This is a genomic window from Burkholderia sp. E168m22 (assembly GCF_001319805.1).
GTDB lineage: Bacteria > Pseudomonadota > Gammaproteobacteria > Burkholderiales > Burkholderiaceae > Burkholderia > Burkholderia orbicola.
In genome coordinates this window covers 1-56,613 of record NZ_BBSK01000153.1, presented here as the reverse complement: position 1 = coordinate 56,613, position 56,613 = coordinate 1, and the positions used below count along the sequence as shown (strand labels likewise).

Below are 56,613 nucleotides of genomic sequence, written 5' to 3'. Positions count from 1 at the left end.
CTCGGATTCTGGCACATGAGCATCGCGCCGAATGCGTGCATGCGTCGAGCGATGTCCGGGATGTCTCGCCGGGCTTCTGGTTCACGCTGGCTGGGCATCCGGAGGTCGATACCCGGCCCGAGGAGCAGCGGCAGTTCGTCGTTACCAGCTTGCACCACCGGGCGACCAACAATTTTTCGAAGGCGCTCGACGAGCGGGCCCAAGTGCTGTTTGCCGCGAGTCGCTGGAGTTTCGACGCGTTGCCGGTCGAAGAGGGGGCCGGGGTTCGCTACGAGAACACATTCGTTTGCGTGCGCCGCGGTGTGCCGCTGACACCTGCCTACGATCCGCGCGTCGATTTGCCGCCCGTGCATCCGTTTACCGCGAAAGTGGTTGGCCAGGACGGCGAGGAAGTGCACTGCGACGAATTGGGGCGCATCAAGGTGCAGATTCTTGGTCTGCGCGCCGACGATCATGCCCATGCGCAAGGTGCCGGCACCAGCGGAACCGAGCGGGACAGCGCGTGGGTGAGATGGGTCAGCCCCTGGGCCGGGCCGAACTACGGCATGGACATGCTGCCGCGCGCGGGAATGGAAGTGCTGATCGACCATTTACACGGTGACCCCGACAAGATGGTCGTGATCGGGGTGCTGCACGGTGGTCCCAACATGCCGACCACGTTCAGCCATACCGGCTCGCTTCCGGGCAATCGATATCTTTCCGGCATCAAGACCAAGGAGGTCAAGGCGGATCGCTACAACCAGTTGCGTTTCGACGATACACCCGGCCAGATCAGTAGCCAGCTTGCCAGCGAACACACCTATACCCAGCTGAACCTGGGCTACCTGACGGAACCTCGTAACGATGGCAAGGGCGCGCCTCGTGGCGACGGTTTGGAGGCCAGAACCGATGCCCAGGCGGTCATTCGCGCCGCGAAGGGCGTCTACGTGACCGCGCAGCAGCAGGGGCGTGCCGAAGGCAAGATGCTCGAACGCACGGCGTTGCAGACGTTGATCGAACAATTGCAGGAACTGGTACGAAACCTCGGTGATGCGTCCGCCGCGAACGACGCCGACAACACCGACCTCGCACGCATCGAGAAGATCACATCGCAGATCAAGGGCTGGGATGCTGGCAGCAACGTTGATCAGGGTGGCGGCGGCTCCGGCGGTGCGCCGATGGTGGCAATCGAGGGGCCGGCCGGCGTGACCGTGGTTAGCCAGGACGCGATGGTGCTCGGGGCACAGACCAACATCGATGCGGTGAGTGCCGGCAACACGCAGATCAGCGTGGGACGTCGTCTGTTGATGCGCGTCGGCGATTGGATGAGTGCTTTCGCGGCCAAGGGCATGACGCTGGTGACGGCAGACGGGAAGCTGCGTATCGAGGCGCACAAGGAGGACGTGGTTGTGAAGGCCGCCAAGCGCATCATCCTGGAGGCAGGCGAAGAGATCGTGTTCCGCTCGCCGAAGGTCAATACGCAGGCGAGCGACGAAGCGTCGATCAACGGCGGGTCGAGCTACAGCCAGTGGAATGGCGGCGGCGTCGTGCATGGCACGAGCGGCGTATGGCGCGAACACGCGGCGTCGCACAGTCTCGTCGGGCCGGACAACAAGCCTGTGAAAGCGCCCGACCCCCTGACGTTCAAGGAGCTGGAGCAACAAGACAGCTTCGCGGTGGTGCTCCGTTCCCATCCCAGCGACGGGCGGCCGCTTGCTTACGAGCCGTACACCCTTTACAAGGGAGCGGCCAAGATTGCGGACGGCGTGACCGACGAGCATGGTCAACTGATCATTGCGAATCACCAGAAGGGCACGTCTTCCTATACGGTCAAGCTGCACAACGGGCACGAGATCGAGGTGCCCGTGATGGAGGGAGGGTTGAGCGACGATGATCAACTGGCCGCGCAGGGATGGCGGGCAGTCGACGGCGATCCGGAATCGCGCCAGCGCCACGCACAGGGCTGACCGGCGATTCGCTACAGTTTTCGACGAGAAACGTGATGTCCGATACCAATACTCAAAACAAATCGAAGGCGCCGATCGATGTCGACAAGCGTCAGGCGGTCGCCAGTGCGCAGTGGTTTCTGGAAAAGCAGGCGGACTACTACGCGCCGCCTTATGAAAAGAACAATATCGACGTATTCATTTGCGGAGAGGACGCGTTTACGCAGATTGCGGCCGACTTGAAGGCGGCCAAGCATAGTGTCGAAATCATTTGCTGGGGCTTTGACCCCGGGATGGAACTGATCCGCAAGGGCACGGTCTGGCCGCGAGGAGATACCTGGGGCGGGCTGCTGCGCGATGTCGCGGCCGGGAAATTCAATAACGGCAAGCCGGTGCAGGTTCGCTTGCTCTCGTGGTATGGCGTGATCGGAAGTACCCTGTCGAACAACATGCCGGGCTACAGCGGCGGCCGCCTTACGTACGAGCAGAAGATGGCCAGGGAGGTCGGCAAGGCGGGCGGCATCTATGTGCAGTTGGGCAATGCGCCGCAGCCGCTGACCCCACAGGACCGGCGCGAGGACTTCAATGCGCGATGGTACGACGACGCGTTTGCCGGCCGCCTGCCCAACCTGTCTCTTCGTACGCGGGACGGCAGCAGCAAGGACGTTCACGAAAGCCTGGCGCACGAGCCGGGCAAGCGCGACAACCTGGAAGATTTCGGCCTGGAGAAATTGGCCACCGACCATCAGAAGACTATCCTGATCGACTACGACCACGAGGGCGGTACACAGGCGGTCGGCTACGTGATGGGGCTGAACAGCGTGACGGACTATTGGGATACGCAGCAGCATCTCTTCAATGATCCGCGTCGTGGTGAAGGATGGGAGGGTGCCAACGACTCGCAACCGGGGTTGAAGCCTTATCAGGACTACGCGAGTCGGATTCGGGGCGAAGCACTCGTGGCGGTAAGCAAAAACTTTACCGATGCGTGGAACCGGGCCAAGGGTCAGGGGGCGAACCTGTCGCGAACACACGATTTCAAGAAGGTGCCTCCGGGTTTGACGAAAAATATCGGCACGCCGTGCCAGCGTGCGCAAATCGCTCGTACGCAGCCCGAAGAAAAGGACAAATCCATCAAGGCCTTGTATATCCAGGCGACGTCGTTTGCGCGCAACTATATCTACATCGAGAACCAGTATTTCCAATATACCGAGTGGCCGACGAAGCTGAAGGAATTGCGAACCGAGTTTCTGTCGTGCAGCCAGGCAGCGGGAAGGAGTCCTGCCGACGTACCGAATTTGCACGTGATGGCCGTTATCCCCACGCCCGAGCGGCCACAGATGGTGCCGCGCACGCACGATACCGTTAAGGTTCTGGGCTATGGCACCTCGATGCCCAATCAGGACAAGGCGGTCGAAGACGAACTCGCGCGCAATCGCCAGCAACAGGCGACCTGGGACGCCTACGTCAAGCGGCAGAAAGCGAGCGGCGCAAGGATCGACCCCGACTACTATCCTGCTCCGCTGTCGCCTGCGGCGCAAAGCGCCAAGGACCTTGGTGACAAGGCGTCGCTCACGAAATCGCTCGATCAGATGGGCATCCGTGCGCTGGTCGGCAGCCTGTGGTCCTTTGACTACAATTGGCGCAGCTCCAAGCTGAATACCGAGACGGAGAAGAAACAGGCCCGCTGGGATGACTACGTAAAAAAGCAGCAAGCCAAAGGCGAACTGCCCGACCCGGACTTGGCGCCGATGCTGCCGTTGCCGGCGCAATCGTTCGCGGCCCGGTACAGGGAAATCTACATCCACAGTAAATTGCTGATGATCGACGACAGTTTCTTCACGTTGGGCAGTGCCAATCTGAACTTGCGGAGCATGGCAGTGGATGCCGAGATCAACGTGGGAACCGACGACCGCGCGAAAAGCGAAGATCTGCGCAAACGGGTGTGGAAGCTTCACACAGGAAATGCAGCGGATTGCAACCCGTCTTCGCTGACTCCGCTGGCCATGTCGAAGGCGTTCCGCAACTGGGTGCAATTGCTGCGGGCCAACGAGCTTGCCCGAAAGAAGGGGGACGCGCCAACCGGCTTCCTGCATCCGTTCCACGATGACCGTGTGACAGGTATTCGCTTATCCTGAGTAGGCTCCCTAAATCGTGCTAAATCAATTGCGTTCGACCCTCGCCAACCGTATCGGCTTCGCCCGGTTAGTTTCTGCTTTCCTGTTCCTTGCATGTGCCGCCTGCTCAATGAACGATTCTCTTCCTCGCAACATGTCGCTGACCGCCTTCGATCCGCATCGCACAGCATTCGAGTGCAAGCACGAGGTTGACGCGGTTCCTCCGCTGGATCCGGAGGCCGATCGCTGGAATCAGCAGGCAATGGCGCTGACCAGTTCGCTGTTGTGGCCGAACCAGCGCGATTACAAGGGGGCTGTCGATTTGTGGACGAAGGCGGCCGAGCGTAAGCACTGGAAAGCCATGCTGAATCTGGCGAATGCCTACGCTCAGGGGCAAGGTGTGGAACGTGATTCGGAACATGCCGTTCAGATCACCGAACAGGCGATGAAACTGGGTATTCCGGCAGCCTACGATTTGATGGGCACGTACCACATGAACGGGATGGGGGTTAAGCAGGATGCGAGCCGCGCCTATGCGTTCTGGCAACTGGCCGCCGATATGGGTAGTCCAAGTGCGATGGCGTATCTGGGTGGCAAGATGGATGCGCTCTATGACGACCCGAAGGCAGGCTTCTGGGGTAACCGAAAGATCGCGCTCAAGATGCTTGAATGTGCGGTCGCGCAGGGCAACGGACTTGCTGCATATGAGTTGGGAACGACGATTGTGGGAGATCGAGCCGAGTTGAGCGAGAACAACGAACGCGCACTCAAGACCCTGCATGCGGGCGTGAAATTCGGCAGCGCCGAGAGCGCGGGGTGGTTGAGTGCGTCGTTTGGCAAGGGGGACGCCCTGGTCGGCCATGTCAAGGATGAAGCCCGCGCCGAACGCTACAGCGTCCTTGCCGACCGCCTCGAGCGCGACCCCGACCTGCGTCTGCCGAATCTGGACAAGGTCGTGCCGCTGCCGCCCGCCAAGTTGCCCAAGTGGGACGGCAACAAGGAGACGTTGATCGACGCGGCGAAAGCGGTGACGTCCGTGCCGGCGTCGCCGGTCAAACCTGCGGCGCACCCCGTGTCGCTGCGTACGGGGCGCGCGCACGTGCCCGATGGCTACATGCTGCCGGAGAAGCCGCAGGTTGCCGTTCCTCCGCAGGCGGAAACGACGGCTGCTCCTGTCGGTGGTTACTGGCTCGCCCAGCTGAAGTATCCGAGCGCCGAACGTCACTTCGCATGGAATGCGGCTCAGGTACCGATGCATTACCGGAATGATGAACTGTTCGATCGGAGTCGCCCCGGCCTGATGCCTGAGGACGGTCGCATCTTCTTCCACTATGTCGGCGATGCGATTCCGATGCCCGTGCAATCGGCGGAATCGCATCCGCGTGTGACACAGGGCATTGCGCGCGCCGCCGAATTTCCCGACCCGGCTATCCGGTGTCGCGGCATCCGCGCGTGCCCGGTGACCGGTATTTGGCAGGCTGTGGTGGCGGACGATCATCCTCGGGCGACCACGTTCAATCAGTGGTATCGCCAGGCCTACGTGTTGCAGGGTGACGCGTTTCCCGATCCACGGGTCATGCATCTGGACGTATCGCCGGCGGACGTGACGTGGACGTGGTGGAACGAAGCTAATCACCTTGGATTTGCGAAGCTGCCTCAGGTCAGCCTCGGCAACCCTTCCGAGAACGCTTGACGGAGCAGAGATGCGCAAATCGACGATTGCCGCGACGGTGTGTGTCGGAGGGATGATCTTGGCTGCCTGGGGGGCAGTTGCAACAATGGGGGCCGTGGCCCAGATCAGCGGAGGTAGCTACGGTTCGCACGATGTAGGCGATTTCGCGATCGAGAATTTCCTGTTTCTCGGTCCGCTATTGGCGTTGGGTGGGCTGGTCGCATGGTTCGCCAGCCGGGGCTCGGCAACATCGGACGACGACGAGGGTGATGAACAGCCTTCGGGCAAGGACGAGGATGATCCGGCTGCTCTCGCTCACCGGGACGCAGACCGATGAGCAGTGCTGACATCATCTACAAGCACGATCAGTGGCGCAAGGGCGCGGGCGGCATGCCCGCAGGACTGTCCGGTCAGGCAGACAGCTCGGCCTATGCCGGCCTCGATCTGGGGCTCGCGCAATTTGCCGGTAGCAGTTTCAGCGGTAGCAGCTTCGCCGGAACGTCATTCCGGCAGGCCGGCTGGACGGGTTGTCGGTTCTTGACCTGCACGTTCACCGGTTGCGATTTTGCAGAGATTACGATTTCCGGATGCACATTCGTGGATTGCAGCTTCAATGACGCCGCTTTTCAGGGCAGCACTTTCAACGGTGTGAAATTCCTCGGATGCAAGTGGAACGGCGTCAGGTTCGACGGCAACACATGGCATTCGGTGCAGGTGCTGGACTGTACCGGCACCACGGTTGAAGCTCATGGCCTCAAGGGGCTCGACGTCGACTTCACCGGAAGCTATTTCGAGCATCTGGCTTTCGAGGATACGGAAATCAACGGCGGGCACTGAGTCGGGACCGCCACCGTTGCGGGGTCTCGTCGACGTAGTGGCGAGTCGGCCCGCGACGGGCACCTGCTCCATCTGGGCGGCGCGGCAAGCCCGGCGCCGTCCGACGCGATCAAATGAAACGGCCGCCGCATCGGTTGCGATGCGACGGCCGCGAGCGCGAAGCGCAGGGTAGCAGGCGGGCCGAAGGGCGCGACATGTGCCGCACCCCCGCCCGCCTGCGGATCAGACCACCGCCGAGCGCACGACGCGCACCGGCACCGACTTGTACGACGGCGTGCCGCTTTCCTTGTCGATGTAGTCGAGCGGCACGAGCACGTTCGCTTCCGGGTAGTACGCGCCGACCGAGCCCGGCGCGATGTCGTACTCGATCGCGGTGATCTTCTCGAGGCGCAGCGTGCGGCCCGACGCGGTGACCGTCTCGATGTCGACGAGGTCGCCGTGTTCGAGCCCGTACTTCTCGAGATCGGCCGCGTTCATGAACAGCACGTCGCGCCGGCCGAACACGCCGCGATAGCGATCGTCGAGCCCGTAGATCGTCGTGTTGTACTGATCGTGGCTGCGCAGCGTGATCAGGCGCAGCACCTGCTCGGCGCCGAGCACGTCCGCGTCCTCCTTCACGCCCTTGTAGACCGAGAACATCGCCTTGCCGGTCGGCGTCGGCCACACGCGCTCGGTGGGCGGCAGCGGCAGGCGGAAGCCGCCCGGCGTGCGGATTCGCTCGTTGAACGCCTCGAAGCCGGACACCGTCTTGTCGATCAGGTCGCGAATGCGGTCGTAGTCGGCGATCAGGTCGAGCCACGCGACCTTGCTGTTCGGCAGCGTCGCATGCGCGATGCCGGCGACGATCGCGGGTTCCGAGCGCAACTGGTCCGACGCGGGCTTGAGCTTGCCGGCCGACGCATGGACCATCGACATCGAATCCTCGACGGTGATCGACTGCCGGCCGGTGGCCTGCATGTCGAGCTCGGTGCGGCCGAGCACCGGCAGGATGAAGGTTTCCTTGCCGACCAGCAGGTGCGAGCGGTTCAGCTTCGTGCCGAGATGTACGCTCAGGTCGAGCTTCGCCATCGCCGGGAACGACAGTTCCGGATCGGGCAGCGCGACCGCGAAGTTGCCGCCGAGGCACAGCAGCGCCTTCGCGGTGCCGTCGATCATCGCCTGCATCGCCTGCACCGCGTCGTGCCCGTGCTGCGCGGGCGGCGTGAAGCCGCACACGTCCTCGATCTTCTTCAGGAATTCGGCCGACGGCTTCTCGGTGATGCCGACCGTGCGGTTGCCCTGCACGTTCGAATGGCCGCGCAGCGGGCACACGCCGGCGCCGGGCTTGCCGATGTTGCCGCGCATCAGCAGCAGGTCGGCGATCAGGCGCACGGTCGCCGTGCCCTTGTTGTGCTGCGTGACGCCCATCCCGTACGTGACGATCGTCGCGTTCGACTTCGCATACGCGATCGCCACCTGTTCGAGCTGCGCCTGGCTCAGGCCGCTCGCGCGTTCGATGTCGTCCCACGACGTGGCTTCGAGGTCGGCCGAGAACGCGTCGAAGCCGTTGGTGTGCTGCGCGATGAAGTCGCGGTCGAGCACGTTGCCTTGCTCGGCTTCGAGCTTCAGCAGCGCCTTCATGATGCCCTTCAGCGCGGCCGCGTCGCCGCCTGCGTCGACCTGGTAGTACGTCGACGCGATCCGCGTGGAGCCGAACGACGCCATCTCGATCATGTCCTGCGGATCGGCGAAGCGTTCGAGCGCGCGCTCGCGCAGCGGGTTGAACACGATGATCGGCACGTTGCGGCGTGCGCACTCGTGCAGCGTGCCCATCATCCGCGGATGGTTCGTGCCGGGATTGTGGCCGATCGAGATGATCAGCTCGCAGTGGTCGAAATCCTCCAGCGACACGGTGCCCTTGCCGATACCGATCGACTGCGGCAGGCCGACGCTGGTCGGCTCGTGGCACATGTTCGAGCAATCCGGGAAGTTGTTGGTGCCGAGCTCACGCGCGAACAGCTGATACAGGTACGCGGCTTCGTTCGACGCGCGGCCCGACGTGTAGAACTCGACCTGCTCGGGCGGCAGCGCGCGCAGCACCTCGCCGATGCGCGCGAAGGCGTCGTCCCATTCGATCGCGCGGAACGTGTCGGTCGCGCGGTCGTAGACGAGCGGATGCGTGAGCCGGCCCATGTTCTCCAGTTCGTAGTCCGACATGCGCAGCAGCGACGACACGGTGTTCGCCGCGAAGAACTCGGGCGTCACGCGCTTGGTGGTCGCTTCCCACGTGACGGCCTTCGCGCCGTTCTCGCAGAACTGGAACGTCGACTTGTGTTCCTTGTCCGGCCACGCGCAGCCGGGGCAGTCGAAGCCGTCGGGCTGGTTGGTCCGCATCAGCACGATCGGCGCCTCGATGGTTTCCATCTGCGTGCGCACCGCATCGGCTGTCGCGCGAAGCGCGCCCCAACCGCCGGCGGGCCCATCGTATTTCCTGATGCCTGGCACTTCGCGTCGATTTGTCATGGTGAATCTCCAATAGCCGGGCCCGGTGCGGGTGGCTCGGTTGCGCCGTGTCGCGGCGTGGGGCGGCTCCGTCCGACGGACGGAGCCGGTCATGCGTGCCCCGGGTTGCAGGGCAAGCGTTGTTTTAGTGTGCGTCCTTCTTCGCGCCGGACGACTTCTTGCCGGGCTTCGCAGCGGGCGGCGGGGCGTCGGCGCGCGTGTCGTCCTGCTTCGCGTCTGCTGCCGCCTTGGCGGCCTTGCCGTCGGGTTTGGCCTTGCCGTCGGCGTCCGGTTTCGCGTCCTTCGGATCCTTTGCTTCAGGCGCGGCGAGCGTGTTGAACTTCACTTCGTCGCTGTCCTTGTCGTAGTCGACCTCGCACTTGTCGCCCGATTTCAGCCGGTCGGCGAGGATCTCCTTCGCGAGCCGCGTCTCGATCGTCTGGCGGATCTGGCGTTTCAGTTCGCGCGCGCCGAATTCCGGCTGGTAGCCGACTTCGGTCAGGTGGTCGACGAGCGAGCTGCCCATCACGAGCGTGATGTCCTGCGCGGCGGCGGTACGCACCACGCGATCGAGCTGGATCTGCACGATCGAGCGGATGTTGTCCTTCGACAGCGCGTGGAAGACGATCACCTCGTCGATCCGGTTCAGGAACTCGGGCCGGAAATGCCCCTTCAGCACCTGCATCAGTTCCTCGCGGATCGCCTTGTCGGTCTTGCGCGCGGCTTCCGGCTGCGTGAGGTTGTCCATGATGATCGCCGCGCCGAGGTTGCTGGTCGCGATGATGATCGTGTTGCTGAAATCGACCACGCGGCCCTTGCCGTCGGTGAGACGCCCGTCGTCGAACACCTGCAGCAGCACGTTGTAGACGTCCGGATGCGCCTTCTCGATCTCGTCGAGCAGGATCACGCTGTACGGGCGGCGCCGCACGCGCTCGGTGAGCTGGCCGCCTTCGTCGTAGCCGACGTAGCCGGGCGGCGCGCCGATCAGCCGCGCGACCGCGTGGCGCTCCATGTATTCGGACATGTCGATGCGGATGATCGCCTGCTCGTCGCCGAACACGGTCTCGGCCAGTGCTTTCGCGAGCTCGGTCTTGCCGACCCCCGTCGGCCCGAGGAACAGGAACGTCGCGATCGGCCGGTGGGTCTGGCCGAGCCCGGCGCGCGACAGTCGCACGGCATCGCTGACGGCGACCACCGCATCGCTCTGGCCGACCACGCGCTCGCGCAACTGCTCTTCCATCTTCAGCAGCTTCTGGCGTTCTTCCTGCGTGAGTTCGGACACGGGGATGCCGGTGAGCCGCGACACGACCTCGGCCACCGATTCGACGGTCACCTCGAGCGTCTCCGAGCCGGTCTTGCGCTGCCACGCCTCCATCATCTCGTCCACGGCCTTCTGCTTCGCATTGATCTGCTCTTCGAACTGCTTCGCTTCGTCGAAGCGCTTGCGCGAGGTCGCATAGTCCTGCTCGCGCTTCAGTTGCGCGATCTGCGCTTCGCCTTCCTGAATGTCGACCGGGCGCGAGGTCGCGCCGATCCGCACGCGCGCGGCGGCCTGGTCGATCAGGTCGATCGCCTTGTCGGGCAGGAAGCGCGACGTGATGTAGCGGTCGGCGAATTCGGCGGCCGCGACGAAGGCGTCGTCGGCGAACGTCACCTGGTGGTGCGCCTCGAGGCTGTCGCGCAGCCCGCGCAGGATCACGATCGTCTGCTCGACGCTCGGCTCCGGCACGAACACGGGCTGGAAGCGGCGTTCGAGCGCGGCGTCCTTCTCGATGTACTTCTGGTATTCGTTGAGCGTCGTCGCGCCGATCAGGCTCAGCTCGCCGCGCGCGAGCGCGGGCTTCAGCACGTTCGCGATGTCGAGGCCGCCTTCGCCGCCGCCCTGGCCCGCGCCGACGATCGTATGCAGCTCGTCGATGAACAGGATCAGTTCGTCCTGCTTCGCGGTCACCTCGTCGATCAGCTGCTTCGCGCGTTCCTCGAATTCGCCGCGATACTTCGCGCCGGCCACCATCGAGTTGATGTTGACTTCGACGAGCCGCTTGTCGCGCAGCACTTCGGGCACGTCGCCGTTGACGATCCGCTGCGCGAGGCCCTCGACGATCGCCGTCTTGCCGACGCCCGGCTCGCCGATCAGCACCGGGTTGTTCTTCTTGCGGCGCGCGAGAACCTCGATCGTGCTCTCGATTTCCTGCGCGCGGCCGAGCACCGGATCGAGCTTGCCCTGGCGCGCGATCGCGGTGAGGTCGCGGCCGAACTTGTCGAGATTCGGCGTGCCAGTCGGCGCATCGACGCGGCCGTCCTCCGCGCCCTTGCCGACCACTTTCACGACCTTCTGCCGCAGCGCCTCGGGCGTCACGCCGTATTTCTTCAGCAGCGTGCCGGCGACGCTGTCCGGCACCGATGCGAGCCCGATCAACAGGTGTTCGGGGCCGATGTACGAGTGGCCGAGATCGCGCGACGCCTGGAACGCGTACTGCACGGCCTTCTTCACGCGCGGCGAGATCGACAGCTTGTCGAGCGGCGCATCGGGGTCGGCCGTGCCGGTGTGCGCATGCGCGTCGATGTACGACTTGATGTCCTCCGGCGACAGCTTCAGTTCCTTCAGCAGCGCGGCGCACACGTCGGTGTCCGCGAGCGCGTACAGCAGGTGTTCGGAATCGAGCTCGCTGCGGCGCAGTTCATGCGCCTTCTCGGCCGCGCGCTGCAGCAGTTCGAGCGTCTGTTCGCTGAATGCGTCGGTCGGGTCGACCGATTCGCGCGGAATCTCGGCGGCGAGCGGCGAGTCGTCGCCGAGGCCGCCGAACAGCGACGACGGTCCGCCACCGCCCAGCAGCGAATCGAACGGATTCAGCATGCTCTGATGCCGCATCAGCTGTCGGAAGTGGTAATCGCAGATCGAGATCGTCTTGCGCTCGCCGTCCTGCATCACGGTGGCGCGCGCGACGGCCGGCCGGGCGTGACAGATATCGCAAAGTGCGGGCATGGTGGTCTGGCTCCTGTCGGTGAAGGTGGGTCGAAGGGTGAAGCCCGATGCGGTGCGGCGCTCGCGCGTCCCGATCGCGACCGCACGACGCGCACGGCACACACCGCGGCGGCGCGCGTGCCGCACCGGTGCGATCGCGCAGCGCGCGCCGGCGTGGCGTACGGTCGCGGTCGGGGCGGGAGGCGCGAGCGCTGAGAGGAGCCCACGGCATCGCTTCGACTGCGTTCAAAATAGCGAATCGGCGCGGGCCATCCAAGACACAGTTCCCTGCCGGGCCGGCCGTGAATTGCACCCTCACATGGGCGTGCGATCCGGCGCCAAGGAGTACAGACGCGCACGCGCGCGGCGGCGCGGGCATGCGCGGCGCGTACGGCTTGCGGTGGATGGGGACAGGAAGGGGTGGCGCGCGAACGGGGCGAGGTGCGACATCGGCGCGCAGGGCGCAGGCAGCCGGCAAACGGGGGAGACGGGACGCAGGACGCGGCGCAAGCCGGTGCGCGACGCGCGGCGCGGGCGCGAAGCGGTTACGGCCGGCTCCGCACGCACCGCAGCCGATGCGTGCCGGGGGGGCGGCGAGGGCGAAGACGGGTTGCACGGGATGCGCCGGACATCGCGCAACCGTGGTGAACCGCGATCAGTCCGACAGATCCATCGCGAGCCGTTGCCGTGCGATCTGCTTCACGTCGGCCGACAGCGCCGCATTCTGCAGACCATTGGCCCAGACGGAGAACGAATCCTCGATCAGGTTGCGCGTGTCGGGCGGCAGCTCGGCCAGCATCAGCGACACGACGGTAAACAGCACGGCGGTGTCGCCGGCCTGGCTGCCTGCATTCGCGTCGACCGTCTGCTTCAGGGTAGCGACGGACGCCTGCAGCGCCTGTAATGCGTCATTCGATTCGCTCATGACATCCTCCATGCAAGATGGGCTGGATCGGCGACGAACCCGCGGCCGGCGGTGCGGCCGTCGCGCGCGACGCCCGGGCGGGCATCGCGCGCCGGCAACCGCGCTCAGGCGGCCGCGTTGCCCTGCGGCGCCACGGCCACCGATGCTTCGCTCGTCAGCATCAGGAACGTGAACGTTTCGCGCAGGTACAGGCGGACGCCCTTGTCGGTGTGGCTCGTGTAGCCGATCGACACGTCTTCCCCGAGGTGCAGCTCGTAATCGCCGCCGCGCGTGGACAGCACGCAGCCGCCGCTGATCGCCGGCGCCCAGATGATCTCGCCGCTGACGATGCGTTTGATATGGCCGAGGACCGGATAGCCCTGGTCGCGCGCTTCGCTGAGCGCGGTGTATGCGTCCGAACCGAGCACGACCGAGTACGGGCCGTCGACGCCGGCCAGGCGCAGCGCTTCCAGCGCGTCGCTGATCGCGTCCGGATAGGCGCCGACGTCGGCCGGCAGCGTGAGCCGGCGGTTCGACGTGCCTTCGCGGATGCCGACGATGCCGGCTGCCGGGTAGCCGTCGAAGATTGCGTTGTCTTCGGCGAATGCGAGCCGCTGCGCGGCTTCCTTCGCCGGCTGCCAGTCGGCGTCGCGCGCACCGCGCTCGACGCTGTCGATCGCGTCGCGGCTCAGCTCGAACGGCACCGTCAGCTCGACGATGGTGCGTACTTCGCGCAACCGTGCGTTCACGAGCTCGCGCGGCGCGGCGACGTCGAGCAGGTGCCCGGTGCCGACGGCCGACAGCTCGGGCCCTGCGGGGCCCTCGACGTCGACGACGCGGCGGCCGGCCACCGAGCGCTTGAAGGTGCGCGCCACTTCCTCCTCGATTTGTTCCCAGGCGGCCGACGAGATCGGCGCGAGTTCGCGATGCAGGTTATTCATAGGTCGGGGTTCCTTTCAGCGAGCCGATGTTCAGCGAGCCGTCGCGATGCGGTGCGGCAGGCGCGGACGGCGTGGATTCCGATTGGATGGCTTCGGCGGGCGGCGCCGGGCGGTCGGCGAGCGCTTCGAGCAGGTCGGCCGACGGCACGAAGAACAGCGAGCCGGTGACCGCGCGGCTGTAGTCGAGCAGGCGGTCGTAGTTGCCCGGCGGGCGGCCGACGAACATGTTCTCGAGCATCTGCTCGATCGGCGCCGGCGAGCGCGCATAGCCGATGAAATAAGTGCCGAATTCGCCGGCGCCCGGGCGCCCGAACGGCATGTTGTCGCGCAGGATCTTCACTTCCTGGCCGCCTTCGTCGAGCGTGGTCAGCGAGCTGTGCGAGCACGACGGCTTCACGTCCGGCGCGAGCTCGATGTCGGACAATTTGGTGCGGCCGATGATGCGCTCCTGCGTTTCGACCGCGAGCGCGTTCCAGCCGGCCATGTCGTGCAGGTACTTCTGCACGAGCACGTAGCTGCCGCCCGCGAATTCGGCGTCCTCGTCGCCGATCACCGTGAAGTCGACCGCCTCGCGGCCTTCCGGGTTCTCGGTGCCGTCGACGAAGCCGATCATCGCGCGCTGGTCGAAATTGCGGAAGCCGTGCACCTCGTCGACGACCGTGACCGCGTCGCCGAGCGCATTGAGCAATTGCGTCGCCAGTTCGAAGCACAGATCCATCGCTTCGGCGCGGATGTGCAGCAGGATGTCGCCGGGCGTCGCGACCGCGACGCGCTGGCCGGCGCCGAATTCGCGGAACGGATGCAGCGATGCGGGGCGCGGCTCGCCGAACAGCGCATCCCATGCGTCGGAGCCGAAGCCGCACACGCAGGTGAGGTTGCCGCCCGGTACGCGCTTGCCGACCGAGCGCACCAGCGCGGCGATGTCGCCGCACCACGAACGGATCGTGTCGGCGTGATCGGCGCCGGGATTGATCGTCGCCACGAGAAAGATCGCGCTGCGCGTGATCGTGCTGTGAACGGCCTGGGAGAGCGGGGGAGGAGTGGTCTGCATCGCGGCCTGCCGGTCAGTCATGTCGGGACGGACGGGCCGCGGTAGCCGCGGCGCGCGAAGGCGAACGGTTGAACTGTGTCATGCGACTGTTCTCTGTGCTTTGTGACATGCGGATGAAGGACGTTGCGCGGGCATCGCGCAACGGGCCGCAGCGGCGGCGGCCGGCCCCCGGGGCGCGAAGGGGAGGCAGGCGGGGTGGCCGCGCGTTCGCCCGGCGCGTAAGGCTGGCCGCACCGCGTAACGTCGTCGAGCATGCAATCTAGCAGCTTCGGCGGGTCTTTGGAACACGTATCGACGATCTGTCATTCGAATGGATCAAACCGGGCCGGGTTTTGTGCGGCGCCCGCTCAGCTGTACTCCTGGCGCCCGCGGCGCTGTGCTCTTGAGCGGGTGTGTCGCGTGCAGTAGATTAGGTTCCGCTCCGCCCGACGACGGTCATCATGATGAACCTTTTGGAAGCGATGCGTATTTTCGGTGCAATCGTCGAGCATGGCGGGCTGTCCGGCGCGGCGTCCGAACTGAGGCTCGACGTCGCGCAGGTCGGCGCGCGGCTCGATGGGCTCGAACGCTATCTCGGCTGCCGGTTGTTGCTGGACCGCTCGGGCGACGCGGTCGCATGCACCGAGGCCGGCGTCGCGTTTTACGCGTGTTGCCGGCGCACGCTGTCCGCGGTCGCGCAGGCGACCGGCGCGAGCGGAGCCGGTGCGTGCGCAACGGTTTCGCGTTCGCCCGTCGCGGGCTTGCCGTTGCCCGAAACCACTCGCTGCAGCGACGGAGCATCGATCGCCGCGCCCACGACACTACACCGGTTAACGCGTTGAATACGTCCACTGCATCCACCGATACGACCGCCGAGCGCATCCGTCGCCGCTTCGGCCATTTCCTTCACGCGGCCGAGCTCGCCGGGCTGGTCGTGATCGGGCTGGCGACCGCGTTCGCGATGGCGCAGGAAGCGTGGAAGGTCGTGCTCGCGGGCGAGGTGTCGCTGACCGACCTGCTGCTGATGTTCCTGTATCTGGAAGTGCTCGCGATGGACCTGCGCTACCTGCGGCTCGGCCGGCTGCCGGTGCGGTTTCCGCTGTTCATCGCGATGACGTCGCTCGCGCGCGACCTGATCCTGCGCGGCGCGACGGACAGCCCCGAGCGGATGCTGATGACGACCTTCGGGATCGTGCTGCTCGCGGTCGGCGTGCTGATCCTGAGCTTCGGCCAGCATCGCTTTCCGGCGGACGTCGACGACGTCGAGGACGACGTGCATGTCCGCAAGTAACGCGGCCCGGGCGGCATTCGAAGCGAACCCCGGCGCGCCGTGCGCGGTGCGGCGGTCTCCCCATCATTCCATCGAGCGAGGTGTCGCATGACCAGGCAATTGATCGTCGCCGTGTTCGGCAGCGTCGAGACGGCCCGCCAGGCCGCGAACGATTTCGAGGCACTGTCGGAGAAGAACGAAGGATTCCACATCGAGAACGGCGTCGTCGTCGAGAAGGACGCGAACGGCAAGCTCGCGGTGCTCGACGCCGAATCGCGGCCGTTCAAGGGCGGCGTGATCGGCGCGATCGCGGGCGGCTTGCTCGGCCTGCTCGCCGGGCCGATCGGCATGGTGACCGGCATGGCGGCCGGCGCGGGCGCGGGCATTCTCGCGCAGGCGGCCGGCAATGCGCTGCTCGACGGCACGTTCGTCGAGACCGTCGCGGCGCGGCTCGTGCCCGGCAGCGTCGCGGTCATTCTCGAGGCGAAGGAGGACACGCCGTTCTCGGTCGACAACGTCGTGACGGGATTCGGCGGCAAGGTCTTTCGCCAGACGCTCGACTGAGCCCGCTCTTTTCGAACCGATTCGGGAGAACCGCATGCGCATCGATCAATCGTATCGCCGCTTCGACATCGCGGCGACGCTGTCGCCGCTGCCCGGCAACCGCGCGATCGCGAGCGTCGACGTGACGACCGACGATCCGGGCCGCCTCGCCGATCTCGGCACCGGCCAGTTCCTGCAGATCCGCAAGTGGATCGAGTCGAACGACGTCGCGCTGCTGACGGTGGTGTTCGACGAATGCAAGGTCGCGATCGACCACTACGCGGACAACGTCGACGACGCTTGATTGCGAGCGGGCCGGCGCATGGCCGGGCTTCGCTTCGCCGGTGCTTCCTCTGCTACCGCAATACATCATGACGTGCGCCGGACGAACGGCTGCCGTGCGAGCGCGCGGCCGCGCCGTCGCGTTCGCATCATCTGTTCACCACGCCGGCCGGATTTGACGTTTCCTCGCCAAACTGTCACTTACATTCGTCGAAATGACGCAGTAGGATGCCGAACCTTGTCTTGATGAGATTCGCATTGCTATCCGCCTTCAATTTCGATAACGGACGAGGTTCCAGCCGGGACACCCGCCCCCGGCGACGGCTATCCGGCTTCGTGCATCGGCGCGGCGGTGCCCCCCATGCGGCGCACGCCGGTTCATCGCTGGCGGGGCGAGGCGGATGAAGCTCTACGAGAAATTTGCGAACGACGTAGAGCGACTCATTCGGCAAGGCGTATATCGACACGGCGACCGTGTGCCGTCGGTGCGGCAGGCGAGCCAGCAGCACCGGATCAGCATCACGACCGTGCTGCATGCGTATCTGCTGCTGGAAAGCCGCGGGCTGCTCGAAAGCCGGCCGCAGTCGGGCTATTTCGTGAACCTGCGGCGCGACGACGGCCACGCGCCGGTGCGCGAGCTGCGGCCGTCGAAGCCGATCGCGATCTCGTCGTCGGTGGACGTGAGCCGGCTCGTGCTGTCGACGCTGCGCTCGATCGGCACGGACGACGCGGTGCCGCTCGGCTCGCCGTACCCGGACCCGAGCCTGTTTCCGTTCGAGAAGCTGAACCGCTACGCGTATGCGGCTGGCCGCGACAAGTCGCTGTGGGGCGTGACGGACGGGCTGCCGCCGGGCCATCCGCGGCTGATCCGGCAGATCGCGCGGCGCTACCTGGAAAACGGGATGTCGGTGGACCCGAACGAGATCATCGTGACGGTCGGCGCAACGGAGGCGATCAACCTGTGCCTGCAGGCGGTGGCGAAGCCGGGCGACACGATCGCGGTGGAGTCGCCGACGTTCTACGCGATGCTGCACGCGATCGAGCGGATGGGGATGAAGGCGATCGAGGTGGCCACACACCCGGAATATGGAATCGACATCGCGGCGCTGGCCGCGATCGCGAAATCGCAGCCGATCGCCGCGTGCATGGTGATGCCGAACTTCCAGAATCCGCTGGGCTTCCAGATGCCGGACGAGCGCAAGCGCGAACTGGTGGCGTTCGCAACGAAAGCCGACCTGCCGATCATCGAGAACGGCGTGTACAACGAACTGTATTTCGGCAACATGCATCCGAGCACGCTGAAGTCGTTCGATCGCCATGACATCGTGCTGCATTGCGCGTCGTTCTCTAAGAGCCTGACGGCCGCGTACCGGATCGGCTGGGCGCTGCCGGGCCGCTACCGCGAGCAGGTCGAGAAGCTGAAGTTCCTGAATACGCTGGCGACGCCGTCGTTGCCGCAGCTCGCGATCGCGGAGTTTCTCGAACGCGACGGCTACGAACATCACCTGCGGCGGGTTCGCAAGGCGTATGCGCAGCAGGCGAACCTGATGCGCGCGATGGTGTCGCGGTTCTTTCCGGAAGGCACGCGCATTTCGAGCCCGGCAGGCGGGTACGTGCTGTGGGTCGAGCTGCCCGCGCAGGTCGATGCGATGCGGCTGTACCAGCTCGCGCTGGAGCAGGGGATCACGATCGGGCCCGGCTACATGTTTTCGATCGCGGATACTTACCGGAACTTCATCCGGTTGAACTACAGCAGCCCGTGGTCGCCCGAGATCGAGCGCGCGGTCGTCACCGTCGGCAAGCTCGCCGCATCCTGCATCGACTGACCGCGCCGCGGCGCGCGGCGCGACGTCATGTCAGCCGGTACGACTGCGCGCCGGTGCCCGCGAGCGTGCCGCCGTCGACGATCAGGTATTCGTTGCGGATCGGCCTGCCGTCGAACCAGCATTGCAGGATTTCCAGCGTGCCGGCCGCATAGCGCGCCTGCGCGGACAACGACGTGCCGGAGATGTGCGGCGTCATCCCGTTGAACGGCATCGTGCGCCACGGGTGATCGGCCGGCGCCGGCTGCGGAAACCATACGTCGCCGCCATAGCCGGCGAGATGGCCGGACGTGAGCGCATTCACGACCGCGTCGCGGTCGACCAGCTTCGCGCGCGCGGTGTTGATCAGGTACGCGCCGCGCTTCATCCGCGCGATCATCGCCGCGTCGAACAGGTGCTCGGTCGACGGGTACAGCGGAATCTGCAGGTTGACGATATCGACGGCGCTCGCGAGCGACGCCACATCGGCGTGATACGTGAGCGCGAGCGCCTGCTCGATCGATGCATCGAGCCGGTGGCGCTGCGTGTAGTGCAGTTGCAGGCCGAACGGCTGCAGCCGGCGCAGCACGGCGAGACCGATGCGACCCGCGCCGACCGTGCCGAAATGCATCCCTTCGACGTCGTAGCTGCGCGACACGCAGTCGGCGATGTTCCAGCCGCCCTGCTGCGCGACCGCATGCGACGGCAGATAGTTGCGCACCAGCGCGAGCGTCGTCATCACCACGTGCTCGGCGACGCTGATGCTGTTCGAGCCGGTGACTTCGGCAACCGTGATGCGCGCGCGTGCGGCGGCGTCCAGATCGACGTGATCGGAGCCGATGCCGGCCGTCAGCGCGAGCTTGAGCTTCGGCGCGCGGGCGATGCGTTCCGCGCTCAGGTACGCGGGCCAGAACGGCTGCGAAATCACCACGTCCGCTTCGGGCAGCCGGCGCTCGAATTCGGAGTCGGGGCCGTCCTTGTCGCTCGTGACGATCAGCGTATGGCCGTGCGCTTCCATATAGCCGCGCAAGCCGAGCGCGCCGGACACCGAGCCGACGAGTTCGCCGGGCCGGAAGCCGGGCGGGCCGGCCGGCGTCGGCGCGGTTTGACCGTCCGCGTAGTGCGTGATGACCGGGATCGTGTCGCGCACGTAGCGCGGCGGATAGCCGTCGACGGGATCGGGGTAGAGCACGCACAGGACGGTAGCCATCGGGTAGTGCTCCTTTGAAAGGTGAAGGCGGCACGCGGCTTGCGCGGGTCGCGCCGTGCCCGTCGCAGGCGGCCGCCGTGGTGCACCGCAACGTTGATCACGTTCTACGCCGGTCGCGGATCGCGTACAAGCTACAGTCCGCGTTTGCGTGCGCTGCGGGGCGTCTGTACCTGTTCTTTTCAGGAGGGATGGCGATAATGGGATCGTTACCTGACTTTTCGGGAGCCACGTCATGACTGGAAGCGATGCGTCCTCACGCCCCGATCTCACGCAAGGGATCGCGCTCGACGATCTCGCCGACGGCGCGATGATCGAGGGCCATGTCGGCGACGCGGCGGTGCTGCTCGTGCGCCGTGCCGACGAACTGTTCGCGGTGGGCGCGCAATGCCCGCACTACGGCGGGCCGCTGGCCCAGGGCCTGCTGGTCGGCGACACGATTCGCTGTCCGTGGCATCACGCGGCGTTCTGCCTGCGCACCGGCGAGATGGAGCGCGCGCCGGCGCTCGACGGGCTGCCGTGCTGGCGCGTCGAGCGGCGCAACGGCCGCGCGGTCGTAGTCGATGCGCGGCCGGCCGCTGCGCCGCCTGCGCTGAAGGAAACCGGGCTGCCCACGTCGGTCGTGATCGTCGGCGGCGGCGCCGCCGCGATCGCAGCAGCGGTGACGCTGCGGCAGGAAGGCTATCCGCACGCGATCACGCTGCTGAGCGCCGATGTCGATCCGCCGTACGACCGGCCGAATCTGTCGAAGGATTACCTCGCGGGCACGGCGGAAGCCGACTGGTTGCCGCTGCGCGCGCCGTCGTTCTATGCCGGGCAGCGGATCGACGTGCGCTGCAATACGCGGGTCACGCGCATCGATCCCGCTCAGCGGTCGGTCGAGCTGGCCGACGGCAGCCGTATCGAATACGGCGCGCTGCTGCTCGCGACCGGCGCCGAGCCGAACCGCCTGAACGTGCCCGGCGCCGATCTGCCGCACGTCCGTACGCTGCGCTCGCGCGCCGATTGCGATGCGCTGATCGCGAAGCTGAAAACCGCGCGCCGCTGCGTGGTGGTCGGCGCGAGCTTCATCGGCCTCGAAGCGGCTGCCGCGTTGCGTACACGCGGGCTCGACGTGCACGTCGTCGCGCCCGATCCGCATCCGATGGGCCGCGTGCTCGGCGACGCGCTCGGCGACACGATCAAGGCGCTGCACGAAGCGCACGGCGTGGTGTTCCATCTCGGCGCGACGCCCGCGCGGATCGGGCCGGACAGCGTGACGCTGTCGAGTGGCGACGTGCTGCCGGCCGACGTCGTGCTGGTGGGGATCGGCGTGCATCCGAACGTCGAACTCGCGCAGGACGCCGGGCTCGCGGTCGAACGCGGCGTGACGGTCGACCGCTTCCTGCAGACGAGTGCGGCCGGCATCTACGCGGCCGGCGATATCGCGCGCTGGCCCGATCCGCTGACGGGCGAGCGGATTCGCGTCGAGCACTGGGTCGTCGCCGAGCGGCAGGGCATCGTCGCGGCGCGCAACCTGCTCGGCCAGCAGCGGCCGTTCGACGCGGTGCCGTTTTTCTGGAGTCAGCATTACGACCTGACGCTTCGCTATGTCGGGCATGCGGAGCAATGGGATCGCGTCGAGATTGACGGCGACCTCGGCGCGCACGACTGCTCGATCGCGTACTGGCGTGGCAACACGCGGCTCGCGGTCGTGACGATAGCTCGCGATCTCGACAACCTGAAGGCCGAAGCGGCGCTCGAGCGGCAGAGGGCTTCCGCATGAAAGCAGCATGACGACACCCACCGAACCTTGAATGGAGGCGAAATGAACCCTGACGTCCGTGCCCGTTTCGAAACCGAGTTTGCGCCGCGCATCGCGACGCGCTTGCGCGGCCTGTACCAGCCTGGCGAAGTGAGGGTCGACGTCGTGCCGCACGACGGGCAGGGCAGCCCGACCTGCGTCGACGTGATCGGCCTCACGTCGACGGTCGGCTTGCCGAACCGGTTGAACGCGCGGCTCGCGTGGCGCGACGATGCGATCGCCGGTCTGCTGGCCGAGCCCGACCACAGCCGCTTCGATCGCTATCTCGCGGTGCTGCCGGTCACGATCGAGCGCTGGCAGATGGAATTGCCGGTCGATTTCAGCAGTCGGACGCAGCGCGATCGCGAGATCCTGATCGGCGACCTCGATTTCGATGCGTGACGTGCGTCGCGCGATGCCGGCCGATGGCGTGCGGCCGAACCGCGCGCGGCTACCGGTCGCGCGTCCGGATGATCACGCGCCCCTGGTCGATGCCGCCGCGCAGCGCCTCGTCGCACGTCAGCCATTCCGGCGTGACGAGTTCGGGCGCGGGCAGGTCGACGGGCGCGCCGTCGCGGAAGATCCGCACCTGTGCGACCCATGCGCCGTTCGCGTTGCGCGTCGCGTCGACGCGAATCTCATGACCCATGAAAGTGTCGGTGGCCTGCATCGAACGGGGCCCTCCGTCGTGAATGAACGTGGTGCGTGGATCGTATCAGCATGGCGTGCGCCGCGCATCGAAAACGAACCGGCGTGTGCGTGTCACGTGCCGCGCGAGACGGGAGCGACCTTGTGTCCTTCGACCTGACCTTTTCCATCAAGGTGTTCGCGGCGCTGTTCGCGATCATGAACCCGATCGCGAACATTCCGGTGTTCCTGTCGCTGACCGAAGGCGCGGCGGACGGCGTGCGTCGCAAGGTCGCGCTGACGGCCGCGATCGGCGTGACGGTCGGCTGCATCGTGTCGGCGGTCGCGGGCGGCGCGATCCTGCACGTGTTCGGCTTGACGATCGACGATTTCCGGCTCGCGGGCGGGTTGCTGGTGCTGTTGATCGCGTTGTCGATGCTGCATGGTGCGCCGAGCCGCCAGCATGCGCCGGGCGCCGACGAAAGCGCCGATCCGGCAGCGGCCGACAGCGTCGCGATCTACCCGCTGACGATCCCGTTGCTGGTCGGCCCCGGCACGATCGCGACGATGATCGTGCTCGGGCACGGTGCCGTCGCGACCGGGCAGGAGTTCGCGTTCGCGCTCGGGCTGGCCGCGTTTCTCGTGCTGCTGGCCGTGTCGCTGCTGTCGGCGCCGTTGATCGGCCACTACCTGTCGCCGCGCGTGACGGCCGTCACGCAGCGCCTGATGGGGATGATTCTCGCGGCGATCGCGATGCAGATGATCGTCGCGAGCCTGAAAGCCGCGTTCGGGCTGCCGCATTGAGCGTCCGTTCGATTGCATGGAGTCGCTGAATGAACACGCTGATCGTCTTGTCCTATCCCGATCTCGACGCGGCGCGGCGCGCGCTGGCCGAACTCGGCACGCTGCGCGACCGGCACGTCGTCGCGCTTGCGGGTGTCGTGATCGTCGAGTGCTCGACCGACGGACAGTTGCGCACGCATGCAGTCGATCCGGGGCGCGTGTCGTCCGGATCGCTGCTCGACAGCGTGGTCGCGCATATCGAATCGTCGCTCGACGCGTGGCGCGAACGTCCGGTGGACGATGCGCTGACCGACCGCGTCGCGCGCAAGGCGCGCCCCGGCACCGTGTCGCTCGGGCTGGCCGCGACGCAGCTCGACATCTATGCGCTGAGCGCGGCGCTCGCGCCGCTGGGCGGCGAAGTGACCGACACGACGCTGTCGATCGACGACGAACTGAAGCTCGTCGAAGCGATCTCGAACGCGCGCGACGGCAGCGGCGAGCGCGGCCCGGCGACGGACTGACGCGCCGGCCCTTCCCGACAGCGAAGCCCTTCCCGTCTGCTCTCCAATGGCGCGCCGCGCGCGCTCCACAGGCGCATGCCTTGCTCGATCGGCTCGACGGTGACCTTCACCGTTTCCGCTTTCGACAAGGAGGGCCTGACATGAAAGCAGTCGTATTTCACGGCATCGGCGATATTCGCATCGACACGGTGCCCGATCCGGAAGTCTCCGCGACGACCGACGCGGTCGTGCGTCTCACGGCCAGCGCGATCTGCGGCACCGATCTGCACATGGTGCGCGGCACGCTCGGCGGCATGAAGCCGGGCACGATTCTCGGCCACGAAGGCGTCGGCATCGTCGAGGCGGTCGGACGCGACGTGCGTAACCTGCGGCGCGGCGATCGCGTGCTGATTCCGTCGACGATCGCATGCGGCAGTTGCGCCTACTGTCGCGCGGGCTATACCGCGCAATGCGACGTCGCGAATCCGGGCGGGCCGCGTGCGGGCACGTCGTTCTTCGGTGGGCCGGCCGAAACGGGCCCGGTCGACGGGCTGCAGGCCGAATACGCGCGCACGCCGCTTGCGCATGCGAGCCTGATCCGGCTGCCCGATGCGATCGACGACGATCGCGCGATCCTGATGTCGGACATTTTCCCCACCGGCTATTTCGGCGCGCAGCTCGCGGAAGTGAAGCCGGGCGATACGGTCGCCGTGTTCGGCGCGGGGCCGGTCGGGCAGTTCGCGATCGCGAGCGCGAAGCTGATGGGCGCCGGACGCGTGATCGCGATCGACCGCATCGCGTCGCGGCTCGAGATGGCGTGCGCGCAGGGCGCCGAGATCGTCGATTTCTCCGAGGACGATCCGGTCGATACGGTGCTGCGGCTCACCGGCGGGATCGGCGTCGATCGTGTGATCGACGCGGTGGGCGTCGACGCGATGCGCGCGACGCACGGGCCGGCCGCGGCCGATCGCGATGCCGCGCGCGCATTCGATGCCGAAGTCGACGCGATCGTGCCGCACCGCAAGCCGGACGGCCGCAACTGGGTGCCGGGCGACGGGCCGTCGCAGGTGCTGCAATGGGCGGTGCGCGCGGTCGCGAAGGCCGGCACGATCTCGGTGATCGGCGTGTACCCGCCGGCCGCGCGCGTGTTTCCGATCGGCGAGGCGATGAACCGCAACCTGACGATCAAGATGGGCAACTGCAATCACCGGACGGTGACGCCGCCGCTCGTCGAACTGGTGCGCAGCGGCGCATTCGATCCGCTGTCGGTGCTCACGCGTACCGAGCCGCTGACCAACGCGATCGATGCGTATCGCGCGTTCGACGTGCGCGAGCCGGGGTGGATGAAGGTGAAGCTCGCACCATGACGACGACCCCACGAACCGAAACCGGGAGCACTGCAATGACCGATCAATACGACAACTGTATGGCCGCTTGCGACGCCTGCGCGCACGCATGCGATACCTGTGCGGCCGCCTGCCTCGCGGAGCGCGACGTGCATGCGCTGGCGACCTGCATCGCGCTCGACATCGAATGCGCGCAGCTGTGCCGCTTCGCGTCGGGCGCGATGGCGCGCCGCAGCGGGCTCGCGCCGCGCATTTGCGCGCTGTGCGCGCATGCTTGCGACCTGTGTGCGGCCGAGTGTTCGCGGCATGCGCATGAGCATTGCCGCCGCTGCGCGCTCGCGTGCGAGGCATGCGCGGCGATGTGCCGCGCGATGGCGTGAGCCCCAACGCTTACGGCGTACCCTGAACCTGGCGCGCGACGCGCTGCAGCAGCGCGTCGAGCACGGCCATCTCGACGGGCTTCACGAGATGGTCGTCGAAGCCCGCGCGTTCGGTGCGCTCGAGGTCGGACGCGCGCGCGTGGCCGGACAGCGCGACGCAGGTGGTGTCGCGCAGCGCGTCGATCGCGCGCAGCTCCTGCAACAGCGTGAAGCCGTCGACGTCCGGCATCGTCAGGTCGAGGAGCATCAACTGCGGCGCGTAGTCGCGAGCGAGCGCGAGCGCTTCGTTCGCGTTGTACGCGACGCGCGGCGCGTGCCCTTTCAGTTGCAGCAGCACCGCGAGCGTATCGGCCGAGTCGCGGTTGTCGTCGACGACGACGATGCGCAGCGGCTCGACGGCCGGCTGTCCGGGCGCGGCAGGCGGGGGCGGTGCGGTGTGCTCGTTGCGCGCCACTTGCGCGATCGGCAGCCAGACCGTGAACGTCGCGCCGTGGCCGGGCCCGCCGCTTTCCGCGGCGATCCGCCCGCCGTGCAGTTCGACGAACGACCGGCAGATCGCGAGACCGAGCCCGAAGCCGCCGGACGGGGAGCGGCCCGTCGCACCTTCCTGTTCGAACAGGTCGAAGATCGTTTCGAGCGCGCCGGGCGCGATGCCGACGCCGTGATCGACGACGCTGATCGCCACCGACGGCCCGTCGATCCGCGCGCCGACGTCGATCCGGCCGCCGTGCGGCGAAAATTTCGATGCGTTGTCGAGCAGGTTGTGCAGCACCTGCACGAGCCGTGCGTCGTCGCCGTGCAGCACCACGGAGTCGGTCGGCAGGTCGACGCGGATCCACTGCCCGCGGGCGGCCAGCTTGGGCTGGATGCTCTCGACGCCGCGGCACACGATGTCGCGCACGGTGACCGGGCGAGCGTCGAGCTCGACCTTGCCAGCCGTGATGCGCCCGACGTCGAGCAGATCGTCGACGAGCCGCGTCAGTTGCGCGACCTGGCGGTTCACGGCATCGCGACACTGCGCGAGCACGGGCGCCGGATCGGGGAGGCTCTGCAGCACGCCGACCGAATTGCGCAGCGGCGCGAGATGATTGCGCAGCTCGTGCGCGAGCATCGCGATGAAGACGCTGAGCCGGTGCGTCGACGCCTCCAGCTCCTCGAGCCGCTTGCGCTCGGTCATGTCGCGCGTGATCTTGATGAAGCCGCACAGCGCGTGCGTCGCATCGCGCACCGGCGTGATCGTCACGCTCGCCCAGAACTGCGTGCCGTCCTTGCGCACGCGCCAGCCTTCGTCCTCGAAGTGGCCGTGCGCGGCGGCCACTTCGAGCCCGTGCGACGGCCGGCCGGCCGCGATCGCGTCGGGCGGGTAGAACCGCGAGAAATGGTGGCCGACGATCTCGGCCGCGCGGTAACCCTTGATGCGTTGCGCGCCGGCGTTCCAGGTCGCGACGTTGCCGTCCGGATCGAGCATGAACACCGCGTAGTCGGTGATCGACTCCACCACGGTCTGGAACCGGAATTCGGCGAAGCGGTGCTGCAGATCGCGCGCGTCGGGCGGCGGATGCGGGTGGAAATCGGCGTCGTCTTTCTTCATCGGAGCGGCAGGTCGGAAATACGGGCGGCCGCAGGTCGTCGAACCGCCGCCGGACAGGCGGCCGCGCGGATCGAATTGGCACGTCCGAAAGAATAAAGGAACTCGATTCGGCTGATCAATGGGCGCGCATCGGCCGTGCCGTCCGCCGACATGGGCGCCGGCGCGACCGTCGGCGGCCGGCGCGGCATGCCGATTGCACGACCGGACAGTCCGCCTGTCGTGCGGCGGCCATCCGGCCGGCCGCCCGGCGGCAAGCCAGGCAAGGAGGCCGACATGAACAGCACCCTGAATCCCGACAACGAACCGGCCGGCCCGGACGACGACAACGCCCGCCGCGGCCGCGACGGCCGGGCGCTGGGCCCGAGCGACTCGTCCGACAGCGGCAGCGACACGGCGGGCGCGCGTCGCCATCCGTTCGACGTCGATTCGCCGCTGGACGACCATGCGCTCGAACGCGGCGACGCGTCGCTCGACAGCGACACGGACCGCGCGGGCACCGGCGAGCGCGCGTCGGCGGATGGCGACTCGACGCTGGAGGAAGGCGCCGATATCGAGCCGGATCGCACCGAGCGGCTGAGCGAGCCGGGCCGGACGGACGAATCGGACGACCCGGACGAGGCCGGCGGCGCGCCATGACGTCCGGCACGCAAAAACTGCAATCGCGTTGCAGATTGGGGCGCCTGGCGGTTTCCCCGGGCTGCGATGCGCAACCGTCGCGGCCCGGCAACGGCGCCGGCACGCGATTTGCATTCACCCGACCGACGCGCGCCGCGACGCGGCATCGGACCGTGCGCGGCGCGGGCGATCAAGGAGAGACACGATGCAACGACGATATCCCGGACGGCATGGCGAGCGTGGCGGCTCGCCCGACTGGCACGAGCGCGACGAACGCGCGTACCGGGGCGCCGGCGAGCGCGGCATCCCGGACGACCCGGCACGGTGGCCGGAAGAAGACTACGAATCGGCTTACCGCCGATTCGCGAGCGAGGACACGGGCCCCGAAGACTGGGGCAGCGAATGGACGGAGCGCGCGGCGCGGCCGGCCGACCAGCGGCGCGGTGCCGGCGACGCGGACTGGTCGGGTGGCGCGCGCGAGCCGGCGCGGGGCGCCGAGCGCGGCTACGGTGACCCGGGCCGCCGCGCGCAGGGCCACGAAGGGCGGTACGGCGGCGAGCGCCCGGAATACCGTGGCCATCACCGGATGGGCTGGTACGGCAGCGAGCGCGACATAGGCGACCCCCGAGGCGACCCGCGCTACGGCGGCAGCGCCCCCGACCTGTCGCGCTTCGGCAGGGACACCGAACGCGACGCGCTGCGCCATCGCCGCGGTCCGAAAGGCTATACGCGCTCGGACGAGCGGATTCGCGAGGACGTCTGCGAGCGGCTCGCGCATGCGCTCGAGATCGACGTGAGCGACGTCACCGTGCAGGTGAAGGCGGGGCGCGTCGAACTGGAGGGCACGGTGCCGGCGCGCTGGATGAAGCACGACATCGAGGATCTGGCCGACGGTTGCCTGGGCGTGCAGGACGTCGAGAATCGCGTGCGCGTGCGCCGTGACGGCGAACACGATGCCGGCATGGTGCTGCATCCGGATCAGCGGACCGTCACGCCCACCCAGCCGGCCGCGCGCGACCCCGAGCCCGGCACCGTCGTGGGCGGCCGCGAGCGCGAACCGCGCCACTGACCGCCCGTGCGTGAAACGGCCCGCCCCCGACCGCGAGCAATGCGTGCATGACGACCGGAATCGACGAAACGCCCATCAAGGATCGTGAGGCGGCAGCCGGCCGCGCCCCCCGGGGCCGCCGCGACGAGCGCGGCCTGCGGGTGCGGATCGCGGTCGAGCTCTGGCGTGCGATCTGGCATTACCGCACCCGCGTGCTCGCGGCGATCGTGCTGCTGGTGCTCGCGAAAGCGGCGGCCGTGTCGGTGCCGCTGCTGCTCAAGGACATCGTCGACGGCTTCGGCCGCGCGGCCGGCCAGCCGATGGCGTGGCCGGTGCTGCTGCTGTTCGCGTACGCGGTCGTACGCTTCGCATCCAACGCGCTGAACGAAGTGCGCGACATGACCTTCGTGCAGGTCACGCAGCATACGGTCGCGTCGTTTACCGTGCGCACGTTCGGCCACCTGCATCGGCTCGGCGCACGCTTTCATGCGCAGCGCGAGACGGGCGCCGTGGTGCGCGACCTCGAGAAAGGCACGGCCGGGATCGGCTACCTGCTCGGCGTCGCGGTGTTTACGATCGTGCCGACGGCCATCGAGATCGGCTCGGTGCTGGTGATCGTGATCAGCAAGTACGGCGGCGGCTTCACGGCGATCATTTTCGTCACGTTCGCCGTCTACGCCGCGTATACGGTGGTGTTTACGCGCCGGCGCATGCGTTACCAGCGGCGCGTGAACGCGCTCGAGGCCGAGTCGAATTCGCGTGTGGTCGACAGCCTGCTGAACGTCGACACGGTCAAGTATTTCGCACGCGAGGACGTCGAGCGCGACCGGCTCGACCGCGTGCTCGACGAATGGCGCGAGGCCGGCGTGGACAACCAGTACGCGCTGTCGGCGCTGCATATCGGGCAGAGCGCCTGCATCGGCGCGGGGATCGCGGCCGTGATGCTGCTCGCCGGGCAGCAGGTCGCGCGCGGCGCGATGACGATCGGCGATCTCGTGCTGATCAACGCGTACATCATCCAGATCAGCCTGCCGCTGAACGCGCTCGGTTTCGTGTTCCGCGAGGCGAACGACGCGATGACGAACATCGAGCGGCTGTTCGGGCTGCTCGATGCGCGCGGCAAGCCGGGCGAGGACGGCGATGCGCCCGGCGCGCAGCCGCTCGTCGTGCGCGGCGGCGCGATCGAGTTCGAGCACGTCGACTTCGGCTACGAGCCGAGCCGGCAGATCCTGTTCGACGTGTCGTTCCGCATCGAGCCCGGGCAGACGATCGCGGTGGTCGGCGGCAGCGGGTCGGGCAAGTCGACGCTCGCGCGGCTGCTGTTCCGGCTGTACCAGCCCGATGCGGGCACGATCCGGATCGACGGTCAGGACTTGCGGCTCGTCACCGAGCGCAGCCTGCGCGACGCGCTCGGCATCGTCCCGCAGGACACCATCCTGTTCAACGACACGCTCGCGTACAACATCGCGTACGGCAAGCGCGACGCGACCCGCGGCGAGGTGATCGCGGCGGCGCGCGGCGCGCAGCTCGACGCGTTCATCGAGCGGCTGCCCGATGCATACGACACGCGCGTCGGCGAGCGCGGCGTACGGCTGTCGGGCGGCGAGCGGCAGCGGGTCGCGATCGCGCGCGCGCTGCTGAAGGCGCCGCCGATCGTCGTGTTCGACGAGGCGACGTCGGCGCTCGACACGCGCTCGGAGCGCGCGATCCAGCAGGAGTTGATGCGCGTCGCGCAGCATCGCACGAGCCTCATCATCGCGCACCGGCTGTCGACCATCGTCGACGCCGATCGCATTCTCGTGATGGAGCACGGCCGGCTCGTCGAGCACGGCACCCACGACGAACTGCTCGAAAGCGGCGGCGTGTATGCGCAGATGTGGTCGCTGCAGGCGAAGCAGCGCGAGCTGGAACGCACGGAAGCGAAGTTCGCGCGGCAGCCGGTGCGGATCAACCCGCTCGTGTCGCAGGTGCTCGATTCGCTGGCGGAGGCGGCCGCGCGGCGCGGCGTGCCGGTGTTTCGCCATGTGTCGGACGAGGATCTCGTCGTCAACGCCGATCCGGCCGCGCTGCGGCGCTTCGTGTGGGAGCTGTGTCGCGGCGCCATCGAAGCGAGCAGCGGCGGGCAGCTCGAGGTGCGCACCGCGCGCCACGACCCGGAAGCGCGCATCACGATCGCGTGCACGGGCGTCGACGCAACGGAACTGTCGCTGATCGATCTCGAACGATTGCAGGACGCGATCGAGGAGGCAGGCGGCTACGTCGTGCGCGAACGCGACGATACCGGCGTGACGCTGCACCTGTCGCTGCCGATGTACGCCGTGGCGCCGGCGTCGATGCAACCCGCCGGCGCCGTGTCGAACCTGGCCGCCGGCGCGGCGGCCACGGCCAAGCCGCTCGACGGCCTGCGCATCGCGTGCGTGGACGATCACGACGAGGCGCGCGAGGCGCTCGGCGCGCTGCTGAAGGTGGCTGGCGCCGACGTGCACGCGTATGCGTCGGGCCAGGCGTTGCTGGACGACCTGTGGCGCGCGCGCCGGGCCGACTGGCCGGCGCTGCTCGTCTGCGACATCGACCTCGGCGACGACGAGGACGATGGTTACGCGGTGATGTCGCGCGTGCGTCAGCTCGACGCCGCGCGCGATCGCGACGGCCGCGCGCCGCTCGAGGCGCTGGCGTTGTCCGGCCATGCGCGCGATCGCGACCGCACGCGCGCGGTCGAAGCCGGTTTCCATGCGTACCTGACCAAGCCCGCGGTAGCGGCCGACCTGATCGCGGCGTTGCGTGCGCTCGCGTTTTCCTCTGGAGAAATCCATGCCGAACCTTCTGAACCCGACGACACCCGAAGCCCTGAACGCGCGTCGCGGCGGTAGTGCGTTCGCCGACCGCCAGGCCGCGGTGGCGGCCGTCGAGCTGCTGCTGCCGACGCTGTCCGCCGCGCTGCAGAGCGACTTCGTCGGCGACAGCGGCTGCCTGCACATCGTGATCATGGACCCCGCGCTCGGCCCGCACGACGCGGCGTTCGAGGACGCGATCCTGTATGAGTTTTCGCTGCCCGACCCGAAGGACTGGGACGCCGACTATCGCGCCTACGCCCGCGCCAAGGCGCGGCTCTCGTGGGAAACGGGCCGCGACGGCCACGTCGTGCAGGCGCTCGAGCCGTATCGGTTGCGCGCGGGCGACACGAACCTGTGGGGCGGCGTCGCGCTCGGCGGCATCGTGGTCGGCGTGTCGGGTGCGCAGCCGTGGTTCGACGAGGCGTTCGCGGGCTGCATCGCGCACTGCCTGCGCGCGCTCGCGAAGCACCGCGCGCAAGCCACGCCCGACGGGCTCGCGATCTGAGGGGCCGCCCAGGCGCGGCGGCCCGGACCCGTTTTTACAGCCGGTTATAAAAAAGCCAGCGGGCGCGTGGCACAGCCCGATGCGGCACGGGCACACGCAGGCCGGCACGGTTTTCGCTGTACCTCATGCACGGACGGTTGTCGCGACAAGTGTCGCCGTCAACCGGATGGATTTCCGACATCGACAGGAGGTGCAGGTGAACGCGACTCACGATCCAGCCAAACCGCCGCTCGCCGGCCGGACCGCACTCGTGACCGGGGGCGGCCGCGGTCTCGGCGAAGCCATTTGCGAAGAGCTTGCGCAGCACGGCGCGCACGTCGTCGTCGCCGATCTCGACGGCGACCGCGCGGCGGCCGTCGCGCAGCGGCTCGAGCGGCACGGCGGACAGGCGGTCGGCCGGCCGCTCGACGTGCGCGACGAGGCATCGGTGCTGCAGGTCGTGCACGACGCGCGCGAATCGCTCGGCGAGCTCGACGTGATCGTCAACAACGCGGCGATCGACGTGACCGCGCCGATCGACGACGTGAGCGTCGACGCGTGGCAGCAGGTGCTGATGACGAACCTGTTCGGCCCGTACCTGATGTGTCACGCGGCCGTGCCGATGATGAAGGCGCGCGGCAACGGGCATATCGTCAACATCGCGTCGACCGCGTCCAAGCGCGCGTGGCCGAACGCGTCCGCGTATCACGCGACGAAGTGGGGGCTGCTCGGGCTGTCGCACGCGCTGCACGCCGAACTGCGGCCGAGCGGCGTGCGCGTGTCGGCGATCGTCGCGGGCGGGATGCGCACGCCGTTCCTGCTCGACCGTTTCCCGGACATCGACGAGGACACGCTGCAGCCGCCGGAGCACGTCGCGGCCGCCGTGCGCTTCGTGCTGACGCAGCCGCCGGGCACCGTGGTGCCGGAGCTGATGGTGCTGCCGATGAAGGAGACGTCATGGCCCTGAAGCGCGAACGGCGGCTGCCCGGCGCGGTGCTGCTCGACAAGGACGGCACGCTGCTCGACGACGTGCCGTACAACGTCGACCCCGCGCGCATGCGCCTCGCGCCGGGCGCCGCGCGTGCGCTGCGCACGCTCGGCGCGACCGGCATGCCGCTGGCGGTCGTGTCGAACCAGCCGGGCGTCGCGCTCGGCCGCTTTACCGAAAACGAGCTTGGCGCGGTCCGCCAGCGTCTCGCCGAACTGTTCGAAGCAAACGGCGCGACGCTGGCGGATTTTTTTTACTGCCCGCATCACCCGCGGGGCAGCGTGCCGCGCTACACCTGTGACTGCATCTGCCGCAAGCCGCGCCCGGGCATGCTGCGCCGCGCGCTGAGCGCGCTCGGTGCCGTGCCCGAATGGAGCTGGATGATCGGCGACATTCTCGACGACGTCGAGGCCGGCCGCACCGCGCGCTGCGGCACGATCCTGGTCGACTGCGGCAACGAGACCGAGTGGCAGCTCAACGCCGCGCGCACGCCGCACCACGTCGTCGATCGCATCGACCTGGCCGCCGACATCGTGGTGCGCGAAGCCGTGCGCCGGCACGGCTCGTGGGTGCGGCGATGAGCACGGCCTGGAGCCGCGCCCGCCGCATCCTGTGCGTGCGGCTCGACAGCATCGGCGACGTGCTGATGACCACGCCCGCGCTGCGCGCGCTGAAGGAGAGCGGCGCCGATCGCCAGCTGACGCTGCTGACGTCGCGCACGGGCGCCGCGCTCGCGAAGCATCTGCCGATGGTCGACGACGTGTGGAGCTACGACGCGCCGTGGGTCAAGCATCCCGACGTGCGCGGCGATCCGGTGGCCGATCTCGACATGATCGACCGGCTGCTGGCGGGCCGCTTCGACGCGGCCGTGATCTTCACCGTCTACAGCCAGAATCCGTTGCCCGCCGCGATGATGTGCTGGCTCGCCGGCATTCCGCTGCGGCTCGCGCATTGCCGCGAGAACCCGTACGAACTGCTGACCGACCGCGTGCCGGAAACCGAGCCGGAATCGCACGTGCGCCACGAGGTCGCGCGGCAGCTCGCGCTGGTGCGTGCGATCGGCGCGAAGACGTCCGACTGGCGGATGGCGTTCGAGCCGGGCGACGCGGCGCGGCGTGCGGTGCACGCGCGCCTGCAGGCCGCGTTGCAGCGCATCGGCGGCGCGCGTGAGCCGGGAGCGACGCGCGCGCGCTGGCTGGTCGTCCATCCGGGCGCGACCGCCGCGTCGCGGCGCTGGCCGGCCGAGCGTTTCGGCGAAGCGGCCGCCGCGGTCGCGCCGCTGTTCGACGGCATCGCGGTGACGGGCAGCGCGGACGAACGCGCGCTGGTCGACGCGGTGTGCGAACGGGCGGGGCCGCGCGCGGTGCCGCTGGCCGGCGTGTTGCCGCTCGGCGAACTCGGCGCGCTGGTCGAGACGGCCGACCTGCTGCTGTCGAACAACAGCGGCCCCGTGCATCTCGCGGCCGCGCTCGGCACGCCGGTGGTCGACCTGTACGCGCTGACCAATCCGCAGCACACGCCGTGGCGGGTGCCGCACCGTGTGCTGAACGTCGACGTGCCGTGCCGCAACTGCTATCGCAGCGTGTGCAACCAGCCCGGCCATCCGTGCCTGCGCGGCGTGAGCGTCGACGACGTCGCCGCCGCCGTGCACGCATTGCTGCGCGGCCGCGCGCGCCATGCGCAACGCGCGGCCGAGTGGGCTGCCGCCCACGACGAAGGCGAGCCGGTCGCGGCGCACGCATCGAACGTGATTCCGTTCGCGCACGTCATCACGAGGAACTGACGCATGCCTGAATCGACCTATACGCTCGGCATCAACGCCGCCTTCCACGACAGCGCCGCGTGCATCGTGCGCGACGGCGTCGTGATCGCGGCGGCCGAGGACGAACGCTTCACGCACGTGAAGCACGCGAAGCGCCCGGTGCCGTTCTCGACCTGGGAGCTGCCTTTCCACGCGATCGACTATTGCCTCGCGGAAGCCGGCATCACGCTCGCGGATGTCGACCACGTCGCGTATTCGTACGACCCGTGGTTCGAACTCGACCGCGAAGGCACGGCGCCGGCACTGACCTTGCCGCTGTCGCCGTCCGCGCATGCGCCGCGCGAGGATGGCGCGTCGCCGTGGCATCCGCTGTTCCTGTCGTCGATCGTCAACGCGCCGCGCCAGCTCGCGGGCGGCGCGCCGCATCACCTGCAGCGGCGCTTTCGCGGCGTCACGCACGACGGGCCGTTCCGCTGGCATTTCATCGAGCACCATCTCGCGCACGAGGCGAGCGCGTTTCTCGCGGCGCCGTTCGAGCGCTGCGCGGTGATGACGATGGACGGGCGCGGCGAGCGCGCGACGACGAGCTACGGCGTGTTCGACGGCCGCGCGTACCGGCGGCTCGGGCAGGTCAACCTGCCGCATTCGCTCGGGCTGCTGTACGAGCGCTTGACCCGCTATCTCGGCTTCCTGCACTCGTCCGACGAATACAAGGTGATGGCGCTCGCGTCGTACGGCAAGCCGGTGTTCGCCGACGAGATGCGCAAGCTGGTGCGGTATCGCGGCGAAGGGCGCTACGACGTGCTCGACGCGGATCTCGCGGCGCTGTTCGGCCCGGCGCGCGAACGCGGCGGCCCGATCGAGCCGCATCACTGCGACATCGCGCATGCGTTGCAACTGGTGCTCGAGGAGACGACGCTGCAGGCGGTCGACTGGCTCGCCGCCGAGACCGGCGAGCGGCAGCTCGCGATGGCGGGCGGCGTCGCGCTGAATTGCGTGATGAACGCGCGGATTCGCGATCGCGGCCCGTTCGACGACGTATGGGTGCAGCCGGCCGCCGGCGATGCGGGCACCGCGCTCGGCGCCGCGCTGTGGACCGACTTCCGGATGCGCGGTGCGCGCGGCGACTGGCGGATGGATCACGCGTATCTCGGGCCGGCGTACGACGACGACGCGATCGAGGCGTTCCTGAAGGAAGCGCAGCTGCCGTACCGGCGCCTTGCCGACGTCGCCGCGCAGACGGCCGCGCTGCTCGCGGCGAACCGCGTGATCGGCTGGTTCCAGGGGCGCATGGAGTTCGGCCCGCGCGCGCTCGGCGCACGGTCGATCCTCGCGTCGCCGATCGATCCGGACATGCAGCAGAAGCTGAACCGGATCAAGGATCGCGAGGATTTCCGGCCGGTCGCGCCGGTCGTGCTCGAAGACCGTGCGCATCACTGGTTCAGCGGCGGCCGGCGCACGCCGCTGCGCGCGCCGTTCATGCTGTTCGTGTACGACGTCTTGCCCGAGCGCGCCGCGAAGATTCCGGCCGTGCGTCACATCGACGGCACCGCGCGCGTGCAGACCGTCGACGAAACCCAGCATCCGCTGCTGCATGCGTTGCTGACCGAGTTCGACGCGCTCACCGGCGTGCCGGTGCTCGTCAACACGTCGTTCAACACGCGCGGCGAACCGATCGTGTGCTCGCCGCGCGACGCGATCGAATGCTTCTGGACCTCGCCGCTCGATGCGCTCGTGATCGGCCCGTTCCTGCTGGAGAAGCCGCGATGAACATGCGCGACACGCACCTGCCGCCCGTGGTGTCGGTGGTCGTGCCGACCTACCGGCGGCCCGATCTGCTCGAACGCTGCCTCGACGCGCTGTGCGCGCAGGTGTTCGATCCGACCACCTACGAGATCGTCGTCGTGGACGACGATCCGGCCGGCAGTGCGCGCGCCGTCGTCGATGCGTGCCGCGCACGCGTGACCGACGTGCCGGTGATCCGCTACATGACCGCGCCCGACACGCAGGGGCCGGCCGGCGCGCGCAACGTCGGCTGGCGCAGCGCGGGCGGTGCGCTGATCGCATTCACCGACGACGACACGATCCCCGACCCGACCTGGCTGCGCCATGGCGCAGCCGCGCTGCTGGCCGAGCCGTCGGCGTCGGCCGCGGCCGGCCGGATCGACGTGCCGTTGCGGCCGCGCCCGACCGACTACGAACGCGACGCGGCAGGGCTCGCGCAGGCGGAATTCGCGACCGCGAACTGCTTCGTGCGGCGCGCGGCGCTCGAACGCATCGGCGGCTTCGACGAACGCTTCACGCGCGCGTGGCGCGAGGACGCCGACCTGATGTTCGCGCTGCACGAGCATGCGGGGCCGATCGTCGAGGCCGACGCCGCGCGCATCGTGCATCCGGTGCGCCCCGCGCGCTGGGGATCGAGCATCGGCGCGCAGTCGAAGGTGTATTTCGATGCGCTGTTGTACAAGAAGCATCGCACGACCTACCGGCGTCATATCCGGCCGACGCCGCCGTGGCATTACTACGCGGCCGTGCTCGCCGCGCTCGGCGCGATCGGCTGTTTCGCGGCCGGCTGGCCGGCGCCGGCCATCGTGTGCGCGGCGGTGTGGGCCGCGATCACTGCGGGGTTCTGCGCGAAACGGCTGCGCGGCACGCAGCTCACGGTGTCGCATGTGGCCGAGATGATCGTCACGTCCATCGCGATTCCGCCCGTGTCGCTGTACTGGCGCATGCGCGGCGCGCTTCACTTCAGAGTGTTATTCCTATGAAGCTCGATCCCGGCGTCGATTCCGACGGCTCGCGCGGCCCGAAGCGGATCGCGGTGTTCCGCGCGTTGCAGCTCGGCGACATGCTGTGCGCGGTGCCCGCGCTGCGCGCGCTGCGACGCGGCGAACCCGACGCGCGCATCACGCTGATCGGCCTGCCGTGGGCGCGCGAATTCGCATCGCGCTTCTCGGACTACATCGACAGCTTCATCGCATTCCCCGGCGCGCCGGGTCTCGGCGAACAGCCCGAACCCGACGCGGCCACGCGCGAGGCATTCATCGCCGAATGCCGCTCGCGCGACTTCGATCTCGCGATCCAGCTGCACGGCAGCGGCGCACACACGAACGCGATCGTTGCGTCGCTCGGCGCGACGCGCACGGCCGGCTTCGTGCCGGCCGACGGCGGCACGGCCGCCCTCGACTGCGCGCTCGTGTGGCGCGACGACGAACCCGAAGTGACGCGCTACCTGGCGCTCACGCGCAAGCTCGGCTACGCGGACTGGGGCGACTACCTCGAATTCCCGCTCGGCGGCCTCGACTACGCGCTGTGGCACGTGCTCTGCGACGAGCACTCGCTCGACCCCGGCCGTTACGTGATCGTCCATCCCGGCGCGCGGATGGCGTCGCGACGCTGGCCGGTCGAACGCTTCGCGCACGCCGCGCGGCAGCTCGCCGACGACGGCTGGCAGATCGTGCTGACCGGCACGCGCACGGAACTGGCGCTGGCGAGCGCGTTCGCCGAACACCTCGGGCGGCCGTGCGTGAACCTGTGCGGCCGCACGCCGCTCGGCGCGCTGGCCGCGCTGATCGCCCGCGCGCGGCTGCTGTTGTGCAACGACACGGGCGTATCGCACGTCGCGGCGGCGCTCGGCACGCCGAGCATCGTCGTCGCGTGCGGCAGCGATACGGCCCGCTGGGCGCCGCTCGACACCGAGCGTCATCATGTGCTCGCGAACTACCCGCCGTGCCGGCCGTGCATGTTCGATACGTGCCCGTACGGGCACGAGTGCGCGACGGCGATCGGCGTCGGCGACGTGATGGACCGGGCGGGCGAGCTGCTCGCGGAGGAGAGACGTCATGTCACGTAAGCGGTTGCGCGTGCTCACCTGGCACGTGCATGGCAACTACCTGTATTACCTGTCGCAGGCGCCGCACGATTTCTACATCGTGACGAAACCGCAGCATCCGCCTGGCTATGCGGGCCGCGTCGGGCACCTGCCGTGGGGTGACAACGTGCACGAGGTGCCGGCCGAGTGCGTGCGCGACACCGAATTCGACTGCGTGCTGTACCAGCACGCGAAGCACTACCAGCACGACCGCCTGCGGCTGCTGAGCGAAGCGCAGCGCGCGCTGCCGACGCTGTTCGTCGAGCACGATCCGCCGCGCGAGCATCCGACCGACACGCTGCATCCGGTGCAGGACCCGAACGTGTTGCTGGTGCACGTGACGCCGTTCAACGCGCTGATGTGGGACAACGGCGTGACGCCGACGCGCGTGATCGAGCATGGCGTGCTGATGCCCGAAGGTGTCGAGTATCACGGCACGCTGCCGAAGGGCGTGGCCGTCGTGAACAACCTCGCGCGCCGCGGCCGGCGCCTCGGCGCGGACCTGTTCGAGGTCGTGCGGCACAGCGTGCCGATCGATCTGGTCGGGATGGGGTCGAGCGAGCTTGGCGGGATCGGCGAGGTGCCGAACCCGGCGCTGCCGCAGTTCCTGTCGCACTACCGGTTCTTCTTCAATCCGATCCGCTATACGAGCCTCGGGCTCGCGGTGATCGAGGCGATGATGATCGGGTTGCCGGTCGTCGCGCTGGCGACGACCGAGATGGCGCAACTCGTGAAGACCGGCAGCAACGGCGTGGCCGATACGCGGCCGGCCGTGCTGATCGACGCGATGCGGATGCTGATCCGCGATCCGGAACTGGCGCGAGAGTGGGGCGCGGCGGCCAAACGCGACGCGTGCGAGCGATTCGGCATCGAGCGGTTCGCGCGCGACTGGGACGCCGCATTGCGCGACGTGACGGGGTGACGGCGTGATGGCGTGACGGCGGCGTGACCCGCCGCACTTACGGCATCGTCGCGGGCGGCGAAGTGGAGGCGCTGCCGCCGTTCGACGCGTTCGCGGCCGGCGGCGCGCTGCCGCTGGCTGCATTGCGCTCGCTTTCGGGCAGCAGCGCGAGCCGGTTGTACAGCGTTTTCAGGCTGATGCCGAGCGCCTTGGCGGTGCGCGGCTTGTCGCCGTTGAAATGCCGTAGCGACGCGACGATGAAGCGCTGCTGCGTATGCGCGAGCGTCGTGCCGATATGCAGCGTCATCGCGTTGTGACGCACTTCCTCGCGCGGCGGCGGGCGGCGCGGCAACTGCAGCTCGATCTGCTCGTCGGCGAGGATGAACGCGCGCTCCAGCGTATTGCGCAGTTCGCGCACATTGCCGGGCCACGTGTACGCGCGCAGCGCCTTCATCGCCTGTGTCGACAGCCGTTTGCGCGTGCGGTGCCGCGCGTTCAGCCGTTCGACGATCTGCAGTGCGATATCGCCGACGTCGTCCTCGCGCTGCCGGAGCGCGGGCACGTGCAGCGCGATCGGCGCGATCCGGTAGAACAGGTCTTCGCGCAGCGCGCCGCTGCGCAAGGCCTCGACCGGGTCGTGATGGGTGGCCGCGACGATCCGCACGTCGAGCGGAATCGCCTCGTGGCCGCCCACGCGCACGATCGTGTTGGTTTCGAGCGTGCGCAGCAGCTTGACCTGCAATTCGAGCGGCATCTCGGCGATCTCGTCGAGAAACAGCGTGCCGCCGCGCGCGGCCTCGAACATGCCCACATGTTGTGCAACGGCACCCGTGAAGCTGCCTTTTTCGTGGCCGAACAACTGCGACTCCGCGATGTCCTTCGGAATCGCGCCGCAATTGACGGGCACGAACGGCCCGCGACGGCGCGGGCTCATGTCGTGAATGAGCCGGGCGACGATATCTTTTCCCGCACCGCTTTCGCCGACCACCAGCACACTCACGCGGGTGGCGGCGACGCGCGACACTTTCAGCAGCAGATCCTGAATTGTTCGCGAACGACCGAACAGTCGCGTGCCGTCATCGTCGGATTTCGACATGGAGTAATAACCGGGTTGGGAAGTTTTGACCGAATGTGTCGTGACCAGGTAAAAAAGGACGTGGCACACGTCGTCTTTCACGTACTCAGAATACCTTTTATACCGATTCGACGACATTGAATCTGGCAATGCGATTTATGGCGACAGATAGATTTATTCGATGAGCGGCGAATGCACGACGTCGTTCTTCTATACTGCTAAGCACTCGTTTTCAGTGCAGGACAGCCTGTCTGCCCGTTCGTGTGCAGCGTTGAAGATGATGACGCGCATGACGCTGCACGTGCCGCGGTGCCGGCCGATGCACGCGCCGGGCCGCATTACAAGGAGCCTTGATGCCTTACGTCCTGATCGTCGAAGACGACGCCGATACGCGAACGATGCTCGCCACGCTCGCACGCACGCAGCAATTGACGTGCGATACGGCCGCGACGCTTGAAGAAGCGCGCACGCTCGTCTCGACGCATACCCCCGATCTCGTGCTGTGCGACCTCGTGCTGCCCGACGGCAACGGGATGGATCTGTTCGACGCATTGCCCAAGCGCGCACATTGCGAAATAGTGTTGACCACCGGCCACGCGAGCCTCGAAACCGCGATCGACGCATTGCGCCGCGGCGCGACCGATTACCTGGTGAAGCCGCTCAACATGCAGCGGCTGAACAGCATCTTCGCGCGCGTGCCGCGCACGACCGCGCTGCACGAGGAAATCGCCGAGTTGCGCTCGGAATTGCAGCGCCTCGGCCGTTTCGGCCGCATGCTCGGCAGTTCGCCCGCGATGCAGGCCGTGTACGACGCGATCGGCCGCGTCGCGCGCACCGAAGCGTCGGTGCTGCTCACCGGTGAGTCTGGCACCGGCAAGGAGCTCGCCGCGCAAACCGTGCACGACTTGAGCCTGCGCCGCCGCGGCCCGTTCCTCGCGGTGAACTGCGGCGCGATCGCCGCGAATCTCGTCGAGAGCGAGATGTTCGGTCACGACCGAGGCAGCTTCACCGGCGCGGAACGCCAGCACAAGGGCTTCTTCGAACGCGCGGACGGCGGCACGCTGTTTCTCGACGAAATCACCGAGATGCCGCTCGAATCGCAGGTCAAGCTGCTGCGCATGCTGGAGACCGGGCGCGTCACGCGGCTCGGCTCGACGCGCGAGATCGACGTCGACGTGCGCATCGTCGCCGCGACCAATCGCGATCCGGAAGCCGCGATGGCGGACGGCAAGCTGCGGCCCGACCTGTTCCACCGGATCAACGTGTTCCCGATTCCGCTGCCGTCGCTGCGCGAACGCGGCGACGACATCCCGATGCTCGCCGATGCCTTCCTGCAGCGCTACAACGAGGAAAGTGGCCGCAACCTGCGGTTCGCGCCCGCCGCCCGCGAAGCGCTGAAGACCTACGAATGGCCCGGCAACGTGCGCGAGCTGCGCAACTTCGTGCAGCGCGCGAGCATCTTCACCGACGCCGATGTGATCGAAACGCTGCCGCCACCGATCATGGACGAGCTGTCCAGCATGGTCGATTCGCATGAAGATCGCGTGACGGTGCCGTTCGGCACGCCGCTCGAGGAAGTCGACCGCAAGCTGATCCTCGGCACGATCGCGCAATGCGGCGGCGTGAAGGCGCAAGCGGCCGAGGTGCTCGACGTCAGCCTGAAGACGATCTACAACCGGCTCGCGCAACTGGAAGACGAAGCGGAGAAGCCGGATTCCTGATGCCGCTACGACCGCGTTCACGTTTCCGTTCCGGCCTCGCGGCGCGTGTCGTGCTCGAGGCGGCGGCGCATGCGTTCGACGTGCGGCGGGATCGTGCGTCGTTCGCGCAGGGTCCACGGCAGGCCGGCAAACGTGCGCACGATCGCGCGTTCGCGGCGCAGCAGCGGCAGCATGCGCAGGGTATGCCGCCACGCGGCCGAGGCCGGCCATCTGAGCCACGCGGTCCATACCGCGTTGCGGGCGGCGGTGCGCGCGCGCGTGGGCCGGTCGCGCTGCAGCGACGGGTAGTGATGGACGGTCAGGCGCGGCGCATACACGAGCCAGTGCCCCGCGCGATACAGGTCGAGCGCGAGCAACGCTTCCTCGCCGCCGAGGAAGTAGTGCGGATGGTAGCCGCCGGCGCGTACGAACGCGTCGCGCCGGAAGGCGGTCGCGCCGGCCAGCAGCCCGAGGATCGGCCGGCCCGGCAGCGCGACGGGCGCGTCGAGCGGGCTGTCGGCCATCAGCCGGCAGGTCGGGTCCTCGCGTTCGTCGGGGCCGACCAGCACGCGCGCGGTGACGGCCGCGACGTGCGGATACGCGTCGAGCAGGTTCGCGGCTTCGGCGATCGAGCCGGGCGCCCACCACGTGTCGTCGTCGCAGAACGCAACGTGGCGCGTGCGGGCGACGGCGACGCCGAGATTGCGGCCGGCCGCGCCGAGGTTGCCCGGCGCATGCACCAGCGCGACATGCGGAAAGCGGTCGTGGATCAGCGTGGCCGTGTCGGCGTCCGCCGCGTTGTCGACGACGACGATCGCCGGCCGGTCGGGCAGCACGGACAGGTGTTCGAGCGTGCGCGCGAGTTCGGCGGCGCGCCGGCAGGTCAGCACGATCGCGGTCACGCGCGGCTCGCCCGGCGGCAGCGCGACACGCGCGGGCGTTATGCGGACGTGATGTCGCATTCGAGCCGCCAGATCGTTTCGGGTTCGCGGAGAGCGGCACGCATATGAGGTTCCAGCAGCGTTACCTGGCTCGCGTACGCATCGACGGCGGCGGCTTTCGCGGCGACGCTGTTCGTGTCGCCGGCGGCCGGCACCGCGACCGGCTGCGCGGTCCAGCCGCGCTCGCGCCATTCGATCACGCGCCGGGCCATCAGCCCGTCGATGCGGCGATACGGCACGTCCTCGTAGAAGCGCCAGACGTGCGACGGATCGTCGGCACGCAGCAGCGACAGCATGGCTTCCTGCACCTGCAGATGATCGCGGTGGAACAGGCCGGCCGGCGCGAGCACGCCGAAGCCCGGGTGCGCGTCGATCGCCGCGGCCACGCGTGTCGCGATCGCGGTCGACGTAGTCGGTACGCCGTACTGATCGTCGAGGAAATCGAGCCACACGGGACGGGCGTCGAGCAGCGCGAGCGCGCGGCGGTCTTCGTCGCGGCGCGCGCGCACCGCTTCGTCGGCGTGGCGGAAGCCCGCGCGCTGATCCCACGGGGGCGCGGGCGTGCCGTGCGGCGGGATGCCCGCGAACACGGTGACGACGATCGAGCCGGGCGCCTGCGCGAGCAGTTGCCCGCAACTGAAGACGGCATCGTCGAGATGCGGCGAGACGACGAGCCAGCGTGTCGGGTCGGGCATGGCGTGAAGTTCTCCATCGTGAGCGGCCGGGCCGCCGGTTCCGATCGGCCAGCATGCGTCGTGCCCGCGGGCGGCGCCCGCGCCGGCCGCTGTCGAGTGTCCCCGCAGGAGCGTGTCCAATGACCGAAATTGCACGGCCGCAGGCCGGAAATTACGCAACGGCCGTGATGCTGGTCGCGATCGCGACCGTGTTGCAGACGCTCGCGATCCGGTTCGGCGGCGTGAATCTGCCGTTCGTGCTGTATTACCCGCTGCTGGCCGGCGCTGCGTGGGCGACGTCGTTCGTGTTCGGCATCGTGTCGACGGTGGTCAGCGGGCTGCTCGTCTGGACGCTGTTCCTGTCCGATCCGGCCGCCTATACGACGCCGCTGCCCGACCGGCTCGTGCAGCTCGGCACGTTCATCCTGATCGGCGCGCTGGTGTGCGCGGTCGCGTCGCTGCTGCATCACACGCGGCTGACGAACGATCGCGCGCGCCGACGCGAGGCGGCCGCGCGCCGGCAGTTCGAGGCCGTGCTGCGCGCCCTGCCGCACGGCGTGATCGCGACCGACCCGAACGGGCGGCTCACCTATCTCAACGCGGCCGCGGCCGAACTCGTCGGCTGCCGGCCGGACGAGGCGGTGGGGCGGCCGGTGCGCGACGTGCTGCGCATCGTCGATCACGAAGGCCGCCGCGTGCCGACCACGCCGCTCGACCGTGCGCTCGGCGGCGCCGAGGCGACGTCCGACCGGCACTGGCTGCAGGCCGGCAGCGGCGATCGGGTGCCGATCGTCGCGGTCGCGTCGCCGATCGGCGATGCGGACGGCAACCTGGACGGCGCGGTGCTGCTGCTGCGCGATGCCGGCGCGGACCGCGCGCGTGTCGATGCGTCGCGGCTCCAGCATGCGGTCGTCGAGGCGTCGCCGGACGCGATCGTCGGGATCGACGCCGACGGCCGCATCGCCAGCTGGAACGCGGCTGCGCAGCGGATCTTCGGCTACGACGAGGCCGACGCGCGCGGCCGCAGGTTCGACACGCTGATCGCGCGGCGCTGGCTGCGGCTCAATCCGCTCGCCGACGCGTTCGACGCGATGCACGAGCCGGTCGGGCCGCTCGAACTGTTGTGCGTGCGGCGCGACGGGCGGCGCTTTCGGGCGACGGTATCGGCGTGCCCGGTGCAGGGCGAGGCGCGGGCGTGCGTCACGCTGTCCCTGACGCTGCACGAAACCGGCGCGCAGCGTCGCCGCGACCTGCGGGCGCAGCGCTCGCTGCAGGGCGCGCGCGATGCACGCGATCAGGCCGACACGTCGAACCGGCTGAAGGACGAGCTGCTGGCCACGGTGTCGCATGAATTGCGCACGCCGCTGAACGTGATCTACGGGTGGATCGAGGTGCTGCGCAATACGGGCGATCACGCGTTGCAGCATCAGGCGATCGACGCGATCGACCGCAGCGCGCGTTCGCTCACGCGGATGGTCGGCGACATCCTCGATGCGTCGTCGCTCGCGACCGGCAAGCTGCGGCTCGACGCGACGCCGGTCGACGTCGTGCGGTTGTTCTCCGACCAGGTCGGCACGTTCCAGACCGCCGCCTCGTCGGCCGGCATCCTGCTCGAATTCGACTGCGCCGCGTCCGCGTGCATCGTGTCGGGCGACGCCGAGCGGTTGCGGCAGATGCTGTCGAACCTCATCTCGAATGCGCTGAAATTCACGCCGGGCGGCGGCAGCGTGACGGTCGGCCTCGCGCGCGACGGCGGGCACGCGGTGTTGACCGTCGCCGATACGGGGCAGGGCATCGCGACGGAGTTCACGCCGTACGTGTTCGACATGTTCCGCCGCGCGGACGATTCGCCCGCGTCGCCGCGGCGCGGGCTCGGTCTCGGCCTGTCGATCGTTCGTCACATCGCGCAACTGCACGGCGGCAACGTGACCGTCGCGAGCGCGGGCCGCGACCGCGGCACGACGTTCACGGTGACGCTGCCGGCCGGCTGGCAGCCGGGCGGCGCGATGGCGTGGAGCATCGTGCAGGCGGGCGGGCAGCGCGAGGCGCTCGTGCTCGATACGCAGCGCATCCTGATCGTCGACGACGACGCGACCACGCGGGCCAGTCTCACCGCCGCGCTGACCACGTTCGGCGCGGCGGTCGCGATCGCGTCGTCGGGCCGCGAGGCGCTCGCGATGGTGGCCGACATGCGGCCGACGGTCGTGCTGTCCGACCTCGCGATGCCCGACGGCGACGGCTTCTGGCTGCTGGAGGCCTTGCGGCGCGGCACGACGAACGGCGACAGCGGCCCGCTCGACGTGCGCGTGCTGGCCGTCACCGCGCACGCGGGCCTCGCCGACGAACGCCGCGCGCTGGAGGCCGGCTTCGACGGCTACCTGTGCAAGCCGGTCGACGTGCGCGAACTGGCGCACAAGATCGCGCACGTGACGAAGCGCGACGGCTGACACGCGTCGCGTCTCGGTTGCTTCGGCCGCGTCAGCCGCGTCACGTCGTCGGCGCCGGCCGATTCTGCGTATGGACCTGGGCGAGCAGATGCGACGCGATGCGCGTGCTGCGCACGAGGTCGCCGGGCGCGTGGTGCGTGACCTGGCGCTGAATGAAGTAGCGCGCGGTGTGCGCGAGCCCGTTCGCGAACGTCGTCGTCGCGCGCCAGCCGAGCCGCTTCTGCGCGGCCGCGAGATTCGGCCGCCGCTGGCGCGGATCGTCGGACGGCAGCGGCCGGAATTCGATCGGCACGTTGGCGCCGACGATCCGCACGACTTCCCGCGCGACGTCGATCATCGCGATCTCGACATCGCTGCCGAGATTGACCGGCTCGCTCGCATCGCCCGGTTCATCCATCAGCCGGATCAACGCATCGACCATGTCGTCGACGTAGCAGAACGAGCGCGTCTGCTTGCCGTCGCCGTAGACGGTCAACGGCTGTTCCGCGAGCGCCTGCGTGACGAAGTTCGATACCACGCGCCCGTCGGCCGGGTGCATGCGCGGGCCGTACGTGTTGAAGATCCGCGCGATCCGCACGTCGATGCCGTACTGGCGGTGATAGTCCGCGAACAGGGTTTCCGCGCAGCGCTTGCCTTCGTCGTAGCACGCGCGGATGCCGGTCGGATTGACGCGGCCGCAATAGTGCTCGTCCTGCGGATGCACGTCGGGGTCGCCGTACACCTCGCTCGTCGACGCCTGCAGGATGCGCGCCTTCACGCGTTTCGCGAGGCCGAGCAGGTTGATCGCGCCGTGCACGCTGGTCTTGGTCGTCTGCACGGGGTCGCGCTGGTAGTGAACGGGCGACGCCGGGCATGCGAGGTTGTAGATCTCGTCGACTTCGACGTAGAGCGGAAACGTCACGTCGTGCCGCATCAGCTCGAAATTCGGCGCATCGAGCAGGTGCGCGATGTTGTCCTTCGTGCCCGTGTAGAAATTGTCGACGCACAGCACGTCGTGGCCGGCCGTCACGAGGCGTTCGCACAGATGCGAACCGAGAAAGCCGGCGCCGCCGGTGACGAGGACGCGTTTTCGGTCGTAGCCCTTCATTACGTATTCTCCTTGCGGTGTGCGAGCACGCCTCGCGTGGTGGCGACCGGCGTGCGCCGGCCGGTGCCGGCCGACGTGCCGGCGCGCTGCGCGTGGGCGACGTCGCGGTAGATGTCGACGAGCCGGTCGGCCACGCCTTGCCAGGTGTAGAAGCGATGCGCGCGCAGGTAGCCGGCGCGGCCGAGCGCCGCGCACAGGTCCGGTTGCGCGCGCAGTTGCACGAGGCGCGCGGCCAGCGCGGCCGGGTCGCGCGGCGGCACGAGATAGCCGGTCGTGCCGTCGTCGACCGTCGTGCGGATGCCGCCGACGTCGCTGCCGATCACCGGGGCCGCGCACGCCATCGCCTCGACCGGCGTGATGCCGAACGGCTCGTACCACGGCGTCGTCACGAACACGTCGGCCGCGCTGTAGTACAGGTGCAGCGCGTCGCGATCGCGCCGGCCGACGAAGGTCACGCGGTTCGCGATGCCGAGTTCGTGCGCGAAGGCGGCGAGCCGCGCGAGTTCCGGATCGCGCGCGGGGTCGGGCGTCGGCTGGCTGCCGCCGACCACGTACAGGTGTGTCGGCCGCTGCGGGTCGCGCGGCATGCGTGCGAGCGCGTCGATCACGGTGTCGATGCCCTTGCGCGGCACGAGGCGCCCCAGTTGAAGTACGACGAATGCGTCCTGCGGCCAGCCGAGCCGCGCACGCGCATCGACGCGCGGCACCGGCCGGAATTCCCGTGCATCGAAGCCGCACGGCACGATCTCGATGCGCGCGGTGTCGGCGCGGTAGTGCGTCGTCAGGTCGAGCGCATCCTGCGGGCATTCGGCGATCAGGCGGTCCGAGCGGCGCGCGAGCGTGTCCTCGATCGTGAAGCGCGCGTCGGGAAAGCCGTCGGCCGTGCCCTGGTGCAGCCGCCGCACGCGGCCGAGCGCATGGAACGTCGTGACGAGCGGGATGCCGAGCGCTTTCTTCACGCGCAGCGCCGCGTCGCCGGACATGAAGAAGTTCGCGTGCATCACGTCGACCGGATCGGGCTCGCGCCGCATGCGGGCGATCATGTACTGCGCGAAGGGGCCCATGTACGGCAGCAGCTGCTCCTTGGGCACGTCGGTCGGCGGGCCGGCCGGCACGTGGATCACGCGCATGCGCGGGCCGATCGACACGACCTCCGGCAAATGCGGATTGTCGCAGCGGGTGTAGACGTCGACGTCGAGGCCGCGCTCCGCGAGCTGCTTCGCGACGTTCGCGACATAGATGTTCTGACCACCGGCATCGACGCCGCCGATCACCCCCAGCGGCGACGCATGTTCACTGATCAACGCAATTCTTTGCATGGTATTGCTCCCGGTATCGGGGCCGCGCACACGGGCCACCCTTGTCGGTCGCTCGGCAATCGGCATGCCCGCCGGATTGCGGGGAAAACCGCTTCCCGGTGTGCCGAAAAAATTACAACGCGTTGGATGAAAGGGCGTCTGATCGCGGTGGCGCGCTGGCATGCGGCGCACGCGGCGCGGCACGCGACTTGCGCGCTTCCCGTTCACCTGCCGGCGTGTCCGGCTTGACGAAAAGGAGGTCACGATGAAGGTATCCCCGCTGCAAGCCCGCCCCCCGCGAATCCGCCGTCAACGCGCGCTGCGCACCGGCATGGCGGTCGCGATCGCCGCGGCCGCCGCGTGCATGGTCGTCGCGCCGAACGCTGTCGCCGCCGGCGACGACGGCGCCGCATCGTCGTCCACGTCGTCGTCGTCGTCGCATTCGAGCACCGGCACGAAGATCCGCGACGCGACGATCACGACCAAGGCGAAGGCCGAACTCGTCGGCACGAGCGGCCTGTCGGCCGGCGACATCCACGTGAAGACCCGGCACGGCACCGTGACGCTCACCGGCAGCGTGCCCGACGAGCAGCAGCGCACGCAGGCCGTCAGCGTCGTGAAGCAGGTCGACGGCGTGCAGGGCGTGCGCGACCAGTTGACCATCCGGCCCAAATAACCGCGACGCGACCGTAACAGGAGTCCAGCGATGAACTGCATGCTCAAACCGGTCGGCGAACAGACGATCGTGATTACCGGCGCGACGAGCGGCATCGGGCTCGTCACCGCGCGCAAGGCGGCACGGCGCGGCGCGAAGCTCGTGCTGTTCGCGCGCAACGAGGAAGCGTTGAACACGCTGTGCGAGGAAATCCGCCAGCACGGCGGCCTCGCGGTGCCGGTCGCCGGCGACGTCGGCAACGTCGAGGACCTGCAGCGCGCGGCCGCGGCGGCGGCCGACACGTACGGCGGCTTCGACACCTGGATCAACAATGCCGGCGTGTCGATCTTCGGCACGGCGGCCCAGGTGCCGCTCGAGGATCAGCGCCGGCTGTTCGACACCAACTACTGGGGCGTCGTGCACGGTTCGCTCGTCGCGGCCGACCATTTCCGGCGCAAGAGCGATTTCCACGGCGGCGCGATCATCAACATGGGCAGCGAGGCGTCCGACGCGCCGGTGCCGCTGCAAAGCGCGTATGTCGCATCGAAGCACGCGGTGAAGGGCTTCACCGATTCGCTGCGGCTCGAGATGGAAGCGGATCACCTGCCGGTGTCCGTCACGCTGATCAAGCCGGCCGCGATCGACACGATGTTCGTGATGCACGCGAAGAACTACATGAACGTCGAGGCGAAGCTGCCGCCGCCGATCTACGACCCCGATCTGGTGGCCGACGCGATCCTGTTCGCGGCCGCGCATCCGCGCCGCACGCTGTTCGTCGGCGGCGCCGCCAAGTTGACGTCGGCGGGCGCGTACCACGCGCCGCGCCTGTTCGATCGCCTCGCGGCCACGCTGTTCTCGCGCGGCCAGCGCACGGTGCGCCCCGCGCGGCCGCGCGACGACAACGCGCTGTACGACTCGCGCCACGCGCTGCACGAGCGCGAAGGCATGGAAGGGCCCGTGCTGCGCAGCTGTGCGTACAACTCGGTGGTGCAGCGGCCGAAGGTCGCCGGCGCGGTCGCGCTCGGCGCGGCGGCGCTGGTGTTTGCCGCGTTCGCACGCGTGCGCCGGCAGTCCGCGTGATTTCGTTCATTTTCCAAGGAGGCTTTCATGACATCCCGACAACATACGGGCCACGAATACAGCCACTCGCGCGCGCACGAAGGCGAGCGCACGCAGCAGGACCACGACAAGGGCGGCCATCAGACGGGCCACGGCAAGCCGCCGAGCCCGGTCGACGTGCAGAAGGCGCTGAAGGGGATGGACTACCCGGCGAGCAAGTCGGACGTCGTGCAGTGCGCGGAACGCTCGCATGCGGACCCGGCGGTGCTCGACATGCTGCGCAAGATTCCCGAGCGCGAGTACGACACCCCGGCATCGGTATCGAAGGAACTCGGGCGGCTGATGTGAGCGTCGCCCCGTCGCGCCGCGTGCATGCGCGCGCGGCGCATTCATCACGAGGAGCACGACCATGGCGATGATCGTCGCAGGCCGTTTCACGACGTTCGATGAAGCGGAAGGTGGGGCGCGTCACCTCTACGAGCGCGCGTTCGGGCCGGACGACGTGTCGATCTTCTTCCTGAACCCCGGCGGCCAGCACGCGCGCTTCCCGATCGGCGGCGACGTGTATGCCGACACGGCGGCGAAGCCCGGCGGGCGCGGCGCGATGGTCGGCGCGATCCGTGGGCTGCTGATCGGCGTCGTCCTCGGGCTGATCGCCTATGCGCTCGGCCTGCACTACTGGTTCGTGCCGGCCGCCGCCGCGCTGGCCGGCGCCTATCTCGGCGCATTCGGCGGCGCGCTCGGCCGCATGCGCGGCGAGCAGGCAGAAGGCAAGGGCACGCTCGCGCAGAGCGAGACCGGCGTGATCCTCGCCGCGCGCGTGACGCCCGACACCGCGACCGCCGCCGAAGACGTGCTGCGCGCGACCGGTGCGAAGTCGATCGAGCGCGTCGAAGGCGACTGGCAGGACGGCGAATGGCGCGATTTCGATCCGGTGCGCCGGCCCGACGAAGCCCCGTCCGGCGGCCCGCGCTGACCTTTTTCCAAACGCTTGCAACGCCAACCCTGAAAACACGGCCGCCGCGTGCGGGTCGGCGTGCGCCGCGCGCGGCACGCCGCTTGCGCAGCATCGGCGGCATCCGTTCAAGGAGGAACCCATGACCACCGCACAGACTCCCCCGCCGCAGAAACAGACGCAGCAGCCGGGCACGGAGCGCGACATGCATCCGAAGCCGCGCGACGAGGCGGCCGACTACGTCGGCAGCGGCAAGCTCGCCGGCAAGGTCGCGCTGGTGACGGGCGGCGACAGCGGGATCGGCCGCGCCGTGGCGGTCGGTTTCGCGAAGGAGGGCGCGGACGTCGCGATCGTCTACCTGAAGGAATCCGACGACGCCGCGCACACGAAGCAACTGATCGAGCAGGCCGGCCGACGCTGCGAGGCGATCGCGTGCGACGTCGGCGATCGCCGGCAGGCGCGCGATGCGGTCGCCCGCACGGTCGAGCGGCTCGGCCGGCTCGACGTGCTCGTGAACAATGCGGGCGAGCAGCATCCGCAGCCGGGCATCGAGGACGTGTCCGAGGAACAGCTCGAGCGCACGTTCCGCACCAACGTATACGGGATGTTCTTCTGCACGCAGGCCGCGCTGCCCCACCTGAAGGAAGGCGGCCGCATCGTCAACACGGCGTCGGTCACTGCTTATCACGGCAGCCCGAAACTGCCCGACTATTCGGCGACCAAGGGCGCGATCGTCGCGTTCACGCGCTCGCTGTCGATCGAGCTGGCCGAACGCGACATCCGCGTGAACGCGGTCGCGCCGGGGCCGATCTGGACGCCGCTGATTCCGTCGACGTTCACGCCCGAGCAGGTCGCGAAATTCGGCTCGAACGTGCCGCTCAAGCGGCCGGGCCAGCCGGACGAACTGATCGACTGCTACGTGCTGCTCGCGTCGGACGGCGCGAGCTACATGACCGGGCAGACGCTGCATCCGAACGGCGGCTCGATCGTCGGCGGCTGATGGCCGTTTCCACGCAAGCACCAGGAGAAAGCTGATGAGACAACCCAACTGGACGATCGCGGCGCTCGCCGCCGGCGTGCTCGCCGTGTCGGGGCTTGCTCGCGCGCAGATGCCGAGCGAGCCGCCCGCATCGAATGCGCATGTGCCGGGCGGCGTGATCAACCCGTCGTCGGGCGCTGGCGCCGCTGGGGACCCCGGCATCGCGAAAGCGCCGAAGGGCACCGACGCGGAGTTCGTCGACAAGGCCGCGATGGCCGGCAAGGCCGAAGTGCAGGCAAGCCAGCTCGCGCTGAAGCAGGCGCAGTCGGCGGACGTGCGGGCGTTCGCGAAACGGATGGTCGCGGATCACGGCAAGGCGAACGCGAAGCTCAACGAAATCGCCGCGCGCAAGGGTATCAAGCCGCAGGTCGAACAGATTTCCGATCCTGACGTGGAGGCGCTGCGCGGCAAGAGCGGGCACGACTTCGACACCGCGTATCTCGCGGCGGCCGGCCCCGATGCGCACCAGAAGGCGGTCGCGTTGTTCGAGGACGAAGCGCGCGACGGCAAGGATGCGCAACTGCGCGCGTTCGCCCAATCCACGCTGCCGACGCTCAAGCATCACCTGAGCATGGCGCAGACGCTCGCACGCAAGGTGGGCACGCAATAACGCGTGCCCGGTTCCACCCCTGGGCCGCCCATGCGGCCCGCTTTTTCGGAGAAGCAGTCATGGCCCAACGGCAATCGAAGCACGAAGGTATCCTCGAACTGCTCTGCCAGGCATACGAGACCGAGCTTGGCGGCGCGCAGATCTACGAGGCCGCGCTCCAGTGCGCGACCGACGAGGACCTCCATAAGGAATGGGAGAAGTACCATCGCGAGACGCTGCATCACCAGGAGGTGCTGCGCAAGGTATTCGAAACACTGGGCCTCGATCCGGATGCGCAGTCGCCGGGGCGCGCCGCGGTGGCGGCAACCGGCAAATCGCTCGTGCAGGTGATCCAGCAGGCGAAGAAGCAGGCCGACCCGGCGGTCGCGCAGGTCGTCGCGGCCGAGTGCGTGGTGCTGGCCGAAACCAAGGACCACCTGAACTGGGAGCTGATCGGCTACGCGGCTGATCAACTGCCCGACAGCGATGCCGCGAAGGCGCTGAAGGCCGCGCACGACGAGGTCGAGGCCGACGAGGACCATCACCTGTATCACACGCGGGGCTGGGCGCGCGAAATGTGGATCGAGTCGATGGGCTTCAAGGCGGTGCTGCCGCCGCCGGAGGAAGTGAAGAAGGTGGAGTCCGCGGCCGACGCGGCACGTGCCGAGCGCTCGCGCGGCAAGATGATGTAACACCCGGGCGGGCGTGCCGCGCGCGGCGCGGCCGCCCGCTTGCCGGTCCATCAGGTTGCGTACGCAACCTTCTGCACGCACCCCCGCTTCAATCCCTCACGTCAGCACATCGACGATCATCGTCGTCACCGACACCGCCATCAGCGCGACCGCCAGCCAGCCGAACACTTTCGATACCGGCCCGCTGCCGGGCTGTCCTGCCGCATCGCGCTGTTGCGACAGCAGCATCACCAGCACGAGCATCGGCACCGCCGCGACGCCGTTGAGCACGGCGCTCCAGTACAACGCGCGGATCGGGTCGATCGGGCTGAAGCAGATCGCGATGCCGACGATCACGCACAGCGCCAGCACCGTGTAGAACGCGGGTGCGCGCCGCACGGGCTCGTTCAGCCCTTCGCGAAACCGCCACGCTTCCGCGCAACCGTAGGCGGCGCTGCCCGCGAACGCGGGAATCGCGAGCAGCCCGCAGCCGACGATGCCGAACGCGAACACCAGGAACGCGGCTTCGCCGGCGATCGGCCTCAACGCTTCTGCGGCCTGCGCGGTGCTGCCGATGTCGTGCCGGCCGTGCGCGAAGAACACGGCCGCGCCGATCACCATGATGCAGAACGACACCGCGTTGGTGACGATCATGCCGGTCCACGTGTCGAACGTGATGCGCTGTTCGGTCTCGCGGCGCGAGTTGCGTTCGCCGTTCTGTTGCTCGGCCGTGGTTTCCTCGACTTCGAGCGCGGCCTGCCACACGAACAGGTACGGGCTCAGCGTCGTGCCGAGCACGGCGACCGCGGTGGTCGCATAGTCGTGCGTGAAGGCGATGTGCGGCAGCACGATCGCGTGCAGCAGGTCGCCCCAGTCGACGTGCACGAAGCCGAGTTCGAGCACGTACGCGATCAGGCCGAGCGTCATCCATTTGAGCCAGCGCGCGTAGCGTTCGTACGACAGCATCACCTGCAACGCGAGCGATGCGATTCCGTAGAGCGGCGCATACCAGTAGCTGCGGCCGCCGACGACGAGCGCCGTCGCGTCGCCCATCGCCGCGAGATCGGCGCCGACGTTCACGACGTTGACGATCACGACCATCGCGATCAGCGTCTTCGCGACGCGCTCGGAATAGTGCTGACGGATGCCGGCCACGAGCCCTTCGCGATTACGGCGCCCGATGAACGCCGACGCGAGCTGCACGGCGACCATCATCGGCAGCGTGACGACGATCATCCACAGCATGTTGAAACCGAACTGGCTGCCGGCCTGCGCGTAGACGGCGACGTTGCTCGGATCGGCATCCGACGCGCCCGCGAGGAGGCCGGGGCCGAGCCGCCGATACCACGGTTTCGCGGCGGCCGGCGGCGCCTCGGCCGCCGGCTGCGCGTCTTCGTCGAGTCCGCTCATCCGGCATCCCCGTGCGTCGGGCGCCCGCCGCCGTGGCGCCGCTCGCGGGCGAGGCGCGACGCGGTGCGCAACGCGTCGACCAGCGTGCGGTATGCATGCTCGCGGGAATCGGCGCCGCGCGTGCGCAGCACGTACGAAGGGTGATAGGTCGCGACGACGAGCCGGCCGTCCTCGGTGCGCACCGGAGCGCGCGTGCGCTCCAGCGTCGCGTCGTTGTCCTGCAGCACCGCGCGCAGCGCCGTCGCGCCGAGCGCGACCACCACGCGCGGCTGGACGGCTTGCAGTTCGCGCTCGAGCCAGTAGTGGCACGCCGCCACTTCACGCTGCGCGGGTGTCTTGTGCAGCCGGCGCTTGCCGCGCGGCTCCCATTTGAAGTGCTTGACCGCGTTCGTCAGGTAGACATGCGCGCGTTCGATCCCGGCTTCGTCGAGCGCGCGGTCGAGCATGCGGCCGGCCGCGCCGACGAACGGCAGGCCGGCGCGGTCCTCCTGGTCGCCCGGCTGCTCGCCGACCAGCATGATCGGCGCGTCGACGGGCCCGGCGCCCGGCACCGGCTGCGTCGCGTGTTCCCACAGCGCGCAGCGGCGGCACGCGTCGAGCGTGGCCGGGGCATCGTCGTCGGGCGGCTGCCGCGTCGGCGCCTGGCGGTCGGGCGTTTTGCGCGTCATGCGGCATCTCCGGCGCAGGCCGGACGGGCGGCACGCTGCCGTCGCGCGGAACATGCCGGCGCTCGTGCTGTCGCACGCGCATTGGGAAGCACACCGGACGATCGAAGCCGCATCGTGCGCATGAAAGACTCCTGTGTCGACGATGCGAGCAAGGCAGCAACCGGCATGCCGCATGCAGTCGGCATGGGCGCGCGCCTTGCGTGGCAGGCCGGTCCAACGACAGGAGAAGCACGATGCAACTCGACCCCGGCGACGATCCGGCCGCCGACGACGTGCTGCTGTGGCGCGCGCCCGACAGCGTGCCGCGCCGTCCGCGCCGCGTGCTGGTCGTCGACGACTATCGCGATGCGGCGGATGCGCTGCGCCTGCTGCTCGAGGCGCGCGGCTTCGAGTGCCAGGTCGCCGACGACCCGTTCGCCGTGTGCGACGTCGCGCGCGACTGGCAGCCGTTCGCGGTCGTGCTCGACATTGCGATGCCGGGCCTCGACGGGCTGCAGCTCGCGGCGCGGCTGCGGCGCGATCCGCAAACGTCGGACATGCTGCTCATCGCATGCAGCGGGCTTGCGTCGCGGCGCGATTGCGAACGGGCGAAGGAAGCCGGCTTCGACGCGCACTGCGCGAAGCCGCTGACGCCGCACCGGCTGCTGGGCTACCTCGAATCGGCGAGCGGCGGCGCCATGAAGCCGGACGGGGACGTTACACGACCCTTGTAAAAAGGCTGACGGCGCGCGGGGCGCGGCCGCTCACGCGCCGGTGCGCGGCGCGGCGCGCGCGCTCGAGCGGCCGGCCGCGGCGGCCAGCGCGCCGGCCAGCAGGAGCAGCGCGGCGCTCAGTGCGAAGGTTGCCCGGTAGCCGT

General features: G+C 68.6%; 52 protein-coding genes (1 of these 52 only partly in view). 37 read left to right on the top strand and 15 right to left on the bottom strand.

From position 1 onward, the window contains the following. The 5 genes in view from AP428_RS33810 to AP428_RS33790 are tightly spaced (at most 35 nt apart) and all read left to right on the top strand, a layout consistent with a single transcriptional unit that may run on beyond the window. A protein-coding gene (locus AP428_RS33810; RefSeq protein ID WP_011545612.1) for a type VI secretion system Vgr family protein crosses the window boundary here: on the top strand, window positions 1–1,946 show its 3' portion. It extends 925 nt beyond the left edge of the window; 1,946 of the gene's 2,871 nt are visible here — the last part of the coding sequence; its start codon lies off the left edge, out of view; its stop codon occupies window positions 1,944–1,946. Between the two features lie 35 nt (window positions 1,947–1,981). Beyond that, entirely contained in the window at window positions 1,982–4,063 is a 2,082-nt protein-coding gene (locus AP428_RS33805; RefSeq protein WP_011545611.1) for a phospholipase D-like domain-containing protein, read from the top strand. A 16-nt stretch (window positions 4,064–4,079) separates the two neighbouring features. Further along, window positions 4,080–5,735: a DUF6396 domain-containing protein gene (locus tag AP428_RS33800; RefSeq protein ID WP_226292196.1), complete on the top strand. Its 1,656-nt coding sequence runs from the start codon at window positions 4,080–4,082 to the stop codon at window positions 5,733–5,735. A gap of 10 nt (window positions 5,736–5,745) precedes the next feature. Next, a complete protein-coding gene (locus AP428_RS33795; RefSeq protein ID WP_041489679.1) occupies window positions 5,746–6,051 on the top strand; it encodes a hypothetical protein in 306 nt (101 codons plus the stop codon). Next, window positions 6,048–6,551 (top strand): pentapeptide repeat-containing protein, encoded by a 504-nt coding sequence (locus AP428_RS33790; RefSeq protein ID WP_011545609.1) that lies wholly within the window; start codon window positions 6,048–6,050, stop codon window positions 6,549–6,551. Before AP428_RS33795 ends, AP428_RS33790 begins: the two co-directional genes overlap by 4 nt. A 222-nt stretch (window positions 6,552–6,773) precedes the next feature. Here AP428_RS33790 and AP428_RS33785 read toward each other — a convergent pair whose 3' ends face one another. The 5 genes from AP428_RS33785 to AP428_RS33765 all read right to left on the bottom strand — a co-directional run bounded on the left by AP428_RS33785 (window position 6,774) and on the right by AP428_RS33765 (window position 14,914). Next, window positions 6,774–9,053: an FdhF/YdeP family oxidoreductase gene (locus AP428_RS33785; protein WP_011545608.1), complete on the bottom strand. Its 2,280-nt coding sequence runs from the start codon at window positions 9,051–9,053 to the stop codon at window positions 6,774–6,776. A 124-nt stretch (window positions 9,054–9,177) separates the two neighbouring features. After that, on the bottom strand, window positions 9,178–12,018 hold the full coding sequence (locus AP428_RS33780; protein WP_011545607.1) for an ATP-dependent Clp protease ATP-binding subunit: 2,841 nt from the start codon (window positions 12,016–12,018) through the stop codon (window positions 9,178–9,180). 634 nt (window positions 12,019–12,652) lie between these two features. Next, entirely contained in the window at window positions 12,653–12,922 is a 270-nt protein-coding gene (locus tag AP428_RS33775; RefSeq protein WP_011545606.1) for a hypothetical protein, read from the bottom strand. A 104-nt stretch (window positions 12,923–13,026) separates the two neighbouring features. Further along, window positions 13,027–13,842, bottom strand: coding sequence for a family 1 encapsulin nanocompartment shell protein (locus tag AP428_RS33770; protein ID WP_006481296.1), 816 nt, complete (start codon window positions 13,840–13,842; stop codon window positions 13,027–13,029). Continuing rightward, the gene (locus AP428_RS33765) at window positions 13,835–14,914 is read right to left on the bottom strand and encodes a Dyp-type peroxidase (RefSeq protein ID WP_011545605.1); all 1,080 of its coding nucleotides are present in this window, start codon (window positions 14,912–14,914) and stop codon (window positions 13,835–13,837) included. The genes AP428_RS33770 and AP428_RS33765 overlap by 8 nt, the downstream gene beginning before the upstream one ends. A 422-nt stretch (window positions 14,915–15,336) precedes the next feature. Between AP428_RS33765 and AP428_RS33760 the strand changes: the two genes are divergently transcribed. From AP428_RS33760 to AP428_RS33740, 5 genes are all read left to right on the top strand, one after another. Next, window positions 15,337–15,714 carry a LysR family transcriptional regulator gene (locus AP428_RS33760; RefSeq protein WP_034175610.1) on the top strand — a complete coding sequence of 126 codons (378 nt, stop codon included), beginning with the start codon at window positions 15,337–15,339 and terminating at the stop codon, window positions 15,712–15,714. Next, a complete protein-coding gene (locus tag AP428_RS33755) occupies window positions 15,711–16,163 on the top strand; it encodes a phosphate-starvation-inducible protein PsiE (protein WP_027813452.1) in 453 nt (150 codons plus the stop codon). The genes AP428_RS33760 and AP428_RS33755 overlap by 4 nt, the downstream gene beginning before the upstream one ends. 87 nt (window positions 16,164–16,250) lie before the next feature. Continuing rightward, window positions 16,251–16,706, top strand: coding sequence for a DUF1269 domain-containing protein (locus AP428_RS33750; RefSeq protein WP_011545603.1), 456 nt, complete (start codon window positions 16,251–16,253; stop codon window positions 16,704–16,706). 34 nt (window positions 16,707–16,740) lie between these two features. Then, entirely contained in the window at window positions 16,741–16,989 is a 249-nt protein-coding gene (locus AP428_RS33745; protein WP_011545602.1) for a hypothetical protein, read from the top strand. Window positions 16,990–17,368: 379 nt separating this feature from the next. Further along, window positions 17,369–18,793: a PLP-dependent aminotransferase family protein gene (locus AP428_RS33740; protein ID WP_011545601.1), complete on the top strand. Its 1,425-nt coding sequence runs from the start codon at window positions 17,369–17,371 to the stop codon at window positions 18,791–18,793. Window positions 18,794–18,818: 25 nt separating this feature from the next. Here AP428_RS33740 and AP428_RS33735 read toward each other — a convergent pair whose 3' ends face one another. After that, the gene (locus AP428_RS33735; protein WP_006481291.1) at window positions 18,819–19,979 is read right to left on the bottom strand and encodes an NAD-dependent formate dehydrogenase; all 1,161 of its coding nucleotides are present in this window, start codon (window positions 19,977–19,979) and stop codon (window positions 18,819–18,821) included. Window positions 19,980–20,211: 232 nt separating this feature from the next. Here AP428_RS33735 and AP428_RS33730 point away from each other — a divergent pair, with 232 nt between their 5' ends. Together AP428_RS33730 and AP428_RS33725 are read left to right on the top strand one after the other, a co-directional pair. Then, entirely contained in the window at window positions 20,212–21,741 is a 1,530-nt protein-coding gene (locus tag AP428_RS33730) for an FAD-dependent oxidoreductase (protein ID WP_011545600.1), read from the top strand. 42 nt (window positions 21,742–21,783) lie between these two features. Further along, a complete protein-coding gene (locus tag AP428_RS33725; protein WP_011545599.1) occupies window positions 21,784–22,161 on the top strand; it encodes a DUF5594 family protein in 378 nt (125 codons plus the stop codon). Window positions 22,162–22,210: 49 nt separating this feature from the next. Here AP428_RS33725 and AP428_RS33720 read toward each other — a convergent pair whose 3' ends face one another. Then, a complete protein-coding gene (locus tag AP428_RS33720) occupies window positions 22,211–22,429 on the bottom strand; it encodes a DUF6566 family protein (RefSeq protein ID WP_006481288.1) in 219 nt (72 codons plus the stop codon). Window positions 22,430–22,551: 122 nt separating this feature from the next. Here AP428_RS33720 and AP428_RS33715 point away from each other — a divergent pair, with 122 nt between their 5' ends. From AP428_RS33715 to AP428_RS33700, 4 genes are all read left to right on the top strand, one after another. Further along, window positions 22,552–23,190 (top strand): MarC family protein, encoded by a 639-nt coding sequence (locus AP428_RS33715; protein WP_041489314.1) that lies wholly within the window; start codon window positions 22,552–22,554, stop codon window positions 23,188–23,190. A 29-nt stretch (window positions 23,191–23,219) separates the two neighbouring features. Then, a complete protein-coding gene (locus AP428_RS33710) occupies window positions 23,220–23,690 on the top strand; it encodes a membrane protein (RefSeq protein WP_011545597.1) in 471 nt (156 codons plus the stop codon). Window positions 23,691–23,830: 140 nt separating this feature from the next. Then, window positions 23,831–25,036: a zinc-dependent alcohol dehydrogenase gene (locus AP428_RS33705; protein ID WP_011545596.1), complete on the top strand. Its 1,206-nt coding sequence runs from the start codon at window positions 23,831–23,833 to the stop codon at window positions 25,034–25,036. Window positions 25,037–25,071: 35 nt separating this feature from the next. After that, window positions 25,072–25,395 carry a four-helix bundle copper-binding protein gene (locus tag AP428_RS33700; protein ID WP_011695001.1) on the top strand — a complete coding sequence of 108 codons (324 nt, stop codon included), beginning with the start codon at window positions 25,072–25,074 and terminating at the stop codon, window positions 25,393–25,395. Between the two features lie 10 nt (window positions 25,396–25,405). Here AP428_RS33700 and AP428_RS33695 read toward each other — a convergent pair whose 3' ends face one another. After that, complete coding sequence (locus tag AP428_RS33695) at window positions 25,406–26,986, bottom strand: ATP-binding protein (protein WP_011545595.1); 1,581 nt, start codon at window positions 26,984–26,986, stop codon at window positions 25,406–25,408. A 273-nt stretch (window positions 26,987–27,259) separates the two neighbouring features. Here AP428_RS33695 and AP428_RS33690 point away from each other — a divergent pair, with 273 nt between their 5' ends. From AP428_RS33690 to AP428_RS33640, 11 genes are all read left to right on the top strand, one after another. Then, window positions 27,260–27,622: a hypothetical protein gene (locus AP428_RS33690; protein ID WP_041489313.1), complete on the top strand. Its 363-nt coding sequence runs from the start codon at window positions 27,260–27,262 to the stop codon at window positions 27,620–27,622. Between the two features lie 184 nt (window positions 27,623–27,806). After that, window positions 27,807–28,670 carry a BON domain-containing protein gene (locus AP428_RS33685; RefSeq protein WP_011545593.1) on the top strand — a complete coding sequence of 288 codons (864 nt, stop codon included), beginning with the start codon at window positions 27,807–27,809 and terminating at the stop codon, window positions 28,668–28,670. 47 nt (window positions 28,671–28,717) lie between these two features. Then, a complete protein-coding gene (locus tag AP428_RS33680; RefSeq protein ID WP_011695003.1) occupies window positions 28,718–31,519 on the top strand; it encodes an ABC transporter transmembrane domain-containing protein in 2,802 nt (933 codons plus the stop codon). Beyond that, complete coding sequence (locus tag AP428_RS33675) at window positions 31,461–31,988, top strand: hypothetical protein (RefSeq protein ID WP_034196537.1); 528 nt, start codon at window positions 31,461–31,463, stop codon at window positions 31,986–31,988. The genes AP428_RS33680 and AP428_RS33675 overlap by 59 nt, the downstream gene beginning before the upstream one ends. 196 nt (window positions 31,989–32,184) lie before the next feature. Further along, window positions 32,185–32,934 carry an SDR family oxidoreductase gene (locus AP428_RS33670; RefSeq protein ID WP_012336587.1) on the top strand — a complete coding sequence of 250 codons (750 nt, stop codon included), beginning with the start codon at window positions 32,185–32,187 and terminating at the stop codon, window positions 32,932–32,934. After that, window positions 32,925–33,536, top strand: a complete 612-nt coding sequence (locus AP428_RS33665) for an HAD-IIIA family hydrolase (RefSeq protein WP_011545589.1) — start codon at window positions 32,925–32,927, stop codon at window positions 33,534–33,536. Before AP428_RS33670 ends, AP428_RS33665 begins: the two co-directional genes overlap by 10 nt. Next, window positions 33,533–34,738: a glycosyltransferase family 9 protein gene (locus AP428_RS33660; protein ID WP_011545588.1), complete on the top strand. Its 1,206-nt coding sequence runs from the start codon at window positions 33,533–33,535 to the stop codon at window positions 34,736–34,738. The genes AP428_RS33665 and AP428_RS33660 overlap by 4 nt, the downstream gene beginning before the upstream one ends. Before the next feature lie 3 nt (window positions 34,739–34,741). Beyond that, a complete protein-coding gene (locus AP428_RS33655) occupies window positions 34,742–36,487 on the top strand; it encodes a carbamoyltransferase C-terminal domain-containing protein (RefSeq protein ID WP_011545587.1) in 1,746 nt (581 codons plus the stop codon). Further along, complete coding sequence (locus tag AP428_RS33650) at window positions 36,484–37,485, top strand: glycosyltransferase family 2 protein (RefSeq protein ID WP_011545586.1); 1,002 nt, start codon at window positions 36,484–36,486, stop codon at window positions 37,483–37,485. The genes AP428_RS33655 and AP428_RS33650 overlap by 4 nt, the downstream gene beginning before the upstream one ends. Then, window positions 37,482–38,570 carry a glycosyltransferase family 9 protein gene (locus tag AP428_RS33645; RefSeq protein WP_011545585.1) on the top strand — a complete coding sequence of 363 codons (1,089 nt, stop codon included), beginning with the start codon at window positions 37,482–37,484 and terminating at the stop codon, window positions 38,568–38,570. The genes AP428_RS33650 and AP428_RS33645 overlap by 4 nt, the downstream gene beginning before the upstream one ends. Then, entirely contained in the window at window positions 38,560–39,510 is a 951-nt protein-coding gene (locus AP428_RS33640) for a glycosyltransferase family 4 protein (protein WP_011545584.1), read from the top strand. Before AP428_RS33645 ends, AP428_RS33640 begins: the two co-directional genes overlap by 11 nt. Window positions 39,511–39,547: 37 nt before the next feature. Here the strand turns inward: AP428_RS33640 and AP428_RS33635 are convergent, their stop codons facing one another. Beyond that, a complete protein-coding gene (locus tag AP428_RS33635) occupies window positions 39,548–40,585 on the bottom strand; it encodes a sigma-54-dependent Fis family transcriptional regulator (RefSeq protein ID WP_041489210.1) in 1,038 nt (345 codons plus the stop codon). A gap of 332 nt (window positions 40,586–40,917) precedes the next feature. Between AP428_RS33635 and AP428_RS33630 the strand changes: the two genes are divergently transcribed. After that, complete coding sequence (locus AP428_RS33630) at window positions 40,918–42,285, top strand: sigma-54 dependent transcriptional regulator (RefSeq protein WP_054928681.1); 1,368 nt, start codon at window positions 40,918–40,920, stop codon at window positions 42,283–42,285. 17 nt (window positions 42,286–42,302) lie between these two features. On the opposite strand, the gene AP428_RS33625 is transcribed toward AP428_RS33630, so the two are convergent. Both AP428_RS33625 and AP428_RS33620 read right to left on the bottom strand, forming a co-directional pair. Beyond that, window positions 42,303–43,226 carry a glycosyltransferase family 2 protein gene (locus AP428_RS33625; protein ID WP_054928680.1) on the bottom strand — a complete coding sequence of 308 codons (924 nt, stop codon included), beginning with the start codon at window positions 43,224–43,226 and terminating at the stop codon, window positions 42,303–42,305. Beyond that, complete coding sequence (locus AP428_RS33620; RefSeq protein WP_054928679.1) at window positions 43,205–43,900, bottom strand: PIG-L deacetylase family protein; 696 nt, start codon at window positions 43,898–43,900, stop codon at window positions 43,205–43,207. The genes AP428_RS33625 and AP428_RS33620 overlap by 22 nt, the downstream gene beginning before the upstream one ends. Before the next feature lie 119 nt (window positions 43,901–44,019). On the opposite strand from AP428_RS33620, the gene AP428_RS33615 reads away from it, so the two are divergent. Further along, window positions 44,020–46,326, top strand: coding sequence for an ATP-binding protein (locus AP428_RS33615; RefSeq protein WP_011545579.1), 2,307 nt, complete (start codon window positions 44,020–44,022; stop codon window positions 46,324–46,326). A gap of 40 nt (window positions 46,327–46,366) precedes the next feature. Here the strand turns inward: AP428_RS33615 and AP428_RS33610 are convergent, their stop codons facing one another. Beyond that, on the bottom strand, window positions 46,367–47,413 hold the full coding sequence (locus AP428_RS33610; protein ID WP_011545578.1) for a UDP-glucuronic acid decarboxylase family protein: 1,047 nt from the start codon (window positions 47,411–47,413) through the stop codon (window positions 46,367–46,369). Next, window positions 47,413–48,732 (bottom strand): glycosyltransferase family 1 protein, encoded by a 1,320-nt coding sequence (locus tag AP428_RS33605; RefSeq protein ID WP_011545577.1) that lies wholly within the window; start codon window positions 48,730–48,732, stop codon window positions 47,413–47,415. Before AP428_RS33605 ends, AP428_RS33610 begins: the two co-directional genes overlap by 1 nt. A 244-nt stretch (window positions 48,733–48,976) precedes the next feature. Here AP428_RS33605 and AP428_RS33600 point away from each other — a divergent pair, with 244 nt between their 5' ends. The 7 genes from AP428_RS33600 to AP428_RS33570 all read left to right on the top strand — a co-directional run bounded on the left by AP428_RS33600 (window position 48,977) and on the right by AP428_RS33570 (window position 53,700). Beyond that, the gene (locus tag AP428_RS33600) at window positions 48,977–49,387 is read left to right on the top strand and encodes a BON domain-containing protein (protein ID WP_011545576.1); all 411 of its coding nucleotides are present in this window, start codon (window positions 48,977–48,979) and stop codon (window positions 49,385–49,387) included. A 30-nt stretch (window positions 49,388–49,417) separates the two neighbouring features. Next, complete coding sequence (locus AP428_RS33595; protein ID WP_011695005.1) at window positions 49,418–50,446, top strand: SDR family oxidoreductase; 1,029 nt, start codon at window positions 49,418–49,420, stop codon at window positions 50,444–50,446. 27 nt (window positions 50,447–50,473) lie between these two features. Then, window positions 50,474–50,773, top strand: coding sequence for a DUF2795 domain-containing protein (locus tag AP428_RS33590; RefSeq protein ID WP_011545574.1), 300 nt, complete (start codon window positions 50,474–50,476; stop codon window positions 50,771–50,773). Between the two features lie 61 nt (window positions 50,774–50,834). Beyond that, a complete protein-coding gene (locus AP428_RS33585; RefSeq protein WP_011545573.1) occupies window positions 50,835–51,401 on the top strand; it encodes a hypothetical protein in 567 nt (188 codons plus the stop codon). Window positions 51,402–51,522: 121 nt separating this feature from the next. After that, on the top strand, window positions 51,523–52,380 hold the full coding sequence (locus tag AP428_RS33580; protein WP_011545572.1) for an SDR family oxidoreductase: 858 nt from the start codon (window positions 51,523–51,525) through the stop codon (window positions 52,378–52,380). 34 nt (window positions 52,381–52,414) lie between these two features. Further along, window positions 52,415–53,029 carry a DUF4142 domain-containing protein gene (locus AP428_RS33575; protein ID WP_011545571.1) on the top strand — a complete coding sequence of 205 codons (615 nt, stop codon included), beginning with the start codon at window positions 52,415–52,417 and terminating at the stop codon, window positions 53,027–53,029. 59 nt (window positions 53,030–53,088) lie between these two features. Then, entirely contained in the window at window positions 53,089–53,700 is a 612-nt protein-coding gene (locus AP428_RS33570; protein WP_011545570.1) for a hypothetical protein, read from the top strand. A gap of 96 nt (window positions 53,701–53,796) precedes the next feature. Here the strand turns inward: AP428_RS33570 and AP428_RS33565 are convergent, their stop codons facing one another. After that, on the bottom strand, window positions 53,797–55,089 hold the full coding sequence (locus AP428_RS33565) for an NRAMP family divalent metal transporter (RefSeq protein WP_011545569.1): 1,293 nt from the start codon (window positions 55,087–55,089) through the stop codon (window positions 53,797–53,799). After that, entirely contained in the window at window positions 55,086–55,757 is a 672-nt protein-coding gene (locus tag AP428_RS33560) for a UdgX family uracil-DNA binding protein (protein WP_011545568.1), read from the bottom strand. The genes AP428_RS33565 and AP428_RS33560 overlap by 4 nt, the downstream gene beginning before the upstream one ends. Window positions 55,758–55,990: 233 nt before the next feature. Here AP428_RS33560 and AP428_RS33555 point away from each other — a divergent pair, with 233 nt between their 5' ends. Then, a complete protein-coding gene (locus tag AP428_RS33555; protein WP_011545567.1) occupies window positions 55,991–56,470 on the top strand; it encodes a response regulator in 480 nt (159 codons plus the stop codon). Window positions 56,471–56,613: the final 143 nt, after the last annotated feature.

Bases quoted from the DNA above. Each gene is read 5' to 3' on its own strand.
- AP428_RS33640 (WP_011545584.1), top strand. From the start codon at position 38,560: ATGTCACGTAAGCGGTTGCGCGTGCTCACCTGGCACGTGCATGGCAAC.
- AP428_RS33590 (WP_011545574.1), top strand. From the start codon at position 50,474: ATGACATCCCGACAACATACGGGCCACGAATACAGCCACTCGCGCGCG.
- AP428_RS33710 (WP_011545597.1), top strand. From the start codon at position 23,220: ATGAACACGCTGATCGTCTTGTCCTATCCCGATCTCGACGCGGCGCGG.
- AP428_RS33585 (WP_011545573.1), top strand. From the start codon at position 50,835: ATGGCGATGATCGTCGCAGGCCGTTTCACGACGTTCGATGAAGCGGAA.
- AP428_RS33620 (WP_054928679.1), bottom strand. From the start codon at position 43,900: ATGCCCGACCCGACACGCTGGCTCGTCGTCTCGCCGCATCTCGACGAT.
- AP428_RS33785 (WP_011545608.1), bottom strand. From the start codon at position 9,053: ATGACAAATCGACGCGAAGTGCCAGGCATCAGGAAATACGATGGGCCC.
- AP428_RS33795 (WP_041489679.1), top strand. From the start codon at position 5,746: ATGCGCAAATCGACGATTGCCGCGACGGTGTGTGTCGGAGGGATGATC.
- AP428_RS33560 (WP_011545568.1), bottom strand. From the start codon at position 55,757: ATGACGCGCAAAACGCCCGACCGCCAGGCGCCGACGCGGCAGCCGCCC.
- AP428_RS33765 (WP_011545605.1), bottom strand. From the start codon at position 14,914: ATGACTGACCGGCAGGCCGCGATGCAGACCACTCCTCCCCCGCTCTCC.
- AP428_RS33690 (WP_041489313.1), top strand. From the start codon at position 27,260: ATGAACAGCACCCTGAATCCCGACAACGAACCGGCCGGCCCGGACGAC.
- AP428_RS33570 (WP_011545570.1), top strand. From the start codon at position 53,089: ATGGCCCAACGGCAATCGAAGCACGAAGGTATCCTCGAACTGCTCTGC.
- AP428_RS33605 (WP_011545577.1), bottom strand. From the start codon at position 48,732: ATGCAAAGAATTGCGTTGATCAGTGAACATGCGTCGCCGCTGGGGGTG.
- AP428_RS33580 (WP_011545572.1), top strand. From the start codon at position 51,523: ATGACCACCGCACAGACTCCCCCGCCGCAGAAACAGACGCAGCAGCCG.
- AP428_RS33695 (WP_011545595.1), bottom strand. From the start codon at position 26,986: ATGAAGAAAGACGACGCCGATTTCCACCCGCATCCGCCGCCCGACGCG.
- AP428_RS33645 (WP_011545585.1), top strand. From the start codon at position 37,482: ATGAAGCTCGATCCCGGCGTCGATTCCGACGGCTCGCGCGGCCCGAAG.
- AP428_RS33555 (WP_011545567.1), top strand. From the start codon at position 55,991: ATGCAACTCGACCCCGGCGACGATCCGGCCGCCGACGACGTGCTGCTG.
- AP428_RS33565 (WP_011545569.1), bottom strand. From the start codon at position 55,089: ATGAGCGGACTCGACGAAGACGCGCAGCCGGCGGCCGAGGCGCCGCCG.
- AP428_RS33770 (WP_006481296.1), bottom strand. From the start codon at position 13,842: ATGAATAACCTGCATCGCGAACTCGCGCCGATCTCGTCGGCCGCCTGG.
- AP428_RS33760 (WP_034175610.1), top strand. From the start codon at position 15,337: ATGAACCTTTTGGAAGCGATGCGTATTTTCGGTGCAATCGTCGAGCAT.
- AP428_RS33650 (WP_011545586.1), top strand. From the start codon at position 36,484: ATGAACATGCGCGACACGCACCTGCCGCCCGTGGTGTCGGTGGTCGTG.
- AP428_RS33720 (WP_006481288.1), bottom strand. From the start codon at position 22,429: ATGCAGGCCACCGACACTTTCATGGGTCATGAGATTCGCGTCGACGCG.
- AP428_RS33595 (WP_011695005.1), top strand. From the start codon at position 49,418: ATGAACTGCATGCTCAAACCGGTCGGCGAACAGACGATCGTGATTACC.
- AP428_RS33725 (WP_011545599.1), top strand. From the start codon at position 21,784: ATGAACCCTGACGTCCGTGCCCGTTTCGAAACCGAGTTTGCGCCGCGC.
- AP428_RS33575 (WP_011545571.1), top strand. From the start codon at position 52,415: ATGAGACAACCCAACTGGACGATCGCGGCGCTCGCCGCCGGCGTGCTC.
- AP428_RS33790 (WP_011545609.1), top strand. From the start codon at position 6,048: ATGAGCAGTGCTGACATCATCTACAAGCACGATCAGTGGCGCAAGGGC.
- AP428_RS33610 (WP_011545578.1), bottom strand. From the start codon at position 47,413: ATGAAGGGCTACGACCGAAAACGCGTCCTCGTCACCGGCGGCGCCGGC.
- AP428_RS33655 (WP_011545587.1), top strand. From the start codon at position 34,742: ATGCCTGAATCGACCTATACGCTCGGCATCAACGCCGCCTTCCACGAC.
- AP428_RS33730 (WP_011545600.1), top strand. From the start codon at position 20,212: ATGACTGGAAGCGATGCGTCCTCACGCCCCGATCTCACGCAAGGGATC.
- AP428_RS33745 (WP_011545602.1), top strand. From the start codon at position 16,741: ATGCGCATCGATCAATCGTATCGCCGCTTCGACATCGCGGCGACGCTG.
- AP428_RS33615 (WP_011545579.1), top strand. From the start codon at position 44,020: ATGACCGAAATTGCACGGCCGCAGGCCGGAAATTACGCAACGGCCGTG.
- AP428_RS33775 (WP_011545606.1), bottom strand. From the start codon at position 12,922: ATGAGCGAATCGAATGACGCATTACAGGCGCTGCAGGCGTCCGTCGCT.
- AP428_RS33740 (WP_011545601.1), top strand. From the start codon at position 17,369: ATGAAGCTCTACGAGAAATTTGCGAACGACGTAGAGCGACTCATTCGG.
- AP428_RS33630 (WP_054928681.1), top strand. From the start codon at position 40,918: ATGCCTTACGTCCTGATCGTCGAAGACGACGCCGATACGCGAACGATG.
- AP428_RS33685 (WP_011545593.1), top strand. From the start codon at position 27,807: ATGCAACGACGATATCCCGGACGGCATGGCGAGCGTGGCGGCTCGCCC.
- AP428_RS33675 (WP_034196537.1), top strand. From the start codon at position 31,461: ATGCCGAACCTTCTGAACCCGACGACACCCGAAGCCCTGAACGCGCGT.
- AP428_RS33665 (WP_011545589.1), top strand. From the start codon at position 32,925: ATGGCCCTGAAGCGCGAACGGCGGCTGCCCGGCGCGGTGCTGCTCGAC.
- AP428_RS33660 (WP_011545588.1), top strand. From the start codon at position 33,533: ATGAGCACGGCCTGGAGCCGCGCCCGCCGCATCCTGTGCGTGCGGCTC.
- AP428_RS33805 (WP_011545611.1), top strand. From the start codon at position 1,982: ATGTCCGATACCAATACTCAAAACAAATCGAAGGCGCCGATCGATGTC.
- AP428_RS33625 (WP_054928680.1), bottom strand. From the start codon at position 43,226: ATGCGACATCACGTCCGCATAACGCCCGCGCGTGTCGCGCTGCCGCCG.
- AP428_RS33705 (WP_011545596.1), top strand. From the start codon at position 23,831: ATGAAAGCAGTCGTATTTCACGGCATCGGCGATATTCGCATCGACACG.
- AP428_RS33750 (WP_011545603.1), top strand. From the start codon at position 16,251: ATGACCAGGCAATTGATCGTCGCCGTGTTCGGCAGCGTCGAGACGGCC.
- AP428_RS33780 (WP_011545607.1), bottom strand. From the start codon at position 12,018: ATGCCCGCACTTTGCGATATCTGTCACGCCCGGCCGGCCGTCGCGCGC.
- AP428_RS33735 (WP_006481291.1), bottom strand. From the start codon at position 19,979: ATGGCTACCGTCCTGTGCGTGCTCTACCCCGATCCCGTCGACGGCTAT.
- AP428_RS33635 (WP_041489210.1), bottom strand. From the start codon at position 40,585: ATGTCGAAATCCGACGATGACGGCACGCGACTGTTCGGTCGTTCGCGA.
- AP428_RS33700 (WP_011695001.1), top strand. From the start codon at position 25,072: ATGACCGATCAATACGACAACTGTATGGCCGCTTGCGACGCCTGCGCG.
- AP428_RS33680 (WP_011695003.1), top strand. From the start codon at position 28,718: ATGACGACCGGAATCGACGAAACGCCCATCAAGGATCGTGAGGCGGCA.
- AP428_RS33600 (WP_011545576.1), top strand. From the start codon at position 48,977: ATGAAGGTATCCCCGCTGCAAGCCCGCCCCCCGCGAATCCGCCGTCAA.